Annotated in this window: 50 protein-coding genes (2 of these 50 cut by a window edge); 26 read left to right on the top strand and 24 right to left on the bottom strand. The window is 39.6% G+C overall.

Annotation, left to right across the window (positions count from 1 at the left end; translation table 11 throughout):
* Positions 1-333: the 3' portion of a DUF445 domain-containing protein gene (locus ABJE44_RS16745; RefSeq protein ID WP_348112719.1), read on the top strand. 369 nt of this gene lie to the left of the window's left edge; 333 of the gene's 702 nt are visible here — the last part of the coding sequence; its start codon lies beyond the left edge, outside the window; the stop codon is at positions 331-333.
* A 2-nt stretch (positions 334-335) separates the two neighbouring features.
* Here ABJE44_RS16745 and ABJE44_RS16740 read toward each other — a convergent pair whose 3' ends face one another.
* The 4 genes from ABJE44_RS16740 to ABJE44_RS16725 all read right to left on the bottom strand — a co-directional run bounded on the left by ABJE44_RS16740 (position 336) and on the right by ABJE44_RS16725 (position 4020).
* Complete coding sequence (locus ABJE44_RS16740) at positions 336-1019, bottom strand: RluA family pseudouridine synthase (protein WP_348112718.1); 684 nt, start codon at positions 1017-1019, stop codon at positions 336-338.
* A gap of 35 nt (positions 1020-1054) precedes the next feature.
* Positions 1055-2896, bottom strand: a complete 1842-nt coding sequence (locus ABJE44_RS16735) for an ABC transporter ATP-binding protein (protein WP_348112717.1) — start codon at positions 2894-2896, stop codon at positions 1055-1057.
* A 73-nt stretch (positions 2897-2969) separates the two neighbouring features.
* A complete protein-coding gene (locus ABJE44_RS16730) occupies positions 2970-3596 on the bottom strand; it encodes an RraA family protein (protein WP_348112716.1) in 627 nt (208 codons plus the stop codon).
* A gap of 4 nt (positions 3597-3600) precedes the next feature.
* Complete coding sequence (locus tag ABJE44_RS16725; RefSeq protein ID WP_348112715.1) at positions 3601-4020, bottom strand: MAPEG family protein; 420 nt, start codon at positions 4018-4020, stop codon at positions 3601-3603.
* Between the two features lie 229 nt (positions 4021-4249).
* Here ABJE44_RS16725 and ABJE44_RS16720 point away from each other — a divergent pair, with 229 nt between their 5' ends.
* Positions 4250-7267 (top strand): diguanylate cyclase, encoded by a 3018-nt coding sequence (locus ABJE44_RS16720; RefSeq protein WP_348112714.1) that lies wholly within the window; start codon positions 4250-4252, stop codon positions 7265-7267.
* 113 nt (positions 7268-7380) lie between these two features.
* Here the strand turns inward: ABJE44_RS16720 and dbpA are convergent, their stop codons facing one another.
* From dbpA to pyrC, 4 genes are all read right to left on the bottom strand, one after another.
* Positions 7381-8760 (bottom strand): ATP-dependent RNA helicase DbpA, encoded by a 1380-nt coding sequence (gene dbpA / locus ABJE44_RS16715; RefSeq protein WP_133471457.1) that lies wholly within the window; start codon positions 8758-8760, stop codon positions 7381-7383.
* Between the two features lie 29 nt (positions 8761-8789).
* On the bottom strand, positions 8790-9479 hold the full coding sequence (locus ABJE44_RS16710; RefSeq protein WP_348112713.1) for a crotonase/enoyl-CoA hydratase family protein: 690 nt from the start codon (positions 9477-9479) through the stop codon (positions 8790-8792).
* A gap of 140 nt (positions 9480-9619) precedes the next feature.
* Positions 9620-10420, bottom strand: a complete 801-nt coding sequence (locus ABJE44_RS16705; protein WP_348112712.1) for a transporter substrate-binding domain-containing protein — start codon at positions 10418-10420, stop codon at positions 9620-9622.
* Positions 10421-10558: 138 nt separating this feature from the next.
* Positions 10559-11590, bottom strand: a complete 1032-nt coding sequence (gene pyrC, locus ABJE44_RS16700; protein ID WP_348112711.1) for a dihydroorotase — start codon at positions 11588-11590, stop codon at positions 10559-10561.
* 209 nt (positions 11591-11799) lie between these two features.
* Here pyrC and ABJE44_RS16695 point away from each other — a divergent pair, with 209 nt between their 5' ends.
* On the top strand, positions 11800-13551 hold the full coding sequence (locus ABJE44_RS16695; RefSeq protein WP_348112710.1) for a lysophospholipid acyltransferase family protein: 1752 nt from the start codon (positions 11800-11802) through the stop codon (positions 13549-13551).
* A gap of 150 nt (positions 13552-13701) precedes the next feature.
* Here ABJE44_RS16695 and yegD read toward each other — a convergent pair whose 3' ends face one another.
* Positions 13702-15054, bottom strand: a complete 1353-nt coding sequence (yegD, locus tag ABJE44_RS16690; RefSeq protein ID WP_348112709.1) for a molecular chaperone — start codon at positions 15052-15054, stop codon at positions 13702-13704.
* A 396-nt stretch (positions 15055-15450) separates the two neighbouring features.
* Here yegD and ABJE44_RS16685 point away from each other — a divergent pair, with 396 nt between their 5' ends.
* The 6 genes from ABJE44_RS16685 to ABJE44_RS16660 all read left to right on the top strand — a co-directional run bounded on the left by ABJE44_RS16685 (position 15451) and on the right by ABJE44_RS16660 (position 22476).
* Positions 15451-15888 (top strand): hypothetical protein, encoded by a 438-nt coding sequence (locus tag ABJE44_RS16685; protein WP_348112708.1) that lies wholly within the window; start codon positions 15451-15453, stop codon positions 15886-15888.
* A gap of 10 nt (positions 15889-15898) precedes the next feature.
* The gene (locus tag ABJE44_RS16680; protein ID WP_348112707.1) at positions 15899-16096 is read left to right on the top strand and encodes a helix-turn-helix transcriptional regulator; all 198 of its coding nucleotides are present in this window, start codon (positions 15899-15901) and stop codon (positions 16094-16096) included.
* A gap of 178 nt (positions 16097-16274) precedes the next feature.
* A complete protein-coding gene (locus tag ABJE44_RS16675) occupies positions 16275-16898 on the top strand; it encodes a tyrosine-type recombinase/integrase (protein WP_348112706.1) in 624 nt (207 codons plus the stop codon).
* Between the two features lie 361 nt (positions 16899-17259).
* Positions 17260-18597, top strand: coding sequence for a DUF4041 domain-containing protein (locus ABJE44_RS16670; RefSeq protein ID WP_348112705.1), 1338 nt, complete (start codon positions 17260-17262; stop codon positions 18595-18597).
* Positions 18598-18608: 11 nt separating this feature from the next.
* Positions 18609-19832, top strand: coding sequence for a DUF4041 domain-containing protein (locus ABJE44_RS16665; RefSeq protein WP_348112703.1), 1224 nt, complete (start codon positions 18609-18611; stop codon positions 19830-19832).
* Between the two features lie 736 nt (positions 19833-20568).
* Positions 20569-22476: a prolyl oligopeptidase family serine peptidase gene (locus ABJE44_RS16660; protein WP_348112702.1), complete on the top strand. Its 1908-nt coding sequence runs from the start codon at positions 20569-20571 to the stop codon at positions 22474-22476.
* Between the two features lie 625 nt (positions 22477-23101).
* On the opposite strand, the gene ABJE44_RS16655 is transcribed toward ABJE44_RS16660, so the two are convergent.
* Positions 23102-23446 carry a zinc ribbon domain-containing protein YjdM gene (locus tag ABJE44_RS16655; protein ID WP_348112701.1) on the bottom strand — a complete coding sequence of 115 codons (345 nt, stop codon included), beginning with the start codon at positions 23444-23446 and terminating at the stop codon, positions 23102-23104.
* 124 nt (positions 23447-23570) lie between these two features.
* Positions 23571-24092 (bottom strand): hypothetical protein, encoded by a 522-nt coding sequence (locus ABJE44_RS16650; protein WP_348112700.1) that lies wholly within the window; start codon positions 24090-24092, stop codon positions 23571-23573.
* A gap of 408 nt (positions 24093-24500) precedes the next feature.
* On the opposite strand from ABJE44_RS16650, the gene ABJE44_RS16645 reads away from it, so the two are divergent.
* From ABJE44_RS16645 to ABJE44_RS16625, 5 genes are all read left to right on the top strand, one after another.
* On the top strand, positions 24501-25052 hold the full coding sequence (locus ABJE44_RS16645; RefSeq protein ID WP_348112699.1) for a MarR family transcriptional regulator: 552 nt from the start codon (positions 24501-24503) through the stop codon (positions 25050-25052).
* A gap of 71 nt (positions 25053-25123) precedes the next feature.
* A complete protein-coding gene (locus ABJE44_RS16640) occupies positions 25124-26500 on the top strand; it encodes a cytochrome ubiquinol oxidase subunit I (protein WP_348112698.1) in 1377 nt (458 codons plus the stop codon).
* A 2-nt stretch (positions 26501-26502) separates the two neighbouring features.
* Entirely contained in the window at positions 26503-27501 is a 999-nt protein-coding gene (gene cydB, locus ABJE44_RS16635; protein ID WP_348112697.1) for a cytochrome d ubiquinol oxidase subunit II, read from the top strand.
* Positions 27502-27514: 13 nt separating this feature from the next.
* Complete coding sequence (locus tag ABJE44_RS16630; RefSeq protein ID WP_348112696.1) at positions 27515-28258, top strand: phytanoyl-CoA dioxygenase family protein; 744 nt, start codon at positions 27515-27517, stop codon at positions 28256-28258.
* A 103-nt stretch (positions 28259-28361) separates the two neighbouring features.
* A complete protein-coding gene (locus tag ABJE44_RS16625) occupies positions 28362-30203 on the top strand; it encodes a choice-of-anchor I family protein (RefSeq protein WP_348112695.1) in 1842 nt (613 codons plus the stop codon).
* 126 nt (positions 30204-30329) lie between these two features.
* Here the strand turns inward: ABJE44_RS16625 and ABJE44_RS16620 are convergent, their stop codons facing one another.
* Positions 30330-30767 carry a DUF3010 family protein gene (locus ABJE44_RS16620; RefSeq protein ID WP_348112694.1) on the bottom strand — a complete coding sequence of 146 codons (438 nt, stop codon included), beginning with the start codon at positions 30765-30767 and terminating at the stop codon, positions 30330-30332.
* A 152-nt stretch (positions 30768-30919) separates the two neighbouring features.
* Here ABJE44_RS16620 and ABJE44_RS16615 point away from each other — a divergent pair, with 152 nt between their 5' ends.
* Positions 30920-31876: a hypothetical protein gene (locus ABJE44_RS16615; RefSeq protein WP_348112692.1), complete on the top strand. Its 957-nt coding sequence runs from the start codon at positions 30920-30922 to the stop codon at positions 31874-31876.
* Positions 31877-31880: 4 nt separating this feature from the next.
* On the opposite strand, the gene dgcN is transcribed toward ABJE44_RS16615, so the two are convergent.
* The 3 genes from dgcN to ABJE44_RS16600 all read right to left on the bottom strand — a co-directional run bounded on the left by dgcN (position 31881) and on the right by ABJE44_RS16600 (position 35406).
* The gene (gene dgcN, locus ABJE44_RS16610; RefSeq protein WP_348112691.1) at positions 31881-32882 is read right to left on the bottom strand and encodes an N-acetyltransferase DgcN; all 1002 of its coding nucleotides are present in this window, start codon (positions 32880-32882) and stop codon (positions 31881-31883) included.
* A gap of 123 nt (positions 32883-33005) precedes the next feature.
* Positions 33006-33890, bottom strand: coding sequence for a LysR family transcriptional regulator (locus ABJE44_RS16605; RefSeq protein WP_348112690.1), 885 nt, complete (start codon positions 33888-33890; stop codon positions 33006-33008).
* Between the two features lie 118 nt (positions 33891-34008).
* The gene (locus tag ABJE44_RS16600; RefSeq protein WP_348112689.1) at positions 34009-35406 is read right to left on the bottom strand and encodes a PhoH family protein; all 1398 of its coding nucleotides are present in this window, start codon (positions 35404-35406) and stop codon (positions 34009-34011) included.
* Between the two features lie 304 nt (positions 35407-35710).
* Here ABJE44_RS16600 and rapA point away from each other — a divergent pair, with 304 nt between their 5' ends.
* The 5 genes from rapA to ABJE44_RS16575 all read left to right on the top strand — a co-directional run bounded on the left by rapA (position 35711) and on the right by ABJE44_RS16575 (position 42105).
* Entirely contained in the window at positions 35711-38542 is a 2832-nt protein-coding gene (rapA, locus tag ABJE44_RS16595; protein ID WP_348112688.1) for an RNA polymerase-associated protein RapA, read from the top strand.
* Positions 38543-38552: 10 nt separating this feature from the next.
* Complete coding sequence (locus ABJE44_RS16590; protein WP_348112687.1) at positions 38553-39209, top strand: RluA family pseudouridine synthase; 657 nt, start codon at positions 38553-38555, stop codon at positions 39207-39209.
* A gap of 60 nt (positions 39210-39269) precedes the next feature.
* Positions 39270-40178, top strand: coding sequence for a DUF3530 family protein (locus ABJE44_RS16585; protein ID WP_348112726.1), 909 nt, complete (start codon positions 39270-39272; stop codon positions 40176-40178).
* 132 nt (positions 40179-40310) lie between these two features.
* On the top strand, positions 40311-40643 hold the full coding sequence (locus tag ABJE44_RS16580) for a hypothetical protein (RefSeq protein WP_348112686.1): 333 nt from the start codon (positions 40311-40313) through the stop codon (positions 40641-40643).
* Positions 40644-40740: 97 nt separating this feature from the next.
* A complete protein-coding gene (locus tag ABJE44_RS16575; RefSeq protein WP_348112685.1) occupies positions 40741-42105 on the top strand; it encodes an MFS transporter in 1365 nt (454 codons plus the stop codon).
* 57 nt (positions 42106-42162) lie between these two features.
* Here the strand turns inward: ABJE44_RS16575 and ABJE44_RS16570 are convergent, their stop codons facing one another.
* From ABJE44_RS16570 to rppH, 6 genes are read right to left on the bottom strand one after another with little or no spacing between them, the layout of a single operon-like run.
* Positions 42163-43116 carry a GGDEF domain-containing protein gene (locus ABJE44_RS16570; protein ID WP_348112684.1) on the bottom strand — a complete coding sequence of 318 codons (954 nt, stop codon included), beginning with the start codon at positions 43114-43116 and terminating at the stop codon, positions 42163-42165.
* A gap of 15 nt (positions 43117-43131) precedes the next feature.
* On the bottom strand, positions 43132-44145 hold the full coding sequence (locus ABJE44_RS16565; protein ID WP_348112683.1) for a response regulator: 1014 nt from the start codon (positions 44143-44145) through the stop codon (positions 43132-43134).
* A 38-nt stretch (positions 44146-44183) separates the two neighbouring features.
* Positions 44184-45017 (bottom strand): thymidylate synthase, encoded by an 834-nt coding sequence (locus tag ABJE44_RS16560; protein ID WP_348112682.1) that lies wholly within the window; start codon positions 45015-45017, stop codon positions 44184-44186.
* A 23-nt stretch (positions 45018-45040) separates the two neighbouring features.
* Positions 45041-45841 carry a sulfite exporter TauE/SafE family protein gene (locus tag ABJE44_RS16555; RefSeq protein WP_348112681.1) on the bottom strand — a complete coding sequence of 267 codons (801 nt, stop codon included), beginning with the start codon at positions 45839-45841 and terminating at the stop codon, positions 45041-45043.
* 34 nt (positions 45842-45875) lie between these two features.
* Complete coding sequence (gene ptsP, locus ABJE44_RS16550) at positions 45876-48164, bottom strand: phosphoenolpyruvate--protein phosphotransferase (RefSeq protein WP_348112680.1); 2289 nt, start codon at positions 48162-48164, stop codon at positions 45876-45878.
* A gap of 43 nt (positions 48165-48207) precedes the next feature.
* Complete coding sequence (rppH, locus tag ABJE44_RS16545) at positions 48208-48738, bottom strand: RNA pyrophosphohydrolase (RefSeq protein WP_348112679.1); 531 nt, start codon at positions 48736-48738, stop codon at positions 48208-48210.
* Positions 48739-48840: 102 nt separating this feature from the next.
* On the opposite strand from rppH, the gene mutH reads away from it, so the two are divergent.
* Positions 48841-49524, top strand: coding sequence for a DNA mismatch repair endonuclease MutH (gene mutH, locus ABJE44_RS16540; RefSeq protein WP_348112678.1), 684 nt, complete (start codon positions 48841-48843; stop codon positions 49522-49524).
* Positions 49525-49654: 130 nt separating this feature from the next.
* On the opposite strand, the gene ABJE44_RS16535 is transcribed toward mutH, so the two are convergent.
* From ABJE44_RS16535 to ABJE44_RS16525, 3 genes are all read right to left on the bottom strand, one after another.
* Complete coding sequence (locus ABJE44_RS16535; protein ID WP_348112677.1) at positions 49655-51085, bottom strand: aldehyde dehydrogenase family protein; 1431 nt, start codon at positions 51083-51085, stop codon at positions 49655-49657.
* Positions 51086-51096: 11 nt separating this feature from the next.
* Entirely contained in the window at positions 51097-52737 is a 1641-nt protein-coding gene (locus ABJE44_RS16530) for an acetolactate synthase large subunit (protein WP_133471419.1), read from the bottom strand.
* Positions 52738-52994: 257 nt separating this feature from the next.
* On the bottom strand, positions 52995-54173 hold the full coding sequence (locus tag ABJE44_RS16525; protein WP_348112676.1) for a CYTH domain-containing protein: 1179 nt from the start codon (positions 54171-54173) through the stop codon (positions 52995-52997).
* Positions 54174-54215: 42 nt separating this feature from the next.
* Between ABJE44_RS16525 and ABJE44_RS16520 the strand changes: the two genes are divergently transcribed.
* From ABJE44_RS16520 to ispD, 5 genes are all read left to right on the top strand, one after another.
* Entirely contained in the window at positions 54216-54818 is a 603-nt protein-coding gene (locus ABJE44_RS16520; RefSeq protein ID WP_348112674.1) for a TIGR04211 family SH3 domain-containing protein, read from the top strand.
* 101 nt (positions 54819-54919) lie between these two features.
* Positions 54920-55423 (top strand): TIGR03546 family protein, encoded by a 504-nt coding sequence (locus ABJE44_RS16515; RefSeq protein WP_348112673.1) that lies wholly within the window; start codon positions 54920-54922, stop codon positions 55421-55423.
* 3 nt (positions 55424-55426) lie between these two features.
* Positions 55427-57181: a TIGR03545 family protein gene (locus tag ABJE44_RS16510; RefSeq protein ID WP_348112672.1), complete on the top strand. Its 1755-nt coding sequence runs from the start codon at positions 55427-55429 to the stop codon at positions 57179-57181.
* A gap of 84 nt (positions 57182-57265) precedes the next feature.
* Positions 57266-57544: a cell division protein FtsB gene (ftsB, locus tag ABJE44_RS16505; RefSeq protein ID WP_348112670.1), complete on the top strand. Its 279-nt coding sequence runs from the start codon at positions 57266-57268 to the stop codon at positions 57542-57544.
* A 9-nt stretch (positions 57545-57553) separates the two neighbouring features.
* On the top strand, positions 57554-57671 hold the start of the coding sequence (gene ispD, locus ABJE44_RS16500; RefSeq protein WP_348112669.1) for a 2-C-methyl-D-erythritol 4-phosphate cytidylyltransferase. The gene runs 593 nt beyond the window's last position; the window shows 118 of its 711 coding nt (coding positions 1-118); the start codon lies at positions 57554-57556; its stop codon lies beyond the right edge, outside the window.

Below are 57671 nucleotides of genomic sequence, written 5' to 3'. Positions count from 1 at the left end.
TTTGGGCAAATGCTAGGAATGTTTGGTGGTACTGAAGCATTAGAGCCAATGCGCCAACCCTTTGTAGAAAAAATGTCAGAAGCAGTTGTGCAAATCACTCAATCAGATAATTTTAAAGACTTATTACAGGCGCATCTAACGCAATCTGACACACAACAAAATATACAACAGAACATTGCGACAGTTGTTACCCAAAGGCTAAATGAATTAACACCAGCAATTGTCAAAGACATAGTGCAGGGAATGATTAAACAACACCTAGGCTGGCTAGTAGTTTGGGGCGGCGTGTTTGGTGGTTTAATAGGGCTAATTGCAGCACTATTAAATATCTAATCTTAGTTACTCAGAAGGGGGCTTGGGCTGGTAAACGTAATTAGCTTATGAGAGTGTGGGTGTTTAATCGTGATATCCAAAGCATGAAGCAATAACCTTGAAGCTAAACCTTGAGTCTCGGCTGAGCCATACAAATCACACCCTAAAATTGGATGCCCAATAGCCTGGCTATGAAGTCTTAATTGATGTGTTCGCCCCGTCAAAGGGGTAAATTGCACTCTAGTTCTTGATGGCCCGGTTAACCTTTCAATTACCTGATATTTAGATTTAGCTTCCTTACCCTCTTGATTGCAAATTTTTAGCCTGGGAAACAAAGCCGCATCTTTTGCTATAGGTAAATCAATCACGCCTTCTTCATTGCGCAAATGCCCCGCTAAAATTGACTCATAACGCTTAGTAACGGTTCGAGCTTGAAATTGCTGAGTCAGATTAGCGTTAACTTGTTTGCTTTTAGCTAATAACATGACACCTGAGGTTCCAAAATCTAAACGGTGAGCTAAGGTGATCGCTGGATAATCTTTAACTAAGCGATAGTGAACAGAATCTTTATTTTTAGGGTTTTTACCAGACAAGCTCAACAAACCACTCGGTTTATTGATAACAAGCATGGACTCATCTTCATACAAAATGTCAATTTCGTCAGAGCAAGGAGGAGCCACAAAATTATCAAAGATACTTTTATCCAAACCAGCTTACTCTCAACCATCTACAGCTAACTTGTTTAGTCAATGCCAATAAAGCCACCGGTTTGGTGCTCCCATAACTTGGCATAAATTCCTTTTTTGGCAATTAATTCGTTATGTGAACCTTGCTCGACTATACGCCCTTCATCCAACACTAAAAGCCTATCCATTTGAGCAATAGTCGATAACCTATGGGCAATTGCCAACACAGTTTTATTTTCCATTACCTTATCTAAGCACTGTTGAATCGCCACCTCTACTTCAGAATCAAGCGCGGAGGTTGCTTCATCCAAAATAAGAATTGGGGCATCTTTTAACATGACTCTAGCTATAGCGATACGTTGACGCTGGCCACCAGATAATTTAACGCCACGCTCACCCACATGGGCGTCATAACCTACTCTGCCCTGTAGATCTGTCAGGTTTTGGATGAATGCGTGTGACTCAGCTTGTTCGGCGGCCTTGAGCATATCTTCTTCGCTCGCGTCTAAACGACCATACAATATATTATCTCTCACAGAACGATGTAGTAGCGAGGTATCTTGCGTCACCATACTGATGTTTGCTCGTAAAGTTTCTTGTTGTAGTTGACTAATATTCTGACCATCAATTTTAATACTGCCACTTTGAATATCGTAAAAGCGTAATAACAGGTTCACTAACGTTGATTTTCCAGCACCTGAACGCCCAACCAAGCCCACTTTTTCTCCTGCTTTAATCCTAATATCTAAATCTTTAAATACACTTATTGGCAAGTCATTGGCACCTTGGTAACCAAAGTTAACCTTATCAAAATGAATTTCGCCGCCTTTCATTTTAAGTGGCTTAGCACCGGGAATATCTTTCACCGCTACAGGTACAGACAAACTATTAATACCGTCTTGTACAGTACCGATATTTTCAAACAAAGACGAAACCTCCCACATAACCCACTGAGACATGCCATTAAGTCTTAGACATAAACTAACAGTTATCGCGATTTCACCTGGAGTAACCAGCTCTAACATCCACAAGTAAATCGCCAAAGCACTGATACTAAATACCAACAAGGCATTACTAAACCAAACACAAGCATACAACACAGTGACGAGTCGCATTTGTGGATAAACACTTTTCAAAAAACCTAACATGCCGTCTTTAGCATATTCGGCCTCGCGACTGGTATGAGCAAACAGCTTAACTGTGGTGATATTAGTATAACTATCTACAATCCTTCCGGTCATCAAAGAACGTGCATCTGCCTGCTTTTGAGAGACACGCTTTAGCCTTGGTATCAAGGTGCGTAAAATCACCACATATACGAAAAACCAAACAATTAATGGCGCGCTTAAACGCCAATCTGCAGTGAATACCAAAAACACTATACTGATGAAATACACACTGACATAAACCAAAATATCTAAGGTTTTCATAACAGTTTCACGGACAGCCAATGCGGTTTGCATGACTTTAGTTGCCACTCTTCCAGCGAATTCATTTTGAAAAAAGCCTAAGCTTTGACCAATTACATACCTGTGCGCCTGCCAGCGAATTTTCATGGGGAAGTTTCCCATCAACCCTTGATGCGATAATAAAGACTGAGTAATTACCAAAGTAGGCAACACTAGGAGTACCAACAGCCCCATCCAAATCAAATTACCCTTTTCTGTTTCGATAAAAGTGTCTCTGTCGCTTGCCGCCAGCCAATCTACTAACTGGCCTAAAAAACCAAATAGAGAGACTTCAAGGGCTGCAATAGCGGCTGATAAAAACGATACGCAAAAAATAACGGGCCACATGCCTTGAGTATAATAACGACAAAAAGCGAAAATGGTTTGGGGGGGTTGCTCTGGATGAGCTGCCGGAAACGGATTAGTTAACCGTTCAAAAAATGCAAACATGGAGATATTAAACCTTGGAGTGACAAAAACTTATAAATGGACTTAACCGAATAAGCGCTATTAATACATGATACTAATCAGAATACCCTAACTCTTTTAATTTCGACTCAACTTTTTTTGAATGCTGAGCTTGCCATTCTGCCAAGCTCATCTGGGCATCTTTATCGGTTCTTGCCTTAGCTAAACTATAGACTTTATCAAGTTGAGACTTTGGAATAACCGCAATTCCTTCTTCATCTGCAATAATATAATCCCCAGCATTAACCGTTACACCACCACAGTAGATAGGTTGATTGAATGGAAATATTTGTTCTTTTGCAGCTGGCTTAGGTATTGTATGACGTGCATATACCGGAAACTTCAAAGCTCGTACTTCTGCTACATCTCTAACAGCACCGTCTATAATAAAGCCAGTTATCCCCCTATTTTGCGCAACAGCACAAACATTACCACCCGAGCTCGCAACCGTAGGATCGGCCTCAACAACAATAATATCACCGGGCTGCGCACGATAAATAGCAGCATGTAAACTTAAGTGGTCACCTTTACCACATTTGACAGTAAACGCTGGCCCTGCAATGCGAGGAATTTGTGGCCACATGGCTCTAACAGCCGGAGATATAAATTGCTCTCTAGATAGCCCCTCAGAGTATTCACAGGGAGAGATTGCCAACAACTCATCAATACTTGGCTTAGACATAGAGTTAAGCTCCTAAAAATTTAATAAAGAACTTTGCCAACCAAACACAACATATTCCAATCTGAATCAAGAAAAACACAAAGCGGATCTGCACAGCTAACACGCTCGTTGAAATTAGATGAGTAACAGATTGACCTAACCTAGCAGCAAGTAAAACAAGAGCAAGCCCATCGGTAATAACAGCAGAGTTAGTAGCTAATGCCAGTAACATTAAGCCACCGACAAATGCAAAACTCTCTACACAATTTCCCATTGCACGGCTTAAACGTTCACCAAAAGGAGGTGAATCCGAGCCATCTGATTTGAATCCATTCGGAGCCTTTTGTTTTTTCATTACCAATGAGGTGCGGTAGACAGCAATAAAAATCACCAGAAATAAGGTCCAAGATAGGTAACCTAACAAGGATAAAATAGTATCATTCATGAGCAGCATTTCTCCCAAAAATCAAACAGTACTGTAACCTAGCGATTTCAATTAGCCAACACACTTAAAAAGTAACCGAACTAAAATGGCTGTTTAAAAGCGAGCTCTATAAAAAAATTAAAATTCTTCCCATAAACATACAAGGTTCACTCTTTAAATATATCGAAGTTCAATACTTGATTTAAAGTTATTTCAGTTTACATTATTATGACTGGGTCCTTGATGGAGTATGACTATTATTCTGAGAATCTTTACCGTAGGTACAAAACTCAATTACTGTTTTGCTATTCTGCTCATATTTATTTTAAATACTTTCGTAGTGGCTGCTCCCGTTGTCCCAACCCATTTCACACATTTATCAGTTCAAGATGGTTTATCTCAGGTAACAGTATCCGATATTATTGAGGATAATATTGGCTTTATGTGGTTCTCCACTCAAAGTGGTCTTAATCGATATGATGGTTACAATTTTGTAAATTATAAAAAAGACCAAAACCTCGACGGCTCAGGACCTATGGGCGACTACGTGTATAAGATGGCTCTTAATAAAACTACTGGAGATCTTTGGGCCGCAAGCTCTAGGGGATTGAGCCGCTATGATCAGAAATATGATCGTTTTGTTCATTACCCTTTAATTGACTCCGCAGGCATGCAACATCATTTTGTAGCAACAGTTGTATACGACAGAACGGGAAGATTATGGGCGGGCACCAACCTAGGACTATTTGAATACCACCCAAACTCAGATTCATTTATTCACGTTGAATTAAATCAAAGTGCTAAATTTCGAATACAAGACATTGAGCAAGATATAAATGGTGTAATTTGGCTTGCTACCAGCCAAGGGTTATATGCATTCAAGGAAGATAGACCCTTATATACTATACCTGAATTAGAGGGTATAGAAGTTTCAGATATCGAACTTATCAACAAAAATCAAATATGGTTCTCAACCAATGGTAAAGGCATTTACTCAAAGCAAGACACGACAGATTTACGCCACGTTATTAAACCATTGAAGGACCTATCTTCAGAACTTTCAAGCCCTTCAGTTTCTTCAATTAAGCAAATCCGCAATGGCGATATATGGATAAGCACATTAGGTGGTTTAACCATTACCCGCTCAGAGAACAATGCTGAAATCATAAATCTGAACTACAAAAAAGAAAAAAATAACTTACTTAGTGGCCATCAAATGAGTCGTACCTTTGAAAGCCAATCAGGATTGATTTGGCAAGGAACATGGCGATCAGGGTTTTCTAAGTTTGACCCTAGCAGTTTACAATTTAAAACCCTACTTGCTGGTAATGATAAATCAACCAGAGGAATGACAAAGGACAACCAAGGCAATATTTGGTTTGGAACCCCAGAAGGTTTATGGAAAAGAGAACTCTCTGGACAAATCACTGGCCCTTGGACATTTGAAAATAAACAAAATAACGTAGAATTTTTAGAGTCAAACATGATCTCATCTTTAGCCTATTCCGAATCCTCAGATACAATCTGGATTGGCACAAGGTCTGGGTTAGCTTACCTTGAGAAAAACCAGAAGTATTTAAAACATGCAGAAACGATACAGGGAGCGAGAATTTACACTTTAACCGCGGACAAAATAGGAGACCTTTGGTTAGGGGGCTTTAACAACGGTTTACTTTATGTAGATGGAAAAACTCACAAAATAAAAAAACAATGGCCAATGGGAAGTGTAACTAAAATTTTATTAGATGCTGATGGTTTTGTCTGGGTTGGCACAATGGAAGGATTGCTAAGAATAAATAAGCACACCGGAGAAGTCCTAGATTTGTATGCAGCCAACAGGTCCCCAGCCAATCGCAGTCCCCGTATAATTACCTGGATTTCGAAGTCAAAAAATGGACAACACTATTGGCTAGGAGCTCAAGGCTCTGGCATTCTAAAGTTAAGTTATGATGAAAAAACAGATGACTTTATATTTCAACAAGTCGCCCCGGGATCACACTTATCTACCCTAGCAATAGGCGGTATAGAAGAAGACAGCAAGGGAAACCTTTGGGCCAGCACCATTGAAGGAATAGCTAAACTAGGCCCAAGTTTAGAAAATCCAGAATACTTTAACGATAGTCATGGTGTAAAAATAGAAGGGTATTACATCAATCACAGTTTAACGAATATAGATTCAACAATAGTTTTTGGAAGCCCTGTAGGTCTCACCTATTTTAGTCCAGAAGACGCTTCTCAATCAAAGTGGAGCCCTGCTATTGTGTTCACTAAATTATCAATATTAGGCAATCGAAGTGCCAATACTCAAAATGAGCCTTCCACTCATCAGCTTCCTATTTATCAAGCGAAAGAAATAACCTTACAACCTGAAGACCTTGTCTTTAGTATTGAATTTAGTGCACTTGACCTATCCGCTCCTACGTTTAATCAATACCAATATAAATTAAATGGGTTCGATACAACTTGGAATACAACAAGCTCTTCAAATAGAGTTGCAACCTATACAAACCTAGATGCCGGTAGCTATACATTAATGGTTAAGGGAACCAACAAGGATGGAATCTGGAGTGACCAAGTCGGTGAAATAACAATTACAGTTATTCCGCCATGGTGGCTGACGACTTGGGCAAAAGTACTTTGGATAAGCATAATTGTAGCCTTGTTGATTGGCTTTTATCGAAGGAGAGTTTATGCATTACAGAAACGCTCATACTTATTGTCTATTCAGGTAGAAGAACGAACTGCTGAGTTAGAGGCTATGAATAAAAAGCTACTAAGGTTATCAACAATCGATGATTTAACTGGCTTAAGAAACCGTAGGGATTTTAGAAATAATGCCTTACAAGAGTTATCTCGGTGTAAACGAGGTGGAGATCCGTTTTGTATTTTGCTAATTGACATTGATTATTTTAAGCAGGTAAATGATGTTAACGGGCATATATGTGGTGACAAAGTGCTCATTGAAACAGCCCAAGTTATGCAAAGTCACATTAGACAGCAAGATTTTCTGGCTCGCTGGGGCGGAGAGGAATTCATCATGATGATAGTAGATACTGATATTGAACAAGGAGTACAAATCGCTGAGAAAATCCGACTCGCCGTGGCTAGAAATATAGTGGAATACGAAGAACAAGAAATCTGTGTTTCTATTACCATAGGAGTCAGTCAAATTACTGCAGATGAAGAGTTAGATGTCTGTATCAATCGCGCCGATAAAAACCTTTATCTAGGTAAAAATGACGGTAGAAATAGAGTTGTAGCTGACTAGCCACTCTCTACTTAGATAAATCACCAATAAAGTAATACAACGTGGTGATAAAAATCAATTAAAAACGGAGCCTGTAGGCTCCGTTTTTATTGATTCAAATTTTAATAGATTTTCTAGCTTAACTTTCTAGCCTTAAACTTACGGCCTTTCAGTTTACCTTCATTAAATTGCTTCAGAGCACGCTTTACACTACGAGTTTTCACCGCGACATATGTGTGCATTGCGGTAACATTGATTTTACCAATATCGTCAAAGACAATGTCAGCGTCTTTAGTTAAGGCACCTATAATATCACCTGGGCGAAGTTTGCTCTTTTTACCACCATCAATACAAATGGTTTCGTATTCGGGTTGGATCAACCGATTGGCATGAAAACGCAAAGCCTGAATACCCGTCCATTTAATTTTAGATTTTTGATAATCCTCGATGGCATTCGCTCGATGCACTTCTTTGGGCGAACATATAGTTAATGCTAAACCTTTCGCATCTGCCCTCCCCGTTCGGCCAATACGGTGAATGTGCACTTCAGGGTCTGGCGTAACTTGGTAACTGATTACCGCGTTCACTTCTTTTATATCTAACCCACGAGATGCCACATCGGTCGCAATTAATACAGATACACTTCGATTAGCAAAACGAGTGAGAACTTGGGTACGCTCTCGTTGTTCTAAATCACCATGCAGAGCAAGAGCCGATACCCCAAGCTCTCTGAGTTCGTCATACACTTCTTGGCAAGCAATTTTGGTATTGCAAAAAATGATCGCTGACTCTGGTTGATAATGACTCAACATGGCGGCAACCGCTTTTGTTCTATGAGCTTCTTCTACTTCAAAAAATAGCTGTTCAATTTTGCTAGTTTCATGAGTCGCCTCAACACTTACCTCAACAGGGTTACGCTGCACATCTTGACTGATTTGCGCAATAGTATCCGGGTAAGTAGCTGAAAATAATAATGTTTGCCTATCAAGGGGAACAGCATCAATGACCTTTGCCATTTCAACTTCAAATCCCATATCTAGCATACGGTCTGCTTCATCAAGCACCAGGGTGTTCACTTCGCTCAAATCCAAACGTTGGCGAAAAAGGTGATCCATAATTCGCCCAGGTGTGCCCACAATAATATGCGCTCCGTGCTCTAATGAGCCTATTTGAGGCCCCATAGGAGTACCACCACATAAAGTGAGCACTTTGATATTATGAATACCCCGTCCTAGCTTACGGATCTCTAGCGCTACCTGCTCAGCCAGTTCTCGTGTGGGGCACATCACCAAAGCTTGGACTCTAAACCGCTTCACTTTAAGGTTATGCAGTAAGCCCAAACCAAAAGCAGCGGTTTTACCGCTTCCAGTTTTAGCTTTAGCTACCACATCTTTACCTTCTATGATGGCTGGTAAGCTCATTGCCTGTATATCAGTCATCTCTTTGAAACCCATGGTTTCTAAGTTATCTAGTAAGGCATTATTTAAGCCTAATGAAGCAAATTCTTTATTCAAAATATTCTCTTTGGTTACACAGTTTTCAATTACAAACTGCTGTGGCGATCTTTTTCAATACTTTCATCTAGCACTTGCAGTAATTCTGCACGAGCTTTTAATTTAGTTTGGTGATGAGCCTTCATGTCTAATTTAGTCATGGCTTTTGCAATAAAATTAACCGTAGGTAAGAACTCCTCTTCAGATACCACTTTATCTAAAAATCCTGCAATCACAGCGTCTTGAGGTGATACCATTTCGGCTAAAATTACAGACCGATTAAAAAATACTGGCGCTAACCGGCCTCTAGCTAATTCTAGCCCAGCATGATGCATAGTCATACCAATAGCCACTTCATTTAGACCAATCTTAAACGGACCCTCTACTCCAATACGGTAGTCAGCCGCCAATAACAAGAATGCACCTTTAGCTACTGCATGGCCACTACACGCGACCAAAACAGGAAACGGAAAAGACAACATACGTCTTGTGAGGCTAGAGCCTTTAGCGACTAATGCCATAGCAGCTTCCATACTCTCACCCATGACTTTTAAATCATATCCGCCAGATAACATACCCGGCTGCCCCGTTAATACAACTACCGCTTTATCTTGCTCTGCTTGATCTAATGCCTGATTTAACTCATCAATAACTTGGTGTGATATGGCATTCACTTTGCCATTCTGAAGTGTGATTGTGGCTATATTGTTCTCTATGTAGCATGTAACTAGGTTACTCATAATACTCTCTCATAGGTAAATGGTTAATGTCTTAAAGGGCTAAGTTGATACCTACATATGGGAAGCAAATAGAGCTTAAAGAACAACTCATAAATATTCATATCAAACTATCATTTTAATTAACAGTAGTGGTCGCTTACTTATTGGGAGTCAAGCCAGGTTAACTTTCGAGTAGAGTGTCGTTTAACAATTTCATCGACCATACCCGACTGTTTCATGTTACTTATGTGCAAATTAAATTCGGGCAATTTTTGTAGCCAATCCTTACTTAACATAAGCGAGATATGTTCCTGTGCGACATAGTCTGGCGTACGATACAAAACATTCATATCGGCAATATTATTTTGTAACCATTCCTTTCTAAAATCATCAACCAAAGCTAGGTCACATCGGTCTTTCATCATAATTCTGATAACAGGTGCACCTAAAGAAACATTAAGTCTTTTTAATGTTTTTTGCTCCATAAAAGGTTCAATAACAGGGTGTATAAAGTTTTCCCTTGTACACACAGTTCTACCTTCAACCCAATTGCTTAAAGAGCCGTGAATGTCAAAAGGACGAGTTGAATATAAGTATTCAGCATAGACATAAAAGTCTTCACTAAATAACACCTGCTCTGGGATGGATACCCAGCTCTTAGCTAAAAAAGTGGCGTTGTAAGTACCGCTTAAGATATTGGCTTCTAGTTTATTTCTGGGTGTAGAAATAAATTCAACTTCTAACCCCATGCGCCTACCAAGCTCTTCAGACAAATCTATCAGAATGCCTAAATAACGTTCATCACTAGGATTAAAGTACACAAAAGGGGGCTCTTGCGCATGCAGAACCCCTACTTTAAAGACATTTTCGTTACTGCTAGCAAATACATCGACAGCACTCAACATTGCTAAAATGCTGTAAACTAATGCCCAACTATGGACTCGGGAAATATATCTACTCATATCCATTTCTGCTGAATCTGTACTGCAATATTATTGCTAAATTCAACTGTTATCTCCCTGATGTTTTGATGTAAGTTTGGCCTAAAATAACGCCTGACTTGTTAATAAATGAGTTTAATGGTTAGCACTAAGAAAAATCTAACTTATTTTCCAAGCTACAGATTGACCCGCAAAGAAAGGCACAATCGCTTCGCCATTGGGTAACGTCACAGTGTCAGGCACTGACCAAGCCTCTTTCACTAGTGTCACCTTTGTGGTGTTGCGAGGTACACCGTAGAAATCTGCACCATGAAAACTTGCAAACCCTTCAAGTTTATCTAGTGCACCTAACTCTTCAAATACCTGCGCGTATAACTCCAAGGCACTCCAAGCACTGTAACAACCCGCGCAACCACAGGCATTTTCTTTAGCATGCCTAGCGTGAGGAGCTGAGTCTGTACCTAAGAAAAACTTAGAAGACCCACTCGCCACTACCTTACGCAACGCTTGTTGATGTGTGCCTCTTTTCAACACCGGTAAACAATAATTATGGGGCTTTACACCGCCAACGAGTAAATCATTGCGGTTTAATAATAAATGCTGTGGCGTGATGGTAGCGGCTAGATTATCAGAGCCAGCTAAAACAAATTCTGCTGCATCTCCTGTAGTGATGTGCTCAAACACCACTTTTAACGCAGGAAAATCATCAACTATCTTGCTCATGTATTGATCAATGAATACTTTTTCACGGTCAAAAATATCTATATGGCTTTCTGTTACTTCACCATGAATAAGCAGTAATAAACCTTGCTGTTGCATTTCTTCAAATACTTGATACAAGGCCTCTATCCCTTTAACCGCTTGTGCTGAATTAGTGGTTGCCCCAGCAGGATACAATTTTGCTGCAACAACCCCAGCCTCTTTGGCATCAATAATATCTTGTTTAGACGTTTGGTTAGTCAAATACAAGGTCATCAAAGGCTCAAAAGTACTGCCTTGGGTACGAGCAGCTAAAATTCTTTGTTTATATTCCAAAGCCAATTTAGCATTAACAACTGGCGGCACTAAATTAGGCATCACAATCGCCCTTGCAAAACACCTAGCTGTAGCAGGCACAGTTTCGCCTAACATATCGTCATCTCTAAAATGTAGATGCCAATCGTCTGGGGTGGTAATTGTAAGTTTTTGCATGGGGTTACCTAAATATAAATAGCGCTTCAATTAATCCAGCCATTATGCCTTAATTTGCTACTCAAAACCGTCGGTAATAGAGTCTTTTTTATATAAAAAAAGAAAGATAAATATAAAGCCATCTGAAGTTAGAATAAATTGCTGATTTTTATAGTAAATTAAAGCAAAATATAGGAATTATAATCACTATCAATTATGGAGCTGGTGTTATGCCTGCAGCCATTAGCCTGCTTAATCTTATCCCTAAAGATAAATTAAACCCATTAAAAAAAGTTATCGTCAAAACCCTAGATAAAGCTTTAGGAATTTCCCAATTAAATGAGCTTTATATAAAAACTCGTCTTCAAGGGGTTGATAAAACCACTTTCGCAAAAGGTCTACTGGATACACTTAATATTCAGTTAGAAGGCGTTGCAGGTCTGCAAGCTAAAATTCCTAAAGAAGGACCTGTCGTGATTGCTAGCAATCACCCTTTTGGCGGAATAGAAGGAGTCATTTTAGCCTGGGCAATTGAACAAGTTCGACCCGATATTAAAGTGATGGCTAACCAAGGTCTTAAAATATTTCCTGAATTACAAGACTACTTTATCTTCACTAATCCTTTATCAGAAAATGACCCTAAAAATGCGCCGTCTATACGTCAGTGTTTAAAGCATGTGAAATCTGGTGGAGCATTATTATTGTTTCCAGCAGGTAGGGTGAGCTACTTCCATAAAGATACAAAACGAATTGCGGACCATACCTGGAACAGAATTGTTGCCAGTATTGCAAGCCGTGCCAAGGCACCATATGTCCCAGTCTTTGTAAGTGGTTTAAATAGTCCTCTTTTTTATCGTTTAGGTAGAATTTACTATCGTTTACGATTACTTATGTTGGCCCGAGAACTTACCAACAAGCAAAATGCAAAAATTAAGGTGTCGGCAGGCTTCCCAATAGAAGAAAAACACTATGCCAAAGATGCTGACTTAACATGTCGTACAGAGTTATTCAGAGCACAAAGTTATTTGATTTCACCTGAATATGAAACGTCTTGGCCTGCAGATCCCGTAACCCATATGCAACCTCTAGCAGATGAAGTTCCCTATCATGAAGTGCTAGCAGAAATTGCACAGCTACCGGCAGAACAGCACCTACTAGACCACAAAGACTTCTCTGTCTATTTTGGGTATCAAAAGCAATTGCCAAAAACGGTAGACGAAATCGCTCGCCTACGAGAAATGGTATTTCGAGAACATAATGAAGGCAGCGGGGAACCTAGGGATACCGACCACTTTGATGCAACCTATATTCAACTCTTTGTCATTAAAAAAGACACGGGGCAAATTATTGGTGCCTATCGAATGGGGCAAACAGACAAATTATTGGCAGACGGTAACTTAGATAACCTATATCTCAATCGTATGTTTGATTTTGGGCCTGAGTTTGTCAACCGTCAAAAGCCTTGTTTAGAGATGGGCCGCTCTTTCTTAATTCCTGAATATCAACGAAGCTTCCAAGGGTTATTTTTATTATGGAGAGGCATTGGCGCATACGTATGTAAATACCCTCAATACCGAACGCTATACGGAACCGTATCAATAAGTAAATTATACGACATGCGCAGCGTGGCAGTGATCGAACAAGCTATGGTTACCACCACAAACAATGTCGCTCGTAGGTACCCTTACTCCTACACATTTCAACCAGAATTTTGTGATTTTGCAAAAAAATATGGACTGAAAGAACATATCACCCCCTTGTTAAAAACAATTGAGCCAGATGGTAAAGATATTCCTGTTTTACTGAAACACTACAATAAATTAGGTGCGGTATTCCACAGTTTAGGTGTTGATAAAAGTTTTAATGACACCCCAGGCTTGTTACTCAGTGTTGATTTACCATCAGCACCAGAAAAGTTACTAAAGCTGTATTTAGCAGACGGTTGGGAAGATTATAAAAAGGCAGTCAAACCCAAAGAATAGCGATAACAAAAAAGGGCTTAACTAGGTAAATAGTTAAGCCCTTTACATTTTGTGGCGCTAAACACACTATATATTGCTACCTATCTTTTTAGACATTTCAGTCGGGTCTTTAATAGCGTTTTAATCTCTACCCACTTCTACAAAATATGCTCACTTAAAACACAAATCTGCCCACCTTGCTAAACCAGAAGTAACCGAGCCTTCGTAATCACCATTGGCAATAGGTACGTTACCCACTACTGATTTTATCGCCGCTCTTAAGTGTGGAGAGCGAGCAGAGCCACCTGTGATGAATATCTCATCTGGCTGTATTTGTGCTTGTGCGAGAGTCTCTTGCACTAACTTTTGGATTTTAAGTACCGGGCGATAGATAGATTTTTCCATTTGCAGTATAGAAACAGGAATATCAATACTCTCAGAAGGCAGCTGCAAATTAGCAATAAAATTATCGTTATTAGATAAAGCAATTTTTGTTCTTTCTGCCTCAGCCACAATACTATGGCCTAAGGTATTGTCGTACACGTCTATCAGCCTTGCCAGCTTATCTGGCTGCTTAGCCGAAGACTGCATACTCTTCAACTCTCGATAATTAGCCCGCGAATAAAAGGTTTTTTGGGCAATCACATCGTTAATAGCAATACATTCCCAAAATGGCATATTGGGCATAGGTAAGCCAGATTTAGCATCGGTGTCTTTGCCAAATTCAAACATAAAACTTTTGCTAGCAAGATGAATATCTAAGTCATTACCGCCAACAAAACTGCCTGCATGCCCCAGCAAAGATTCAGCACGTTGCTCTTTACCTACCCAACTAGGCCCCATGCGTATCAAAGAGCAATCTGAAGTACCACCACCAATATCCACCACCAGCACGTTTTTGTCAGAGGTTAAACTCGCTTCATACTCTAACCCTGCGGCCACCGGTTCAAACTGAAATTCGATATGTTTAAAGCCCGCTCTAGTGGCAGCTCGACGTAAAATATCTTCAGCCTGAATATTGGCTTGCTCGCCACCCTTATTATGAAAATTAATCGGCCGGCCAATCACAGTTTCAACTACCGGTTTACCTAATGACACTTCAACCTTTTGCTTAATATTGGCCATCATGGCGCACACAATATCTTCAAATATGGTGTAACGAATTTCATCTAAACCCAATAAGCCTAAAAAGGATTTAGGCGATTTCACATAGTAATAGTCGGTAGGGTCTTCTAGATACAAAGCAGTAGCTTGTTTACCAAAACGAATATCATCAGGAACCAGATCTATACCTTCTCTTTTGTTGGTATTAATCGAGTTTTGTAGCAAGGTTTTACCCACACTACTCATGGGTAAAATGTTTAAGTGTCGATATAGATACTCCGTAACCGACTCTCTATTAGGCGCGCACAAGGTAGATGAAAGTAACACCTCACCTTCGTTTAATGGGATGGACTCAACTTTATTATTAACTATATGTGCAACGGAACATGTGGCGGTACCGAAATCAAAACCAACGGCCATTTTTACCTCTTAAAAGATTATATCTACCTGACTATATGAGCTCTAAAATAAACGACTCTGTGAACAGCAAGGAAATGCTGAGCTTATATTTTACAGAGAACACAAAGAAAAGACACGATGGCTTAGCTGAAAGATAAGTATCTGTATCTTATGGTCATTAGAACTCAGTGAAGGCTGACGGACTCGGGTGAGCGATTGGCAGACACATTGGAAATTGTCTGATAGTCTAGGTTAAGGTCAGTTTTCGACCCATAGTGGACGAAATGACTTCTCAGGTTTAACGGCAGAAAAGAGCGATCAGCTGCAGTTCGTTTTTTATAGAAATGTAACCTTGAGGTATCTTCTTGGGATGTATGTGTTACATTGCCGGTGATTAAACTAATTAAGGAAGTAGCTATGAAGAACGATAATTTTTCGATTATTTCTCGGTTTCATGTCTCAAGCATGTCATGTTGCTTATTTTTGATACTAAGTATGAGCACTGCAATCTTTTACTCAACGCTTGTAAATCAAACACAAATCAATATACAAACTTGGATGCTGGTTACATTAAGTATTTGTACGTCGTGGCTATTTTTTAACGTGAAAGACTGGAAAGCTTATTACAAATTATATAAAAATCAAAATCACCTAATTAACGATGAACGCTTTCAAAATCACTCAAATAAGGCTGCAAAATTAGGTTTTATTACTTTAATGATAAGTAATTTGTCTATGTTAATTATTGATCTTTTTGTATTTTCATTAGGTGTTGGCTTCACCTCTCTATTTTCTTTAGTTTCTGGGCTATCTGCATTTTTAATAGCACACATAATACTAGAGTTAAGAGAATAAGGACTTAAACGTGGAGTTACTAAATAAGTTAAAGGTACATCGTGCAATTCATAATTTAACTCAAGCAGAGCTTGCATTAAAAGTTGGTGTAAGTAGAAAAACAATTAATACGGTAGAAAACGGTATATTTATTCCATCAACGGTTTTAGCTCTAAAAGTAGCTGAAGTCTTAAATGTAACAGTGGAAGAGATATTTTCGTTAAAGTAATCTTATATTCGTACTTAGCGGAGTCTTACTATTTACTTACAGCAATATAGAAATCGATAGGTTCAGAGACATTGATTTGTCAAAAGTTGAATGGCCGCTTTTGGCCGAAGCCACGCTTAATCTGCCAAGTTAATATTTAGGTACCGTACTTATATCTCCGTTAAATAGGAGAACCATCATGTATGCCTTAACCATTTATGTTCCCAAAGAACCTTGGAATAAGAATAAACTTATTGGACAGAAGCTACCGCTCAAACTTCAACAAATTTGGTCTATTCGAATACGGTTAGAGCTATCCAACAAAACAAGAGACCTAGCACTTTTTAACCTAGCAATAGACAGCAAGTTACGTGGATGTGATCTCGTCGCGTTGCGGGTCAGAGATGTTTGTCACGGCAATATTATCCAATCTCGAGCAATTGTGGTTCAGAAGAAAACACAGCAACCCGTTCAGTTTGAGATAACTGCACATACCAGAAAATCTATTTCAGAATTAATTGCGACACAAAACCTAAATCCAAACAATTACTTGTTCAAATCGAGAGCCAAGCCCTCAGACCATATTTCTACGAGGCAATATGGCAGAATTGTTGATAATTGGGTTGATTCAATTGGTTTGGACAAAACTCAATATGGCACGCATACGATGCGGCGAACAAAGCCATCACTCATTTATAAAAAGACTAAGAACTTAAGAGCTTGTCAGTTATTGCTTGGGCATCGAAAACTTGAAAGTACCGTTAGATATTTGGGTATAGAAGTTGATGATGCGCTTGAAGTATCTGAGAGTATTGATGCGTAGCTAGATTGCCAAAGGATACATAATTCTTTGGCAAGTTGTCTTATAAACAGGATGTCGGGGTAATCACTTGGACTTGGTTGTGCCAAAAGTCGATATTACAGAGAGTCCAAGTGACTGTCTCAAAATAGTAGAAAGCGGAGCATCAGGGTTTGCCCAATAAGGTGCAAGATTGAGAGATATTAGTGACTATATACTCTCACTTGCAGATAGCAGATTTACACGCTACTTTAAGTAAATTCATCTAACCAATTAAATTATGATAAAAAATTGCGGTACTAAAATAAATCGGAGGAAAAAGCATTAATTTGCGTTAGTATTTTACAGTCGTCATTTATAGACGATAATTTAAAAAGGAATATCTATGCAGGACGCTTCTTCAGTAATACCTATCATCGCATTATTTGTTGCTGCTCTGCTCCTGTTTTTAGGCATTTTTTTTACCAAAAAACATTACAAGCGAGCAACCTATATTGCCCACAGGCAATCAGATTTAGTCAATTTTTCAATTGATGAAATGTTAGGTGACATCAATACACAAAAAGACGCTATTGATAACAAAATAACTCAAGGTCATATTTTCTATAACCAATTGCAGGAATTTTTAGAAAAAGCGCAAAAAAAAGCTAGTCACATAGACGTTGGTCTTGTTCCTCCGACATTTAACTTTGATGATAGCGAAGCGCTTAAGTCAGCTATTTATCAGTGCAGAACAAAACAGTATGAATGCATCAAAAACCTACAGGCTACTAATGCCTATACCGATTGGGAATTTTTCGGTAGTAAAAAAGATGGGGCAAAGATGGTAGCTGATTACCAACTTCTTCTGCTTAAGGCTTTTAATGCTGAGTTTGAGATCATTAGAAAGAAAATGCGTGTAAAAACCTATGATACCGCAATAAGTAAATTAGAGCGTTTGGGAGAGCAACTTCAGAACTTAGGTGATACAGCAAACGTATCAATCTCAGGAAGCTATTTAAATTTAAAACTAAATGAGCTTGATGCGTGGCACGGTGAATTAGAAGCTAAAGAAGAACTTAAAAATCAAAGAAGATTACAACAGGCCAGACTTAGAGAGCAAAACAAAGTAGGTGGTGATGACTCTGCTGAATTGGAAGAGGAAATTGCGGCTCGTGAAAGTGAGCTAATTAAGGCCCAGCGTAAAGCTGAATTACTGGCTGGTGAAGAACGTGCAAAGCTTGAATTGCTTATAGAAAAAATAAAAATCGAAAAAGCAAAGTTAGAAGAAAAATTTAGTCGATCAATATCTCAAGCCCAAATTACAAGGGTTGGTTATATTTATGTCATTTCTAACCATGGTTGCTTCGGTGAAGGTATTGTTAAAATCGGCATGACACGCCGCCTTGAACCAATGGATCGCGTCAACGAACTTGGCGATGCAAGTGTGCCATTTAAGTTCGATGTACACACTATTGCTTTTGTTGATGACGCGCCTAAAGTTGAAAAGGAGTTACATAATAAATTCTCCAAATTACGCGTAAATACCGAAAATCATAGGAAAGAATTTTTTCGAGTTTCACCTGACGAAGTGAAGAGTGAATTGGATCAAATGGGAGTGATTTCTGACTGGTATTTTGATGTGGAAGCAAAAGAATTTAATGAAAGCCATCTGATTCGAAATGCTATTAATGAGCACAACAAGTCAACTTCAGAGTCTAAAACTTTACCTGAAAGTATCTAAGGAAGAACATTATGTTACTCATCATAAATAGTGCAGCAGTTGGGATTATGGCCGCATTTGCAATCTATTCGTTCTTGCGATTTAACGGTCAGAAATCAGTCTATGTTGAAATCAAAGATAAGTTTAGGTTTGTAGATAAGGAGCAAGATGCACTTAAACTAAGTGAGTCAAAGTACTCAGAATTGCAAAAGTCATATCTGAAAAGTAAAGGGCAATTATCATCGCTAGAGAGACAAATACAGCAATACTCAATCGGTATAGGCACGGTTGACAATAAAGTGTTTCAACGCACAACTGAATTTGAAAAGTTGGAGCCACTGACATCAAAACTGAGCGAAGTTAAAGAACAGGCAAAACTATTGGTTAAAGACAAAAAAGCATGTATTTGTGACCTTGGTAATAATCTTCAGATTAATGGTCGCAAAGCGGGTGCCACAAAACTTATTAATCGAGAAATAAAACTAAGAATACGTTGCTTTGATAACGAAGTTGAAGCAGCCATAGTCCTAGCTAATTGGAACAACATTAATCGCCTTGTAGAGCGAGTTGGGAATGCGTTTGATGATATAAATACTAGAGGTAAAATCATCAAAACACAGTTACAACCTGGTTACAGAGATTTGAAAATATCCGAATTAAAGTTGTCATATGAAATTAACCAGTTAAAGAACGATATAAAAGAAGCAGAACGAGAAGAACGGAAAGTACTAAGAGAAGCTGAACGAGAGGAAGGAAAAATCAAAGCAGCTGCCGAAAAAGCTCAAGAAGATAGGGAGCGTATGGAGAAGTTGGTACAGAAAGAACTACAAAAATACGAGTCAGCTACAGAGGAACAAAAAGCATTATTAGTAATGCATCAAGAAGAATTGGCGATATTGAAAGGGCGTGAGAATCGTGCAGTTTCGATGGCGCAGAAGACCCGTGCAGGCTATGTATACATCATTTCGAATAAGGTTGCATTTGGACCTGACATGATCAAGATTGGAATGACTAGAAGAGTTGACCCTAACGACAGAGTTCAAGAGTTGGGGGACGCATCAGTACCTGATACGTTTGATGTCCACGCATTCTTTTATAGCGAGGATGCCCCTGCATTGGAATCTGAGCTTCACAATATGTTCGCAGACAAGAGGGTGAACCTAATCAATAAAAGAAAAGAGTTTTTTTATCTGTCCTTTAATCATGTGATTGATGCCATAGATAATGGGAATTTTGAAGTGCAAAGGACTCTTTGATATTCAATACTTCGAACGATCGCTATCTCAGTATTTTCGCCATATAGCATGATCTGATATTTAGTCCGCTTTGGGCGTGGAGCTGAGCTTCTGAAGATCAAGGGCTCATCACTTATTCTGCTGTTCAGTTGGTTAATGAGATAGCCCGAGGTTCGTCATTCGCTTGGTGATTGCATCGCCGTCGTTGAAGAAATTATTGGTAGATAAATCCTGCCTATCTCTTTAAAAAGCACATTTATTGGCAGCAATTCAGTCTTTGTTAAATATAGAACCTTGGTACGTTAAATTAGACACATTGTTGTTACTGTTTAATGAAAAAACTATCGCTTCGCCTGAACCTGGTACCAGTTCTACTCTAACAGAATTTGGAATTATGTAGGGTGTGGCGATAGCGTGTAAATTCCCTGCTTCAAACAGTAATGCTTGTTGTTTTAATGAAACTTCAAAGCTGCCATATAAATAATCGGGGGCAGATGAACATTAAATCAATAAATCTTGAACTGATTTAGATGTAGTTGTCTGTACTAAGATTTTTCGTTCATATGTAAGGATATCGAGTGAGTTGCCTTCCCCGAGTTTGCCTGATTGTTTTTCCACAACAAAAGTCTAAGACATAGAAAATAACCTTGTTCTGACTCCGATTGACCTCGATAGTTGTAAATAATCGAGCGTAGTGAATAGAAATGTTTTCATCTATACTGGCGTTTCAAATAAGAGCCAATAAAGGTGCCTTGGAATGCGCATAGTAAGCTTATTAATTCACGGTTGTTTCGCTATTTCCTTCTACTTCCTAAGCATTTTTGTGATGACGGCTTCAACACAAGTTATTGCAGAATCTTTTGAGCCTACCTTTTCATGGGAAGAAGCTTGTGCTGTGTCGGTATGCAGGGGGACAGGGCATGATGGTGCATTTTCAGCTAAATTTCCGCCTAATGGCGAGCTACTTTTAGTTGAGGTGAAAAGCCTTGATAAAGACGGTCTGTATCTAGTAGATGCTAAAGGTGAGACAAGCTTGCTTACCAAAGGACGTGCTGTAAATTGGCACCCAACAGGAAAAGAGGTGATTTATCTTGATGAAGATGGACTTTGGTCAATCGATATAAATACCTTAAACAAAACTAAGCTTACCAATATGATAGAAGGCTCTCAGTCGCTTAAACTATCACCGAACGGGAAATGGCTCGCATTTGCAAAGCAACAAGCTGAGCATAAAGACATTTGGGTGATGCCATTAGATGGAAGTAAGCCAGCAAAGAAACTAACTAACAAGGCAATGTCAGCCGACGAGATTCGATTTAACTTTAGCTGGTCGCCCGATAGTAAGTTCATCAGCTATTTTTCGAATAAGACAGATTATTGGTTTGACGAACTTTGGATGGTTGAAGTAGCAAGTCAAAATCAAACGAAACTTACCGATACAGTGATGGGCCGTTCAGCTCCTTCTTGGTCTCCTGATAGCAGTAAAATAGCTATTTATGGCACTCAAAAGTCTGACTATTGGTATACACAGCTCGCCGATATTTTTGTAGTAGATTTACAAACTAAACATTATAAAAAGCTAGATATGCAAGTCAGAGCAAACGAGGAAGCTGGCTCACTTAAGTGGAGCGCCAACTCAATGCAGCTATATTTTATCAATCATCGCCGTGGGGAACATGAGCTATGGAGTGTAGACAGTGATGGCGGTGTGGCAACGCGAGTAACTCATAGTGGTGGGTTAATTCATGCTTGGGATATGTCAACTTCTAGTGATGCTTTTGCGATAATACGCTCTCTTCCTACTCGTGGCCGAGAGCTTGAACTAGTCTCAGGCAAAGATGGAACGCCGTCTCAAGTAACGCAATTTTCCACCAACTGGACTGGCCTCGTGGAGCCTAAACAGATTAGCTATAAAGCGAAAGATGGGACTTACATTCAAGCCTTTGCGTTTTATCCTCCAAGCTTCAATGCAAATAAATCATACCCTGCCATTGTACAGGTTCACGGAGGAGGCACTCACTCTTATTACAATGGCTTAAACCTAGTTGAACAAAGGCTGGCTCAACTCGGCTACGTAGTGCTTGCGGTAAACTATCGCGGAGGCTCTGGATTTGGTCGAGATTTTCAGGATCTTGCCACCAACGATTGGGCTAACACGCAAGCTTTAGATGCTGCGAGTGCAGCCGATTTTATTCGTGCTCAGCCATGGTCTAATAAAAAAGTCGGCATATATGGTTATAGCTATGGGGGCATCATTAGCATGGGGGCAATCACAAGATCTCCAAACGCTTTCGATGCAGCAGTGCCAATGAGCGGTATCTATGACTTTGCATCTGCTTATAACAATCAAAATAGATTGATTCGCTTGTTTATCAAACATGGTCACAGCGGGACACCAGATGAAACGCCAGAACACTATCGAATAAGTAACAGCTTAGACAAAATTAGTGCTGTTAACACTCCAGTTTTACTTATGCATGGCGAGTCAGACACAATTGCACCATTTAATCAGTTTGAGATGGCAAGAGATGCCCTAATTAAACATGATAAAGAATTTGAAGCTTATAGCTTTTCAAACCAACCTCATCGTTTCACCAACAAACAGAATAGAGTTGAAATGTATCAAAAACTGGAAGCTTGGATGGATAGATGGTTAAAAGAGTAAATATCAGAGCGTGGATGTTTTAATTTTAAATATTCGCATCGGGTACACTTAGCAGAGTGTATGAAAGATTCAGATAAGCCATACCATGAAAATAATCGGGGTCAGATGAACATTAAATCAATAAATCTTGAACTGATTTAGATGTAGCTGTCTTTACTAAGGTTTTTCGTTCAGAGGTAAGGATATCGAGCGAGTCGCCTTCCCCGAGTTTGCCTGATTGGTTTCCACAACAAAAGTCTAAGAAATAGAAAATAACCTTGCTCTGACCCCGATAGTTCGTGAAACAGCTTTAAACGCGATTCCGGCTCAAAAGACTACCGGAATGACACGTTTGTGATGGGTGGACTAATCCATGATGAAATAACGAGTTGGCGATGGAGTGATGTTATAATAGTGGTATGACAAACCTATGGGAGTAGCGCAATTGAAATCTCAGGTTCACCTACGAAACTAGTTACCCCCCTTCAGTCTCGGATCAGTGGCTTTGGCCCCAATTATTTCACAGATGTAAAACCCCATTTGTAAAAAACTCAGGAGGCTCAACGAGTTAATTCATTGAGTCTCATGAGTTATATCACTTCTTACTTTGGGAGTTTAGCAGTGGCACCCGGCTTGGCTAAGGGTTTTAAGCTGATTGCTTTTTCACAAACTTAGCAGTTACCATCATTTCACCAATACCATCTACTTTGCAGTCTAACTCATGGTCTTTTTTATCAAATATTCTTCTGACCAAAGCTTTAGTTCCAATCTTAATAACTTGTGAGCTACCTTTAATTTTTAAATCTTTAATCACTGTCACTTTATCGCCATCAGACAATAAGGCTCCATTGGCGTCTTTGATTAGTATTGCATCGTCATCTACTTCACCAGACTGAGGCCATTCATGACCACATTCAGGGCAAACGTACATATCACGGTCTTCGTAGGTATAAGTTGAATTGCATTCAGGGCAAGCGGGTATTTCGCTCATGGTGGAAAATCCTAAGTAATCATATAAGTAACAATATTATCCGCCGTTTAACCCTTAAATACTAGAGCATAGCTTTCAGGGGGCGGATAATTGCAGTTTTATTGACTGCAAAATTTTAGAAGTTTTAGGCCTGTTGACGCAAATAAGAAGCGGTGCTTGGTGCTATGCCAAAACTAGCAGAACTGGTATTTCCAAGTAGAGAATTGATCACACCTAATAGTGAGAAATGATGAATAGCATGGCTAGATACAAAAACAAGCTCTCTAGCTAATGTTGATTGAGTTTGAGTATTTTGAGTCTCGTTGACAGAGGTTTCACAAATAATATTAATAGGTAAATTCGCATCTAACTCACTCACTTCTGTTAACCACTGCTCTAATTCTGTCCATTTTGAGATCGCAGTAGTTACACATGACTCTACATTAGAGTGTCTGTTACGTTTGTTGTAATTAACAACCCCACTGGCAATACCATCTTTCAACGCCAAATAGTGGTCCAAAATATGGCGCATATGGGCCCCAGCACTACTAGAAAAGTGTGGTTTCAGGACTTGTTGATATCCTTCAGCAGAGATACTTAATAAAAAGCTTTTAGCCTGTTGAACGGTTTCCAGTTGACCTGTTAATGAGATTGTATTGTTGAGCATGCGCTACCTGTTTTACTTGTATATATGATTAATTAATTCCGACACGGGTATGACCATGACCAACCGTAAAAACTTTCATTACCAGATTACACTTTTTAGATTCAATTTAAAAAGGTCGTCTAACTAAGGTTTATAAAATTAATACAGTTATGTTACAAACATATTATTCGACAAATCATTGCTTTACATTAATTTAATGTAAGTTAAGTCACCATTTTTGCATAACTTAATTGCCCATTTCATCACAAATACTTCACTTTTTACAGCTCATGTACGTATTGTGCTCTATGAAAGAAGATTCTAAATGCACCTTCCACTTACTATAAATAACAAAGTAAACCTTGACCTGAGTCAATCAAAACCCTAAACTTTCAATAATTATTGAAACTTTAGAAATTAGAGAAAGCTATGAAAATGACGCCAATGATAGAAACCTTCGTGATGCACTTTGGGGAAATGGGCAGTCGTTGGGGGTTTAACAGAACCGTTGGCCAGATTTACGCTCTACTAGTTATCACTAAAGACCCGGTTAGTGCGAATCAAATTGCAGAAGCTCTTAGTATATCTAGAGGTAATGTCAGTATGGGCATTAAAGAATTACAGTCTTGGCAACTTATACAGCTGCATCACAAAGCAGGAGACCGCAAAGATTATTATCAAACTAATGGCAGCATATGGGACATGGCCAACAAAGTGTTTGAAGAACGACGCAAGCGTGAAATGGACCCAACCCTTTCATTATTGAGAGACATTTTGCTAGATACAGCCGCCAATGAGAACGAATTATATGCTCAAGAAAAACTGCAAGAAGTTCACGACTTGCTTGAAGGCGTAACTAAATGGTCTAGCGAATTGCAGCGTTTAAGTCCTGAAAAGTTAGACACCTTAATGAAGCTAGGATCCGGTGTCGGAAAAGTCTTAGATATTAAAGAAAAGCTCCTAAAACGAACCAATGAGTAACTTCAGTTTCATTGAAATTACTCAAATTTAAATTCTTAAAATCATTTTCAAGTTAAATACAGAGGTGCCCTATGGACGACGTCTTTTTGCTGTCTCGTCTTCAATTTGCAGCCAATATTAGTTTTCACATTTTGTTTCCGAGTATAAGTATCGCCCTTGGCTGGTTCTTATTTTATTTCAAACTGAGATTTAACATTAGCGGCCATCCTGTATGGATGCGTATCTACCGCTTTTGGGTCAAAGTATTTGCACTTACCTTTGCAATGGGTGTAGTAAGTGGCATAACCATGTCATTTCAATTTGGGACCAACTGGCCTGGCTATATGGAAACGGTTGGCAATATCGCCGGCCCTCTATTAGGCTATGAAGTGCTCACTGCCTTCTTTTTAGAGGCTACCTTTTTGGGGATTATGTTATTTGGCATACATAAGGTTCCAAACTGGCTGCATACACTGTCGATATTAATTGTAGCAGTAGGTACGACTATCTCTGCTTTTTGGATAATCGTACTGAACTCTTGGATGCAAACCCCAGCCGGGTTTGAAATGCGTGAAGGCGTAGCACACGCTGTCGATTGGGGAGCGATTATATTTAATCCTTCTTTTCCTTATCGCTTAAGTCACGTTTTGTTGGCATCAGGTCTTACAGCGTCATTTTTAATTGCAGGAATATCGGCATACCGAATCTTAAGAGGTGACCACAAAAAAGCCCCTAGACTGGCTTTAAAAACGGCAGTATTTGCAGCTGCAATCCTAATGCCTTTGCAAATATTAGTTGGTGATGCACATGGCCTTAATACCCTTGAACATCAACCCCAAAAAGTCGCTGCCATGGAAGGAATATGGGAGACAGAAAAAGGCGTACCATTATTGTTGTTTGCTATTCCCGATGAAAAAAATCGAACCAATCACTTCGAGTTACCTATCCCAAATGTGGCTAGCCTGATATTAACCCACGATCTTGAGGGAGAAATTAAAGGCTTAAATGAATTCGTCGGCGAGCACCCGCCCGTTGCTCCGGTATTTTATGGATTTAGAGTAATGGTAGGTATAGGTGTATTGATGTTGTTTGTGGCTTGGTACTGCAGCTTTGTGCTTATCCGCAAAAAAGAACTTAGTTCAATACCGCTTTATGCCCTATTAGCCATGACTTTCTCTGGCTGGATAGCCACACTAGCTGGCTGGTATGTAACAGAAATTGGACGTCAACCTTATTTGGTCTCTGGAGTACTCAAAACCGTAGATGCGGTCACCGATATCGCCCCAGAAAACGTGGTATTTAGCTTTATCCTGTACATGTCGGTTTATGTGATTTTATTAATTGCTTATTTGCATACCCTATTTTTAATGGCTAGAAAGTCCGTCGAAATTGAAGAAATGCAACCCGAAGAAGAAATACAGTCACCGTTTAATCATTCAGTTAATAAACTCGCAGAGCAAGGATCATAATTATGTTTGCTGATTATAATTTACCCATTATTTTTGCAGGTCTTATGGCTTTGTCTGTGATTGTGTATGCCATCTTAGATGGCTATGATTTAGGGGTGGGTATATTGCTCCCCCTAGAAAACGACCAACAAGCCGACCAGATGATCGCTTCAATTGGACCATTTTGGGATGCAAATGAGACATGGTTAGTACTAGCCGTGGGGTTACTGTTAATTGCCTTTCCTACCGCACACAGTGCCATACTCAAAACCTTGTATATTCCAACAGCCATAATGTTAATTGGGCTTATATTAAGGGGGGTGGCCTTTGATTTTAGAGCTAAAGTGGCGCAAGTGAATAAGCATCGCTGGAACCAAGTATTCAAGCTTGGCTCATTTATAGCAAGCTTAAGTCAAGGCTACATGCTAGGCAGTTTTGTAATGGGCTTTGAGTCGTCAGTTGCGGCTTATCTATTTTCTGCACTAAGTGCGCTCGGCGTAACCTGTGCCTATGCATTGATTGGTAGCACATGGCTCATTCTAAAAACCGTAGACGATTTACAGCTGCGGGCAATAAAGTGGGCGAAATTAACGGGAATAATTAGCTTTATCGGTATCTTAGCCGTTTGTGTTGTTAACCCCCTCATAAATTCTTTTGTATTTGACCGTTGGACCAGCGCACCATTGGTCTATTTTGTAGCCTTCATTCCATTTGTTTGCTTTACCCTGTTAACGATAGGTTACCTAGTACTGAACAGGTTGCCATTAGAAAATGACTCAGCTTGCTGGTTACCCTTTTTAATTACGGTAATTGTCTATATATTTTGTTTTTGTGGCTTAGCCTTCAGTTTTTATCCTTATGTAGTTCCTGGCGAATTAACCATATGGCAGGCTGCAAGTGCGCCAGAATCACTTAGGTTTATACTTTACGGTGCCCTAGTCGTCATACCTTGTATTTTAGCTTACACAGTTTTTTCATACCGCATATTTTGGGGTAAAGTAGAGGAATTAAGATACCATTAGCTAACAAGGCCACATGATAAATTCAGCTCATAAAAAGCACTTTGACGAGTTTGGCTTTGTTAAGTTAGCTAATGTTTTCGTCGAAGGTCAGCTTTCACCCATAAAAGAATTAGTGGATGTTTTTCATCGTGCTTGGTGTCAGGACAATTATGAGTTTTATTGTAACCAAGCAGTGAATAGCTCTGGCTTAACGTCGCAGCAATACCTAAATAATGCAATGAGACTGAGCCTATTTCAGCTAATTTGTGAGACATCGATACTCAATGTAATTGAGCAGCTTATTCCTAATCCACTATTTATGGGAACACAGCTCTTTTTTGACCCTGTCACCACTAACCAAGCTAATTATTGGCATAGAGATCCCCAATATCACTTATCACCTGAAGAGCAAAAGATCGCATTGACTGGCCCTGAAGTTCTGCACCTTAGAATTCCCCTTAAAGATGAGCCCGGTATAGAGTTGATACCTGGCTCTCACAAGCATTGGGATAATCAAGAAGAGCTTGAAGTGCGACTACAACAAAATGGCCATACAAATTCAGAAAGCTTATCTCGAGGTAAAACACTCCCCTTACAATATGGAGATGCATTAGTATTTTCAGCTAATATGATCCACCGAGGACTATATGGTAATAACCGCCTTAGCCTAGATATTTTATATTGCGAAAGAGCCACACACCTCATTGAATTTATAAATCCAGAACATCAACCGTCGCCTGCAATGCGCGCTAAATTAAATCAAAGTCTCTTTTTATAAGTATTCTTTAGTGTAACAAATCCGTCACAGCAGCTTCACCTAACTGTCACCCTGCTTTCATATCCTTATCGTCATAATTAACAAATGAGTAAGGAATCCAATCGTGTCAAAATCAACTTTTTTTAGCAAAACGGCAATCGCCTTAGCGATAACTTTATCAATCACAGGGTGCGCCTTAGAAGGCGACGACGGTGCAGATGGTGTAACTGGGGCCCAAGGGGAAACCGGAGCAGATGGCCTTGACGGAACAGATGGTGTAGATGCAAATGCCGGAATCGAATTAAGCCTAGTGGGCCGTATTCAGCTTAACGAAGACGACCCCGAAGGTGCAGCTGAAATAGTTCAATACCACGCAGCTACCAATACTATCTATGCAATCAATAGCGCAGCTGATGAGCCAACAGTAGAAGTCATTGATGCATCTTCAATTACAACTGAAGCGGTTTCAAACCCTCTTACTGCCAACAACATGACATCTCATTCACTTGTGCTGCCAACCACTCAAGATGATGTTGACCTAGACGGCCCAACCAGCGTAGCGGTTTATGGTGATTTAATGGCTATTGCTGTACCTGCAAGTGCTAAAGCTAATAATGGTTTTGTATTGTTTTATAACGGACTAGACACTAGTGCACCTGCATTCGTTAAAGCTGTTGAAGTAGGTAACCTGCCAGATATGGTTACCTTTACTGCTGATGGTTCTAAAGCCATAACTGCTAATGAAGGTGAACCTAGCGGTGATTATAACCTCGACCCAGAAGGCTCTATTTCTGTCATCACTATTACAGATAGCATGCCGGCAGATACTGCAATAGCTATTGATTTCACCGACTTCAATGGCCAGCAAGAAGCGCTTGAAGCACAGGGCATGCACTTTCCTAACCCTTCAGGTAGAACCATAAACGGTACATTAATCGACACTAGTGTTGCACAAGATTTAGAGCCTGAATATATCACTGCAACAAATGAATTTGCCTATGTAGCCTTACAAGAAAACAACGGTTTAGCCATAATAGACTTATCTGATTACAGTGTTGAAATTGTAGGTTTAGGGTTTAAAGATTGGAGCCAATATCAACTAGATGGTATGGAAGATGGTACCGTTAGTTTTGGCCAATATGAGGATGTTTATGGCATGTACATGCCAGATACTATTGCTTCTTTTGAATGGAAAGACGCTACGTTTATCGTTACAGCAAACGAAGGTGACGCACGAGAATACTTTTTTGATACTTTAAATGCTGACGGAGAGCAAGACGAAGACTTATGTGACGCAGCTGGCGGTGTAGATTTTGATGACGATGACGGTTGTTTATCTTACACAGATGAAACCCAAGCTAGGCGTTTAGATTACGCTTCAGGCTCAAACCTAGACACCATAGCAGGTGATGATCCTGAAGATGATGACTTTACTAGCTACCCATTGGGTCGTTTAACCGTTACCTCTGCTTTGGGCGATGACGACCAAGATGGCGAGTACGAATCCATATACGCTTACGGCGCACGTTCCTTTACTATTTGGGATAACAACGGTTTAGTTGTGTTTGACTCTGGAGATGATTTTGAACGTATTACAGCCTCTATTCATGGTGATGCATTTAATAATAATAATGATGAAAATGAAGGTGACTCACGGTCTGCTAACAAAGGTCCAGAACCAGAAGCATTGACGGTAGGTGTAATAGGTGACAAAACTTATGCCTTTATCGGTCTTGAGCGTATGGGTGGCATATTTGTTTACGATATAACGAACCCATACAATGCCGAATTTGTTGATTACGTCATCAATCGAGATATTACCGAAGGCGGCGACTTAATTGGTGACAGTGCCCCAGAAGGTATGGTGTTTGTAGACGCTGATACCAGCCCAACGGGTAATGCCTTAGTAATTGTTGGTAATGAAATAAGCGGAACAGTATCAGTTTGGCAAGTAGCTGAAAAATAACTGCACATAGCTGGTAGCTATTATGAAATAGCGAGATTTTAAGCAATAAAAAACGCCGTTATTAAAAAATAACGGCGTTTAAATTTTCAATTTTAGGCTGTTTTTAGCTTCAAGCTAACGGCTGTTTTATAAGTCGTACTTATCTTTCATCAAGTATGCAAAGGCTGTATTAAAGGCTACTTCTTGAAACATTTTCAAACCGGTTTCGGCAATAGGCACATGCACGGGGTTACGTTTCAAAGACTCTTTTATCGCTGTAGGACTAAGCACTTCGACTTCTACATCTTGCAATAACTCTAATGCAGCTTCCAATTTAAACCCTACTGCACCACCAGCAAACTTGCCTTTCATAGGACGTTGACGAATGACAATTTTATCGATTTTATAATCAGTTACTAATTGTGCAAAAGATTTTTGGAAGTAACGTATATCTTTACTTATGGCATCTTTAGGCAAGGTAAACTTCCGAGCACGGCAATCGGGAATTTGAAAGACCTCATCCACTAATGATAACAAACACACATTTGCATCATTTCCACTTAACTCAACACCACATACACGCATTATTTCTCTCCCAAACTTAGTTGAAGCAAGTATACCTCAAAGACGTAATTGACCACAGCTTTCACGATTAAATTAATAGTTGGCTAGCAAACATATTTTAGGAGAGCTGCTATGCTGATATTTATAGGACGATAACTCAAAGAAAAATATACATGTGTAAAGATACTTACAAACTAGGTAATAGCCTGTTTCTTCTTATGTTATTTCTCTCTATGCCCTTGCATGGTAAACAAACAGCATTTAGCAAAACCAAAGATGGGGCTGAAACTGTGTTCCATTATCGCTGGGATGATGAGTTAGAACAAACTTCTGAAATTAACTTCAGACTAGCCACCAAACAATTCAATGTAAAGAATCATAAACGCTTTGTTCCTGACTTAGCACAGCAATATGTCTACATAGAATTACACAAAGAAGCTCGTAAAATTGACCCACGAGAGGCTCGGGTTCAAATAAAAAAAACAGGTCAAGATATTCAGATAAATGTAAAAAGTCGCTCTGATAAACTGTTAAAAAAGTGGCGTCAGACTATGGCCAAAAGCGAAGAGTCAGCATTTGACCAATATCTCAATGATAATTACTACAGCCGCTTTCAATCATATTTAGGGCAAGAAGCTGTTAAACCAGACCATTTGCGATACATTAATGAAAATAAAGCCTCGCTACTTCCCATTGCACAGGCAATTTATGAAATGGTGCCTGAGAATAGCGATTCACGGGATTACATCAGCTTATTACTAAGCTGGGTTCAAAGTATTCCCTATGACGAACTTCAAGACCGCATGACTTCAAATGGAGCCGGTTACCTGCCCCCATTGTCAGTCATAGCGAATAATAAAGGAGATTGCGATAGCAAAAGTGTGCTCATGGGAAGTTTGGTACGCGCACTATTACCAGATATAAAAATGGTCATGGTTTATCTCCCTAACCATGCACTCTTAGGAATAAAGCTCCCCTTCAGGCCATCAGAAAAAACCTATGAAATTGAAGGGGTTGATTACACTTTGATGGAGCCAACTGGACCTGCCAATATGCCGCTTTCAGAAATATCCGCAAGTAGTGCTAGAGACTTAGCGTCGCGTATGTTCAGCCACGAAGTCGTACTTTAAACACTTAGGCCAATAAAGCCTGCACAATACTGTCGGCACCATCACGTAATGGATCAACACAGGGTAAATCAAACTTTTTGCTAAGCTCTGCGCATATTTGTTTACCTTCATCTTCACTTACGCTGGATGTGTTTACCGCAAGGCCTACCACCTTAACATCTGGATTAGTCAATCTAGCGGCTTGCAGGTTTAATGCTATGGTTGCCTCAATACTCGGGAATTGACTACTTGGAAGGCCTCTCATATGACTACGATTTAACGCATGGCATACCACTAACGCATCCGGTTGTGACCCATGTAGCAGCCCCAAACTTACACCCGCAAAAGCAGGGTGAGACAATGACCCTTGCCCTTCAATTACATCCCAATGGTCTGCACTATTCTCTGGCGAAAGTGACTCTGAAGCGCCAGAAATAAAGTCTGAAATCACGCAATCAACCGCTAAGCCTTGACCGGCAATCAAGATTCCGCATTGGCCGGTAGCACGAAAGTCAACATCAACCCCTAATTTTTGCATTGATTTTTCAATACTTAACGAGGTGTACATTTTCCCCACAGAACAGTCTGTCCCTACGGTAAGTAAACGTTTACCGGAACGCTTCACACCTGTGCCTGTGGCAAAGTTCTGTTGAGGATGGCGAATATCTAAAAGTGCTCTTTTAGTCAGCTGTGATTTTTCAACAAGCTCAGGAATATCACTTAGCTTTTGATGTAAGCCAGACACAATATCCATACCTGCGTCCATGGCTTCTAAAATATAAGGTACCCACTTTTTATCGAGCACTCCGCCACTATTAGCGAACCCCAAAATGAACGATTTAGCGCCTTTTTCAGCACCTTGTTGGATCGTCATTTGATCCATGCCAGTAGTTACAGTACAACCACTTACACTGAATTCACCTATACATAGCTCAGGCCTCCACGTCGCAACGCCGCGAGCCATCTTTATAGCAAGTTGATCGGTTGCATCACCAATGAATAGTAAATAAGGAGTAACAATTTTCATATTAAAGTCCATAAAAAAGAGAGGGCTTGAAGTTTTGCATGCAGTGTAATGGAGCGCTTTTATAATAAAAGTGACAAGGTTTTTGTAGCTCATAACTAAAGGCTATGGGTGGGTTTAAACGTTTTAAATATTTGAAATACCTTGTAATAAATAAGGTAAAAACTCATCGATCAATTTTGTCTTGTTTTGGCTTTCTAAATGTACAGCTTTAATGTCGAAGGTTAGTGGTGGGTCAAATGAAGCAATAGCAATGTTATCGCTTAAATTTCCTTGGGCAGTGGAGCGATCTACCACACACACACCAAGGCCTTGGGCAACCAGCCGCACAGCAATAAAATAAGTTTGCACATTAATTGAAGACTTAAACTCAATATCTTCTTCTAATATTCGAGCCAAAAACATCTCACCTAATGGACCACTATCTCTTATATCAATAAATTCCATATGACTCACATCGGCAAGGCTTAGTTTATCAGGACAATCTGGGAACGCTTGCTTTGGGTAAACAATCACTAACTCAGACTGAGCTAGTGGAGTAGTGACAATAGAAGGCATAGTGCTCGGCGAAAATAATATTCCTAGGTCGCATTTATACTCTACTAAAGATTGCATCACTGCATTGTTGTGGATAGTTTGAATGTTAAAACTTACATTTGGAAAATCTCGGTGATAATTTGCAATCACATCAGGAATAACATCAAACCCCAATGCTGGAGTAATGCCCAACGTGATATTACCAAATTGAGACTTTTTGATATTTTGAGATAAGTTTCTTATGGAATGTATTTGCTTATAAATTTTATCTACTTCGTTAAATAGTATCTCAGCTTCATCTGTTGGGATCAGCCTCCCTTTAACTCTTTCAAATAAATTGAAACCAAGCTGTAATTCGGCGTGAGTCAAAACTTTACTGACAGAAGGTTGCGATACACTTAACAATTTAGCAGCATTTGTAATAGAGCCCGTTGTATATATAGCATGAAACACTTCTATGTGACGCAAGCGCATGTAATTACCTTTAAGACCTTACAGAGTAAATGTGAATGTCATTAATTAAAAAGTGACAATTAGAAGGCCCGAGAACACAGCTGGCTATGTTAACGGACTTTATTTTTGGTAGGGTAAACTATAATTGTTCTTCAGCAAACTCAGCCAATCTACTTCTTACCACCCCATCTAAATTCAATGTGGCACTGCCTGAAAAGTTCTTAAACTTCTCAACCAAGTAGGTCAAACCAGAAGTAACCGCACTTAAATAATTGCTATCAATTTGCGCTAAGTTACCACTACAAATTAACTTAGTACCTTCACCACAACGGGTAATAATGGTTTTAAGTTGTGAAGCGGTGAGGTTTTGCGACTCATCTAAAATTACAATGGCATTTTGAATACTACGACCACGCATAAAATTAACCGACTTAAACTGTATATTGGCTTTTTCCATGATGTAACTCATAGAGCCTTTAGTGTTTTCATCATTTTTATGGAGCACTTCTAATGAATCAGTAATCGCCGCTAGCCAAGGCGCCATTTTTTCCTCTTCGGTACCCGGTAAGAAACCAATAGACTCAGCAATTTCAGGAGTACTTCGAGTGACAATAATCTTGTCGTACATGTTCTTCTCAACAACCATTTCTAAGGCTGCGGCTAACGCTAGCAATGTTTTACCACTTCCCGCCGGTCCTGTCAGGACCACTAAATCAATATGCGGATCAAGTAAGGCATGTAGCCCCATGGCTTGGCCAATATTTTTAGGGTGTATGCCCCAAGCCTTATGACTCATTAATCTGTCGAACCCTAAATCTAGTACTTCAAGGTAGTCGCCATTAATAGACTCAACAACACCTGTAAAACTCTTATTTTCGTCAATTAAAAATTCGTTAACGTATGCTTCTGGCAGTATTTGTTTCTCGATAGTATGAATTGTATCTCGGCCTTCGGTTCGGCTATCTACTGCCTTCACCACATCCCAAAAACTGCCAGGGAATTCGTGATAGCCCTTTGATAAATATTTGATGTCGGTAACAAGTTGATCGGTACGATAATCTTCAACATGAGCTAGGCCGGCACCTTTCGCTTTCAGCCTCATGTTAATGTCTTTAGTGACTAAAACAATATGCTTCGGATGTTGTGATTTTTGAAGATAAAGTGCGCTATTAATAATTCGATTATCATTTTCATTACTGGTAAAGACCTGTTGAGAAACTGGCATGCCATGATCAACAAAAATAGACAATTTACCTGTAGGAGCGGTTTCGCCAGCACCAAGCCCCTTCATAGAAACACCTTGCATCAGCTCCTCTGGGGTGGCTTCATGAAGTAAGTCTTCCATCGCTCTTATGGAAACTCGAGCGTCTCGGGCTACGTCTTTTTTGCTGTCTTTAATGTAATCGAGCTCTTCGAGGACTGTCATGGGAACAACAACGTCGTGTTCTTTAAAAGATAAAAAGGCGAGAGGTTCGTGGAGGAGAATATTGGTATCTAAAACATAAATTTTTTCATCTAATGCTGCTTTTTTTTGCATCCGGCGCTCCTAAATTTACAGATAAAGGCCTGCCAGCTAAACCGTATTTTTGATTGGCACTAGATGTAGTAAACAACTGAGTTTAATTATCTATGCCAAACACACACATTTAACTACAGGTTTACGATTGGGTTATCACCCTAACTAATTGTTACTTTAGTTGAAACCAACAATAAACCACTTTCTTCTGACAATCATCTACTTTTAAACAGTATAAAATTTTATTTTTGCTACAATGCGCGCCGTTTAGCTTTGGGGGTTGAAAAAGTCCTAGCGGCCAACAAATTTACGAGTGAGGATACAAATGGCAAAACAAGATAATTTGGCACTGGGACAAAGATGGCTCAGTGATACTGAGGCTGAGTTAGGCTTAGGGACCATTGTATTGATAGAGGCCCGTACTGTGACAGTGTTGTTTCCAGCAACGGGAGAAAGTCGTGTTTATGCTTCACAAACCGCGCCACTCACCCGTATAAAATTTGCGATTGATGACACAGTAAAGAGTCATGAAGGCTGGGAGTTAGTCGTTGAGCATGTTGAAGAAATCGACGGACAACTTATTTACATTGGCGAACGCACCGATAATCAAGAAGCCGCGATTCTAAAAGAAACCTTCATAGATCATCATTTTCAACTTAATCAACCAGAGCAACGCTTACTTAACGGTCAATTCGACGACCCTAAATGGTTTGATTTAAGAGAGCAATGTCTAACGCATCAATTCAGCCATAGTACTTCGCCTTTGTTAGGGTTTGTAGGTGCTAGAGTCGACCTTATCCCTCACCAGCTACATATTGCATCCGAAATTGGTCGCCGCCATGCTCCAAGAGTGCTACTGGCTGACGAAGTGGGGCTGGGGAAAACCATTGAAGCAGCCCTCATTATTCATCAACAATTACTGACAGAGCGAGCCCAAAGAGTATTAATTGTTGTACCTTCAAGTTTAGTGCATCAGTGGTTAGTAGAAATGTTACGCCGAGTCAATTTGGCGTTTTCAGTGTTTGATGCTGAGCGGTGTGAAGCCATGGCTGAAGATGCCAGCAACCCCTTTGAAGCAGAACAATTAATCATTTGTAGTTTAGATTTCCTGACCCACAACAGTCGTTACTACCAGCAAGCATTAGAAGCGCAGTGGGATTTAATGGTTGTAGATGAAGCCCATCATTTAACCTGGTCAGAAGGACAGCCTTCTCAAGAGTATCAAGTGATTGAAGACCTAGCTAAAGTTACCAAGGGGGTGCTACTACTCACAGCTACACCTGATCAGCTTGGCCATGAAAGTCATTTTGCACGTTTACGTTTACTTGATCCCGCTCGTTTTCACGATTATCACAGCTTTGTAAACGAAGAGAAACAATACAGTCAGTTAGCACAAGCGATTAACCCATTATTATCAGGTGATTCGCTGTCTGATGAAGATATCGACGCTATCGCTCAGTTTGCAGATAAGGACATGCTACAAGGCATCAATACGGCATCTACAACACAAAAAACCAAACTGTTGCACACCTTATTAGACCGCCATGGTACAGGGCGTTTACTATTTAGAAACAGCCGAGCTGGGGTGAAAGGCTTCCCGAAGCGTCAACTCTTTAGCCATGGCTTAAGGTTGCCAATAGAATATGCAACTTTACTTGCCAGTGAACCAGAAAACATCCAGCTACAGCTTACCCCTGAAAGGCACCCTGACTTAGTCAATACCTGGACCGGTATAGATCCAAGAGTAGACTGGTTTATATCTCAGCTAAAGTCATTAAAAGGTAAAAAGGTATTAACTATATGCGCTAATGCGAGTACGGCTTTGCAACTATCTGAAGCTTTACGGATAAAAGCAGGCACCCGCTCTACCGTATTCCACGAAGGTATGAGCATAGTTGATCGTGATAGAGCGGCAAACTATTTTGCGCAATCTGATGACGGTGCACAGGTGCTTATTTGTAGTGAAATTGGCAGTGAAGGTAGAAACTTTCAATTTGCTCATCATCTAATTTTATTCGATTTACCCTTAGTCCCAGATTTACTAGAACAAAGGATTGGGCGTTTAGACCGTATTGGTCAAAAATATGATGTGTGTATCCATGTTCCTTATTTTGATATGAGCGCACAGCAAGTGTTGCTTGATTGGTATCACCAAGGATTAGGGGCTTTTGAGCATACTTGTCCAACCGGCATGACAGTTTACGAAGAAACCCAAGAGCTATTGCATGAATGTATTCAGCATCCCGAGAATACAGACAGATGTTTTCAGCTAATAAATCAAACCGCCTTACTTCATAAAGAATTAAAGAAACGTCTAGAACAAGGCCGCGACAAACTGCTAGAACTTAACTCATCTGGACATGGGCGGGTCGAGCAATTTTTAGCTCAAATTAACGACGCTGAAGACTCACCTACCCTTGAGCTATTTATGACACGGTTATTTGATAGCTTAGGTATTTTGCAGGAAGAACATGACGAAAGCTGTTACTTGCTAAAACCTACCGAAAAAATGATTGGGCCTTTACCTGGGCTAGATGAAGAAGGCATGACAGTTACCTATGAAAGACCCACAGCAACTCTATTAGAGCATGTACACTTTTTAAGTTGGGACCACCCAATGATCCAACATGCAATGGATATCTTAACAACCGATGTCACCGGAAAAAGCGCTGTCGCCCTATGCCAAGATAAATCTAAACCAGCAGGAAGTTACTGGTTAGAATGTTTGTTTGTACTTTCAGCCAAAGCAGATAAAGGCTTACAGCTCGCACGATTTTTACCACCCACTCCGATAAAAGTATGTGTAGATGCGAATTTACAACTGGCAGATAAGCACTTCACTCGTTTAGATGGGGTATTACCTAAAATGGGTAACCAACTCATAAATGCACTAAAGTCTCAACTAGAAAAGTGTTTAGAGCATAGTCACCAGCATGCAGAAAAAAGTGCGCAGGCTATAAAGTCACAGCGGATCGCACAAATGAATGAACTGTTGAGTGACGAACTGGCAAGGCTTAAAGGATTACAACAGGTTAACCCTGCCATTCGTGATGATGAAATAGAGCATGTTGCCAAGCAAATCATTAACTTAGAAAAAGTTATGTCTAATGCTAAGTTACATTTAGAAGCTGTTCGCTTTGTTGTGAACAACCCCTAGTAGATTACTTATGGCCATAGTTAATTACTCTCCCCCAACCAAGCCCTATCTAGATATTGTCTATCAAGATGACGACATTGTGCTTTTAAATAAGCCAAGCGAAATTTTAAGTGTGCCTGGTAAAGCGAGAGAGCATTTTGATTCTCTACAAACTCGTGTTCAAACCGTATTCCCCACTGCAACTGTGGTACACAGGCTAGATATGGCAACATCAGGTTTAATGTTAATGGCGTTAAATAAAGCTGCCCATCGTCATATTTCGAAACAGTTTGAGCTTAGAGAAACGTCAAAGACCTATCAAGCAATAGTATACGGGCTAGTTGAAGGTGAGACTGGAGACGTTAACTTACCACTTATTTGCGATTGGCCTAACCGCCCTAAACAAATGGTAGACTACGAGAGGGGTAAAAAGGCACTTACCCATTGGCGAGTTATCGAGAGATACAGTCAAAGCACTCGTGTCGAGTTAAAGCCTGTGACAGGCCGCTCCCATCAATTAAGAGTTCATATGCTTAGCCTGAACCATCCTATTATTGGTGATAGGTTGTACGCCCACAAAGACGCTCTGAAGATGGCTCCAAGGCTTAACTTACATGCTGCAGCATTAAGCTTTCGGCACCCATTGACAGAGCAAGCTCTAGAGTTTAAAACCCCCATCCCATTCTAAGTTAAAGAACTTTGCACCACGTTCCGATAACCTAAATACACCTAACTCTGAGTCAACAATATTTTCAAATATATAACGACTATCTCACTGATAATTACATCATTTATTAGTGAGGCCGCCCCCGATACCCAACTATTAAAAAGGTTGGACTTGGAGCGTACCCTATTTTCAGAGCAATATGAAAAGTTCGTTTTGAATAACCAAGATATTCTGTATGTCATACAAGAAAATACCACGGCCATAACTTTGGGAGTAGCCGTGATGATTGCAGAGAGTGGGACTTCAGTAATAGGTCAAAATAGTCTTAGACCACTTGCTACACAGCTCAATAAATTGGGATGGGTAACCATTTTAATGCCAGCTCCCGACGTTGCGTTTTTACCTACTTTACAGGAGCCATTGACCCCTGATACATCACAATCTGCGACGCAAGCAGATGGAGAAGTTGCTGAATCAAGTTCAGCTAAGGATGAAGTAGCTGAGGTTCCTGCTCCAAAAAATCAGAGCAGGTCAGTTGAAAGTCAATTAAATACAGCTGCTTTCTTAAAACATGAAGAAGAATTGATTGCATTGTTACAGGAGTCAGCCACACGAGCTGCCAACTACCCAGGTTTTTTTCTTGTTATTGCCCAAGGAACATCTGCTGCTTGGATGACTAAAATTTATGCTGAAAAAAAATTGGAGACACCAGATGCTTTAGTAGCGATTAGCCCTTTTTGGCCAGACAGAAAAGTAAACGACACACTGCCGACCCTGATAGCTCAAACACCCATGCCCGTGCTCGATTTATATAGTGAGAGTGATAACGAGTGGTCGCTTCAAACAGTTAAACACAGAGAAGTTGCTGCTATTAAGGCTTTGAAGTTACAATATCGTCAAAGAAAAATGCTTGGATTTACCAATATAAATCAAAGTAGTCTTTATCTAAGTAAAGAAATATATGGTTGGACAAGTTATATGGGGTGGTAAAAAATGTCCGGAGGTATCTATACTGAAATGTGCAAATATTATGCAAAATTTATTATTTTTCCCTAAAACAAATTTTTTATCTATACTAGACCTTAGTCTATATAATACTTTACTTAAGGTCTCACTCTACTCGTGTCAACTGTCAGTTCATTTGTTCAAATCAAATCCAGACAACTGGCATTTTTTGTCAGAGGCTTTTTAAATTATAAAATCCCTTACACAGAATTAGATCTATATTTTTGGGATACCATGGAAGAATGGCATCAAATTAAGAAGGGTAAACAACAAGCTTACGAGAATACCGAGCATGTTTTCTGGCATGTTTTACATCAAGTTCATTACTGGCCTCAAGAAGTTTTATTACAAGACCCCTTTTTACGAGGAGAGCTCGAAACCTGTCTAGACTGTTTAGAGAATCAAGGAAAGTACCCACTGCCACTAGATTGCATTGGGATCCGCCCTTAACTTTTAGCTCTAAACTAATCTTTCAAATTAATAAATGATTGAAGATGTGATGCAGACATGATCCAATAGGGTTTTACAATACTCTATCGAATTAACATTGCACGCCACGTTTAAAGAAACTCTACGTTGTTACAAAGACCGAAGACTCCTCACTATATTTTTGTTTGGTATCGCCAGCGGCTTTCCTTGGGTGATGATCAGCTCAGTCATGAGTGCATGGCTAAAAGACGAGGGATTATCACGTTCTTCGATTGGCTTGTTTGGATCCATTTTTCTCGCTTACTCCATTAATTTTTTATGGTCTCCCCTGCTAGATAGAATACGCTTGCCTTGGCTCGGTCAACGGCGTGGCTGGATAGTAGCCATGCAGAGCCTGATAGTATTTGGATGCCTGTCGATAGCGAATATATCAGTTCAAGATAATTTATTTATGTTAGCTCTTTTTGGATTGTTAATCGCTGTTTTTTCTGCCACCCAAGATATTGCCATTGATGCCTACCGAGTCGACATTATTGGAGTTAATGAAAAAAACAAACTCGCCGCCGCCGCCGCAATGGCAACCGCAGGTTGGTGGACAGGTTACGGTGGATTAGGCTCCATTCCGTTTTTTATTGCCGACTTACCGAATTGGGACTGGCCACAAATATATTACATATTAGCGGCATTAATGGCCTTGTTAATGGTCACAGCTTTTGTTTCAAAAGAGCCTGTCACCAACCGTGAACAACAACAATTTTCAGCCCAACAGCAATATACAAAATTACTTCAGCAGCGAGGAATGCAACCAAATCTCTTAAGCAGATTGCTCAATTGGATGTTAGTAACAGTAATTGAACCGTTTAGAGAGTTTTTCAGCCGCAATGGCCTTAGATTAGCGCTATCTATTTTATTGTTTATATTTTTGTTTAAAATTGGCGAAGCTTTCCTAGGTAGAATGAGTATCGTTTTCTATAAAGAATTAGGGTTTAGCAATAGCGATATAGGTAGCTATTCAAAAATTCTTAATTGGTGGGTCACCATTATCTTTGCAGTCTTAGGCGGTATGGTTAACATTCGTTACGGTATTTACAGAGGTTTGATGATCGCTGGTATCGCTATGGCAGCTAGTAATATTATGTTTGCACTAATGGCTGAAGTTGGACCCAATAAGCTGTTATTTGTAGCAGCAATCTTTGTTGATGGATTTACAGCAGCATGGAGCTCAGTCGCATTAGTGGCCTTCATCTCATTATTATGTAACCGAGCCTTTTCAGCTACCCAATATGCGCTCATGGTGTCTTTAGGCGTATTGGGAAGAACGGTATTAGCTTCCGGAAGTGGTTATATTGTCGATTGGATGAACGGGAACTGGTCTTTATTCTTTATTTTGACTGCGGTTATGGTCACCCCAAGCTTATGTTTCTTACGATTTATTAGGGATGATGTAAATAGACTAGAAAAACAAACATTAAATGATGGATAAGCGCTAATCATCAGTATTAGAATTGAAGTTGTACTTCGTCAGCACAACTTCAAGCGGCTAGTCACTAAGTACAACTTTATTTCTACCTGACTCCTTGGCCTTATATAGTGCTTTATCTGCGGCATCTAACCATTGTGTGTGGCTTTTGTAAGAGGGCTTAAAACCTGCAACACCGATACTTACGGTATAACTCACTTCAATGCCATCATGAATAACAAATTTCTTTTCTGCAAAACGGCGAATTCGCTCAGCCACAAACTCTACATTTTCAATCGGGGTATCAGGTAAAATGATCGCAAACTCTTCCCCCCCATAACGACAAGCTAAGTCCGTTTCTCGAGTCGCTTTTCTAATTACATTAGCGAATGACTTAATAACACTATCGCCTGCTAGATGCCCATAGGTATCGTTAATTTTTTTAAAGTAATCGATATCCATCATAATTAATGCAGATGCGACATCTGTTCGTTTGTCACGCTTATATTCAAGGGCTAACTGCTCCCCCCAATATTGCCTATTGTAAAGCTCTGTTAACCCATCAAGACGGCTCATTCTTTCGAGTTGTTTATTTAAGGATTCAATACGTAAACGCCCTAACGCTTCGTCGGTAACGTCATAAATAACCAAGCAAATTTGTTCTACTTGCCCAGTTAAAGAAGCCAGTGGGAAGATAGTGATATTTTGAAACATACTTTCTGACTGCGCAGTAATAGGGCGATTACAGTCAAAACGAAATAAATAGGGTCTTTGCTCCCAAATAATAAAAACAGGGCTTTTAAGAGTAAATGCCGGCTCTGCTTTACGACAAAACCATTTTTCGTCAATCTCAGGGAAGAACTCAAATATATTTTTATCTTGGATCATACCGGGTACTATGCTGCTGTGGTTTTCCATAAATTGGTTCCACACTTGAACATTATAGTTTTTATCTAAAACTACAATCCCAACCTCGATTGACCCAAGAAGATCATGTTTCCAATGCATTTCAGCCAAGCTACTATCAACTGCCATTTTTTAGTACCCTTCTTAATTATTTGTTACAAGCTTATCGAACATAAGCCCAATAGACTTTTTAGGGAATAAAAGCAACAAGTCGAAATTTATATCTTGGCTTTTAATCGAATAGGCAATCTCAATCGCTAGCATATCTTCTTCGCGATGTGATGTGGTCTGTAACACTTCATCTAAATCACAATGCCTACCTAAAATAATAGGATGATTATGACTAAAAACAGAATGCAGTTGCGCAGACAGTGCTCTTAAACAAGCTCCAATCAAAATGTTAGATACATCCATTAAAGCTTCCAATTCATAGGAAGCATCACTGTCACCATCGGTGTACTTGAGTAACTTCACCATATTCCCAAAGTTAGAATCGTTAAAAATAACTAAAGCTTCACCGTTTATGCCCGCACTAATAAACCCCTGAGATACCGCAGAAACACTTTCGTTAGTTTGAATATCAGCAATAGCCATATGCAGTTCAGTATTGGTGATTAAGTTAACGTTAGGGATGGGTAGATCAATAAATTCACCTAACAATTTAGCTAAACTTTCTCCGGCTTGCCCCATGGCGACGTTTGCCATCTCACGGTAAGCATCTAATTTATCACTAATTGAATCACTGGCAGCTGGTACAACTTCTTTAGTTCTCTTAGCTGCAGAAGCTTCCCCTGCATATAAACCAAATTGGCTCAGTACCTGAACCAGCTTAGCGTTTTCAGTAGGTTTTCTAATAAAGTCCAATGCACCTAAGCTAAGCATTCGCGCTCTAGCTTCGGGTTGCACATCCCCAGACACGACAATTACCATTACAGGGAGCTCTTCTTCTTTAATAGCTTGCATAGTTTCATAACCATCCATGACAGGCATATTAAGATCTAAAAACATTACCTCTACTTTCCCTTCACGAATAATCTCCAACGCTCGGAGTCCGTTTTCAGCAAAGGTAATATCCACTTCCCAGCCATCAGGAATCGCTCTTTGCATCTGTTTACGTGCAAAGCTTGAATCGTCACAAATTAGAACAGGAGTAGCCATATCGACATATCACCTAATAGTTGTTTAAAGAGACAGAACTAAATAGCCACAGGCGCTTTAATATGAGCGTCAGCTTTATAGTTTTTTAATTCAAAGTCATTTATATCAAAAGAGAAAATATCTTTAACACTAGGATTAATAACCATTTTTGGCAAATCATGTGGTCTCCTTGAAAGCTGTAATTGAGCTTGCTCCAAATGATTTGAATACAAATGAGCGTCACCAAAAGTATGCACAAAGTCACCAAGCTGCAAATCACACACTTGAGCCAACATCATAGTCAATAACGCGTAACTAGCGATATTAAACGGTACACCAAGAAATATATCACCACTTCTTTGATATAGCTGACAAGACAGCTTACCTTCCAGTACATAAAACTGGAACATAGTATGGCACGGAGGCAGTGCTTGTCTGCCTTGCGCTGCGTTTTCTTTAGGAGAAAATTTAGTATCGGGCAGAACCGCAGGGTTCCAAGCACTAACGATCAAACGCCTAGAATCAGGATTGGTTTTAATCTGGTCGACCAATTCACTAATTTGATCAACAATTTGACCATCAACACCTTCCCAGCTCCGCCACTGCTTTCCATATACAGGACCTAACTCACCATCGTCTGTTGCCCACTCATCCCAAATTTTGACATTATTTTCTGTTAAATATCGCGTATTAGTCTCTCCTTTGAGAAACCACAATAATTCATGAATAATAGAGCGTAAATGGCATTTCTTAGTCGTAACTAATGGAAATCCTTGGCTTAAATCGAACCTCATTTGATAGCCAAATACACTGATAGTGCCCGTTCCCGTGCGGTCTTCCTTTTTCACACCATTTTCTAAAACATGGCGCATTAGATCTAAATATTGTTGCATTTTTTATTACTCTTACTTTGGAATTAACCAAATAACATAAACAAACTAACAAGCGTCAAGAACCCTGCAAATACTTTTTTAAGCACACTTGTATCTAATTTTTGACTGACTCTAGCGCCCACCCCCGCAGTTAAAACAGAAGTAATCACAATACCAATGGCAGCGGGCAAATAAACATAACCAAAAGAATAGTCCGGTAACTGGGTGTTATTCCAACCTGCTTGCACAAAACTTAGTGAGCCAAATATAGCAATAACCACCCCACAAACGGAGGCACAACCAATTGCTTTTTTAATTGAAATATTAAACCATACAAGTGACGGAACCATAATAGACCCTCCGCCAATCCCCATCAAAGATGACAAAAAACCAGCAAATAAGCCAACTCCTGTTAACCGTGATTTGCTTGCCTCTTGCTCTGATGATTTACGTTTACCAAACAGCATGTAACAAGCAATGCCGAATACCAAAAATGCAAAAATAGATTTCAACATCTGCCCTGGAATATTGCTTGCCAACTGAGCACCTAAAACGGCCCCTAAAGCAATACCTAAACCACTCCAGCCAGTAATAAACCAATCTACGTTACCCAACTTATAATGGGTACGTGATGCTGAAAATCCCGTTAAAATAATCGTAAACAAAGAAGTAGCGATTGCCATTGGCATAGCTTGAGTCAACTCTAGACTCAGCTCAGTAATTAATAGGTGAAGTAAAACAGGAACAATAATTAAACCGCCACCAATGCCTAAAAGCCCCGCTAAAAAACCAACAACAGCGCCAATAAGCAAACAAAATAAAAAAATAACGACAAAAGGTTCCATTAAGGATAACTACTCCAATTAAAATATAAAAACATTAGTTTCCTGCTCTTACTAGGCCCCCTAGCCCTGTAGTTTCTAGAAACAAATTAACTTCTGAACGAACGTCTCCCGGATTATTCAATGTAACTACTTTTGCTAGCAGTTGCTCTGCTTCATTTTGGTAGATATTACGTATGATCCACTTCACTTTTAATAAATTATGAGTATTCATACTTAGCTTTCGATACCCCATAGCAACTAACAAAACCACACCTCCTGGCTCACCCGCTAATTCACCACACACTGTAACAGGTACCTGTAAAAAGCCAGAAGTTTTGGCAATAGAATGCAGAGCTGATAAAACTGCCGGATGATAACTATCATACAAACCAGCGACACGGGCATTATTTCGGTCTACTGCCAATAAATACTGGGTTAAATCATTACTACCTACAGAAAAGAAATCTACAATTTTAGCCAGCTGTGGTAGCTGATACAAAACAGCTGGCACTTCTAACATCACACCGATTTTCGGCATAGTTAGCCTTACACCTTTCTCTTCAGCTTCTTCTTCTACTTCATTAAATGCCTGGCGTATTAGTCGCTTAGCTTCACTTACCTCACTAACCGATGTAATCATGGGGAGCATAATATTCAAATTATCAAGATCGAAGCTTGCCCTTAACATCGCACGAATTTGTACCAAGAAAATTTCAGGGTGATCTAGAGTTAATCGAATACCTCGCCACCCTAAAAATGGATTTTCTTCGACAATAGGAAAATAAGCTAAAGGTTTATCGCCCCCTACATCTAGGGTACGCATAGTAAATTGTTTGTTAGGCTCAGACTCTAGTAGTCCTTTATATAACTCTACCTGCTCTTGTTCGGTTGGAAAGCGCTGCCGCATCATAAATGGAATTTCTGTTCGAAATAGCCCTACGCCATCAGAGTAAGGGTTTGTACTTACTTCTGTTTCTAAAGATAAACCTGAGTTTACTAGCAAACTCATAGTGCAATTGTCTTTGGTTACCGCAGGTAAGGTATCTTCTGAATGAATGCGCTCAGAGAGTAGTTTTTCTTCAAGTATTAGTTGGTCAAATTCATGACGAATGGTGCCATTGGGAGAAACAATTACATCACCTGTATAGCCATCGAGTAGAATTTCTTTATCTCGGAGCATAGCAATAGGGACATTATCTAACCCCATAACAGCTGGCACACCCATTGCTCTAGCCATAATAGCGGCATGGGAATTGTTTGAACCGCGTATAGAGATAATCCCCACTAACTTTTCACTAGGAAATTCTGCCAACATCACAGCCGTAACTTCTTCGGCAATTAGAATAGTTTGTTCGTGAGGCTCCCGAGAAATAGGTTCATTGGCACTAATACCAATTATATTGGCCAAGACTCGGTTTCCCATGTCTTCTATATCAACAGCTCTTTCGCGCATATACGCGTCATTCATAGATTGAAATTGGCGAATAAAACTTTCTATAACCATTTTTAAAGACGTGGGAGCATCCCAGCCTTTTTTGATTTCTTTTTCTACATCCCTGCCTAAACTATTAGCATCTAATAAGTGGTGATACAGCTGAAAAATAGCCTGTACGTCATCCGGTACTTCACCTTGTACACGATCTGATAATACCGCCATATCCTCTTGGGTTTTTTTAACGGCTTGTCTGTAATGCTGAATTTCTTGTTGAGTGTGACTACTTCTCTTGGGTAGGTGATTACGAATATTAACCAGCAAGTTTTGAATATACCCAACACCCACAGCCAACCCAGAAGACCCAGGTATACCTTGGACCGCTTTTTGCCAATCTTTAGGGATGTTTTCCTGTAATAAATTAATTGAGCCTCTTGCTTTAGCATTGGCTATTTCTACCGCCAACTGCATGGCAAGCGTCACCAAAAAGGCTTCTTCATCTTCACTAAAGCGTCGTTTTAGCTTTTGCTGTAAGGTCAATACTCCCAATACTTTTCTTTGGTGAATAATGGGAGCACCTAGAAAAGCATGATAGTCATCTTCTTTTACTTCTGGGTAGTGTTTAAAGCGAGGATGGTGATGTGCATCACTAATATTAATAGGCTCTTCACGTTGCGCTGTTAGCCCAACTAGCCCTTCTGAAAAGCCTATTTTAACCTGCCCAACAGCAGACTTAGCCAACCCCTCCGTAGCGAATAACAAAAAGTGTTGTTGTTCATAATCCGCTAAATAGATACTACAAGAGTCTACTTTTAAAGCCTCTCTTAACCTATCAGCTAGACAATTTAACGCATCATCTAGCACTGGAATTTGATTCACTTCTTGAACAATACGCTTGAGGGCAGTCAGCATAAGGCTTATTTATCTCTCAGGTTTGTATCATCAGGTGACACTGTTATGCCTTACGACGGCGTTTTGATTTCTGTGAATTACCTTGGTTCTGTGTAGAATTATCAGGCATTGCAGTCAACGAAAACTCTTTCATCACACGGCGATATACATCGCGCTTAAAAGACACAACATTACGTACTGGGTACCAATAACTGACCCAACGCCAGTCATCAAACTCAGGGTGACCTGAATGTAATAAGTCTACATCATGCTCTTTACAAACCAATTGCAACAAAAACCACTTCTGTTTCTGCCCAATACATACAGGGCTACTACCCTGTCTAACTAGGCGTTTAGGTAATTTGTAACGTAACCAGTTTTTAGTCACTCCCAAAATTTTTACATGTTCTGGTTTGAGACCTACTTCTTCATGTAGTTCGCGATACATAGTTTGTTCGGCAGTTTCACCTTCATCGATTCCGCCTTGCGGAAACTGCCAGGAATGTTGCCCATAGCGCCTTGCCCAAAAAACTTGTCCTATCTCATTGCAAATCACTATGCCAACATTGGCGCGGAATCCTTCGGCATCAATCACTTAGACTCCCGAGAACTCAATTCTTTTAATGTCATGCATTCTTCCATAAACTACTGCGTATTCAAAGGAATAAAAAAGCATAGAACCTTTATAGAAAACTAAATGAAACAATTTAAACTTTTAAAGTCAGAACCAAATAGCCTAGATGAATTGCTAATTAGAGCTGAAACCCTAGCGGGATTGAATTTGGGAGAGGTAGCTGAGATTGCCAATATTAAAGTCCCAAGCAACTTCAAACGTGAGAAAGGCTGGACTGGACAACTTATAGAAACCTGTTTAGGTGCAAGTGCAGGCTCTAAAACTCGACAAGACTTTGCAAAAATCGGCGTGGAATTAAAAACAATTCCAATTGATCAATATGGACACCCGCTAGAAACAACTTATGTTTGTTATGCTCATCTAACTCAAATTGCAGGAATTGAATGGTCTAGCAGCAATGTAAAAAACAAACTTAACCGTGTTTTATGGGTTCCGATTGATGGTAGGCGTGACATTCCTCCCAGTGAGCGGCTTATTGCGACTCCTTTTTTATGGTCAGCTACCCCTGAGCAAGAAAATCAATTACGTCTAGATTGGGAAGAGTTAATGGACATGATTGCTTTAGGACAAATTGAATCTATAACCGCCAGGCATGGACAATACCTACAAATACGACCTAAAGCCGCCAATGGAACCGCGCTAACCAATGCTATTGGTGCTAGTGGACAAAATATTCAAACTCGCCCAAGAGGGTTTTATCTTAGAAAAGAATTTACTCAACAAATATTGAATGAGCGATTTGCCTAAAACAAAGCAAAGTGTAATAGAGGAAGTTATTAATTAAGCTCTAAAACTTTTTAAAATCTTAAAGTTGTTCTTTTATAAAACAAAAACGCCTCTCAAATTGAGAGGCGTTTTTCGGTCACAACCCTGTAAGTTAGCTAGGAGTACGAAGTACCATTAAGCGTATTTCAGTCATATCTTCCATGGCAAAGGTAATACCTTCACGACCTAATCCAGACTCTTTCACCCCGCCGTAAGGCATATTGTCGACTCGCCAGCTAGGTACATCTCCAATTACCACGCCACCAACATCTAGTTCATCCCAAGCTTTGTGGGCTTTATAGATATCACGGGTGAAGATACCTGCTTGCAAACCAAATTGGCTATTATTTACTTCTTTCAATGCTTCATCAAAGTCACTAAAAGAACTTAGAACCGATACTGGGCCAAACGCTTCTTCTGTATTGATAGCAGCATCATTAGGCACATTCTCAAGCAAAGTTGCTTGCAACATATTGCCGTCACGTTGACCGCCACAAAGCAATGTTGCCCCCGCAGATACTGCTTCTTGTACCCAAGTATCCAAACGTGAAGCTTCAGATTCAGAAATCATTGGACCAATAAATGTATCTTCTTTAAGCGGGTCACCATGTACTAAATTAGCAACACGGTCTGTGTAGCGTTGTTTGAAGTCAGCATAGATAGACTCATGAACAATAACACGCTGTACACTGATACAACTTTGACCTGATTGGTAATAAGCACCAAAAACAATGCGCTCAATGGCATCATCTAAGTCAGTATCGTGGTCAACTAAACACGCTGCGTTACCACCGAGCTCTAAAATAACCGGCTTTTTACCTGCTTTAGCTTTAAGATCCCAACCTACTTGAGGTGAGCCCGTAAAGCTAAGTAACTTAAATCGGTCATCTGTAGTAAACAAGTCAGCACCGTCACGGCTGCAAGGTAAAATAGAAAAAGACCCTTTCGGTAAATCGGTCTCACCTAAAATTTCACCGATTATCAATGCACCTAAAGGAGTACGGCTAGCAGGTTTGAGTACAAATGCACAACCTGTCGCTAATGCTGGCGCAATTTTGTGAGCTGCTAGGTTTAATGGGAAGTTAAAAGGTGAAATAAACGAACAAGGACCAATCGGCACTCGTTTGTACATACCTGTATACCCTTTCGCACGAGGTGTAATTTCTAGATTAATCACTTCTCCATGCATGCGGACTGACTCTTCAGCAGCAATACGGAAGGTATCAATTAAACGAGTCACTTCACCACGAGCATCTTTAATCGGCTTACCTGCTTCGATACACAATGCATGTGCTAATTCATCAAAACGTTCTTCAAAACGTTTTACACAGTAGTTAAGAATATCCTGACGCTGGTAAGGCGCCATTTTATTCAATTCTGGTTGACTAGCTTCTGCAGCGGCAATCGCTTCATCAATAACCTTAGCGTCTGCCAAAGCAGCGTGGGTAGCCACTTCATTGGTGTACTTATTTGTAATCTCCAAATCTTTATTAGCAAATACGGCTTCACTTGCTAAAAAATAGGGATAAGCTTTCGCTAACATTCTATAACTCCTTAAACTGCTTCACTGCGTATACGCAATGTTTGATTCAATGTTTTGTCATTTAAAGTGTAGTCCACTGGAACATCGATTAAATGTACGCCTGGTTCAGCTAAACATTTTTGTACTTGAGGTAATAACCCTTCAGCTGAATCAACTCTCCAACCATGGCCGCCGTAACTCTCAACATATTTAACAAAGTCAGGGTTACCATAATCTAACCCGAAGTTTTCAAACTCCATGTTAGCTTGTTTCCACTTAATCATACCGTAAGCATCATCACGTAAAATAATGACGACTATATGTAAGTTAAGGCGCACTGCTGTTTCTAATTCTTGGCTATTCATCATGAATCCACCATCACCACAAACTGTAATCACAGGCTTGTCAGGGTGAACCATTTTAGCGGCCATTGCTGAAGGTAGACCTGCCCCCATAGTCGCAAGGGCATTATCTAGCAATAATGTGTTTGGAAGTGCTGCCGGGTAGTTACGAGCAAACCAAATTTTATAGACACCATTATCTAGCGTAACGATACCGTCATCTGGCATTGCTTCACGAATATCTTTAACGAAACGCTCTGGCAATATTGGGAAACGGTCATCATTTTCACTTTCTGACTTATGATCTAGATAAGCTTGGTGTACTTTTTTGAAGAAGCTGAAGTCCCAATTGTCTTGAGAGTTAACTTGTTCTTTTACCTGCCAAATTGTGTTTGCAATATCACCCACCACTTCTAGCTGAGGGAAATATACTGGATCAACTGCCGCTGGCTCGAAGTTTACATGAATAACTTGACGTCCACCGTGCTTCATAAAGAAAGGCGGCTTTTCGACAACATCATGACCCACGTTGATAATCAAATCAGCACTGTCGATTACGCGGTGAACAAAATCACCAGAAGATAAAGCAGTATTACCCATGAACAAGTCATCACGCTCGTCCAAAACACCTTTACCTAATTGAGTAGTAACATAAGGAATACCTGTTTTATCAACTAACTCTTTTAACATCTTAGATGTTAATTTACGGTTAGCTGCCGCACCAATTAACAATAAAGGAGACTTAGCAGCTTCAATCATTTCTACTGCTTTATTAATTGCTTTGTATTCTGCAATGGGACGACGACTAATGCTAGGGGTTAGCAACTGCATACTAGTATCTTCAGCTGCGATATCTTCCGGTAACTCAATATGGGTAGCACCTGGGCGCTCATCATGAGCTAATCTGAATGCTTCACGCACAGCGGATGGAATACGGTCTCCACTCACTAATTGTGTGGTGTATTTTGTAATTGGGCGCATCATATCTACAGCGTCAATGACCTGAAAACGCCCTTGCTTACTAGTTTTTACAGGTTTTTGCCCTGTAATCATTAGCATTGGCATAGCGCCCAATTGAGCATATGCAGCTGGAGTGACTAAATTGGTCGCACCTGGGCCTAATGTAGAAAGACAAACACCAACTTTACCAGTAAGGCGACCATAGGTAGCAGCCATAAAGCCAGCGCCTTGCTCGTGACGGGTTAAAATTAGTTTAATATCCGACTCACGCATTGATTCTAACAAGTCTAGATTTTCTTCTCCGGGGATACCAAAGATGTACTCAACGCCTTCAGCTTCGAGGGCCTTGATAAATAAGTCTGACGCTTTCATGTGCGCTCCTTTATGTAGTGTAGGGTTAATATACTTAAGCGTTACGAATACTCATATTGGCAATAAGCATTTAATTTATTATTGGAATCTATCCTTTTATTGTTATGGGTATATATTCCACTTTGTTATAAGGTTAGGTAAAGCATAAAAAATCGATTAACTAAATCATTTTTATATTGCTTATAATTAGAACACGCAAAATAGCCTAAAACAGGAGCAATTAAATATTAGTCTTAGTTAAAGTAGCAATTTAGCCGTTAACTATGGATTACCCAAGGCTTCTCTAACATTACTTGAACTAGGTCAAGTTGAAAATCGATCGTTTGTGAATTAGTTAAAAAAACTGATAATTGCTCTAAATTTTCCGAATTGTTTACCTTATCAGTTTCGATATCGTGAATTGTTGATGACCAATGAAACTTTAAATTAACAGCTTTATCACACAATTCAGACAACTCATTACAAGTGGTCAGATTGCAAAGCTTTTGCAGACTAAAAGTCAGTAAATTGAGTGCCTTTGATAGTTCAGACACTCCATCAGAATGAATGCTTTGATGGTTGAAGCTGAAAAATGTCGAATATAACTGAAAGTGTGACAATGCCTTACTGATCAACTCAACACATTGTTCAGCACTTAATAAAGAATCGTTGGAAATTTTTGGCAATGCCGTGATTGGTATCGTTGTATCATCTGCCAACTTATAGCCTCTGGCCGCTTTACTGTGTACACCAACCCCTAGCGGCATTGAGGAAGAGATTTGTTTAGCCAAATTAAATAAATCTTTTACTCCACCTTTTTTTAATTCCAACTCTATTTCACAGATAGGTAAAGTCAACTCACCTGAGCGCACCTCTCCATAATCCCATACCAATTCAATACTAGAAGTATCATTGTCAAGTTGATAAATGTGACGAGTAAAATTAGTTGAAAACATAATTTCAAGGTTGTCCTGTACCCCATCTAAGTCGAAGTTATTAGGCCAAGCTGAAGATTCAAATAAGCTCAGGTTAGGTAACTCTGTATTCTTCTGATCATAGCTATCTAAGGATACATTATATTCTGGTCGCTTATGTAAGCCCCCCATAGATTGTCCTGACGTTTTCAATGTCTGTTCACAATATTGATTATTACTACGAATACGCAATCCAATATCATGCTTTCTCAATAAACGATCATGCGTATCAAAATAATAGTTAGTTAATGCCACTACTTCCTTTTTGACGTTGCCTTTTAGGCTAGGCAACAATTTTTTGTCTATAACTTCACCGGCATCATTATTAGTCAATAATTTAAGCTCAATTTCAAATTCCACTATGTATTCTTCTCTAATAAAGTAAACAGATTCACAATAACCTGATGACCAAACTGAATCAATTGTCAGAACTAGCTTAAAAGCTATTTCAATTGAATCAACACTTGCCTTTCGCTGTCTCAACCCATACCATTTAAGGCTGATTTTAAAGGCTAGTTTTCAAATATGAAGAATCGATTAATACAGTGTTTTTTATGGGTTATATGTTGTTCAGTAGGGTTTCAACTCGGTGCTCAAGAACCGAATGATAGTGAGGGTGATATTCGCTATATCTCCGATGAGCTATACACCTATTTACACTCAGGGCCAGGTCGAAACTTTCGGATTTTAGGGTCTGTTGTAGCGGGAACTCGCGTCACAGTTCTTCAAGAAGATGGCGACTTTACGGAAGTCATCGATGACAAACAACGTACTGGTTGGGTTGAGTCTGATTTTATTAGTACAACTCAGAGCGTCAGAGAATTAGTACCAAGTTTACAGCAGCAAGTGTTACAGGCTAATCAAACAATTGAACAACAACAAGGTGATATTGACCTTCTACAGCAAGAGCTTGCTTCAATTAAATCACAGAACAACAGATTAGAAAACACAATCGCCTCAGCTGATAAAGAAAATGCAGAACTGACCCAAACTATAAATGAGCATGATCAAACCGCACAAATCGAATGGTTTACCCGTGGTGGTATAGTGGCCGTAATTAGTTTGATTTTAGGGATTATCATCACCTATTTACCTAAAAAACGTCGTAGAAATGACAACTGGATGTAATCGTATACAGGAACATTTTTAAATAAATTGAGTCCAAGTTTAAGTTTTTAATTTTAACATTTGTCTGACATAGCTAACGACGTAATTTCCGGGAAGTAACAATGGGCCTATTAGCAAAATTATTTAAAGCACTTAATTCAGATGCATCACCATGGCAGCTTGCTTTTGGCTTTGCATTGGGAATGGTAATGGGATTAACCCCTTTTGTAGGGTTACATTCACTATTACTAATTTTCGCAGTACTGTTTTTTCGAGTCAATATTAGTAGCTTTTTAATCGCTTGGACCGTATTTTCTGTTATTGCAATTCCCGCCAGCTATGGTTTTTCAGCGTTGGGGGAATCAATATTATTAAGCGCTACCTTGGAGTCATTGTGGAATGCCTTGTACGGAACATTCATTGGCCAATTGACGCAATTTTATCACACGACAACCTTGGGAAGCCTTATAGCTAGCGCTATTTTATTTCCCATTATTTTATTATTAAGTAAAAAATTAGTTGAACAATATCGAGAGCGTTTCATGAAGTGGGTTAATCAGTGGCGTATCGTACAAATATTGAAAGGTTCTAAATTCTTCCAAATTTACCAAGCCATTAAGGATTAAGCTATGAAATCAATTATTCGCTGGCCTGGATTAGTCGCTTTCTTTGTTGTAGTTGGATTATTCGCAGCTATTAGTATTTTGTTTTTAGACTTCTGGATTAAACTGGCGGCCGAAAAGACTTTAGGCTTAGCTAACCGTGCTGAAGTTAATATCGAGTCTGTTGAGCATACTTTTTCTCCTTTTAGTATTACATTAAACCGGGTACAGCTGACAGACCCTAGTGCACCTGATACAAATCAGCTTGAAACACAAACAGTGTCGGCCGCAATAGATTTACCCCCTTTATTATTACGTAAACTCATTATCGACGATTTAAAAATCACAGGTGTTGAGTTTGGAACTCTTAGAGATTCCACTGGCGATGTTTACGAGAAGGCAAAAGACGAAGCGGTTGACAGTGAAAACCTATTTGTTGAAACCCAAGGCATCCCTAGTGTTGATGAAATTTTAGCTAAATCTCCCCTTAAAACCACACAAGCGATTGAAGATGTAGAGGTCGCCTACAGAAAACACAGTGACAAGTTACAAACACAATACGAGGCTTTACCTAGTAAAGAGAAATTAGAAAACTATCAAAAGCGGATTAAAGAGTTAACAGAGGCTGATTATAAAGATGCCACCAAACTTCTAGCTGCTAAAGAAGAATTTGACCAGCTAAAAGATGAAATCAAAGCCGATAAAAAACAATTAGAAGAATTCAAAAGCTCTATTGATGTAGCCAAAGCAGATTTAGGGCCAAAAGTTTCTGCCCTTAAAGAAGCGCCTACCCAAGATTATGATCAACTTAAGTCTTTATTAGCAGGTGATGCAGATGCGATTGAGGATGTCACCACCCTTGTATTCGGAGAACAAATTGGACAGTGGAGCCAATACACATTAGCCGCCTTTGAAATAATAGGCCCAATGCTTAAAAGTAGTAGCGAAGCTGAAAAAGAGGCCGAAGCATACCAGGGTAAATGGATAAATTTTGATAACAACGCAGGTCTACCAGATCTGTTAATACGCAAATCTGAAATATCTATAAAATGGCAAGAAGAAAACATTAATAGTTATTGGACAGACATAACCTATCAACACGACATTATAGGTAGAGCTACAACCTTTGCTGTTGACTCTAGTGCCAGCAAACTGTGGAATTCACTAAAAGTTGATGGAGACCTTTGGCTTAGTGATGCTAACGGAGCAAAAGCGCAACAATCTTGGGCATTAGATGGCTTAACATTATCTGACTTAGGCTTAATAGACCAAGAAAAAATTAGTGGTGAACTCAAATCAGGTTTGGTTTCAAGTACAGGGAGCATGTCTCTAGTAGGCGAGGTGTTATCAGGAAAAGGCTTAGTAGACTTACAACAATTACTCATAAACGCCACTGGCAGTAACAAAATAACAAACATTGTGGCTGACACACTCAACCAATTAAAAGATCTTACCTTAACCACAGATATTGCCGGTACATTGGGAGACTTAGACTTATCTATTGGTTCAGATTTAAACCAACAAATTGGCGGTGCCCTGCTATCAAATATTGGTGCTGAACAGCAAGAACAATTAGATGAGCTTAAACAAAAATTAAACTCGCAAACATCTGAAGTATTAGACGAAGGAAATGGACAATATCAAAAACTGCTAGACTGGGAAAAGTTAGCTGATGGGGATTTAAGCTCAATTGATTCTTTACTAGAAGCTAAACTTGATAGCCTTGTTGACCAGAAAAAAGATGAAGCTAAAGATAAAATTTTAAATAAACTTTTTAATTAACCTCTAGAACTGCCAGGACGACTAGCCGAATAGCCAAAACCTCGGCATAATAAGTCTCCTTTTAGTGTTTTGGTGAGCAGAAAAATGAAGTGGGTAACCATAATTTTACTTATATTGCTTTCTACTCTCCAATATCGCTTATGGTTTGGCAAAAACAGCGTTACAGATTTTGTGAGACTAAAGCAAGAAGTCGACACTCAAGTCACCGTAAATAATAATCTACGGCAACGAAACAACCTTCTTAAAGCCGATATTCATGACTTAAAAATTGGTTTAGAAGCCGCAGAAGAAAGAGCAAGGAATGAACTCGGCTTAATCAAAGAAGGTGAGACCTTTTATCGTATTTTACCTACAGAGAATTAATACCGCTTAATGCCATTACCCACTCGTTACTCAGTCATTGTACCTGCCGCAGGTATTGGTAAACGTATGCAATCAGATTGCCCAAAGCAATATTTACATATTCTTGGGAAATCAATTATTGAACACA

The organism is Paraglaciecola sp. (assembly GCF_039942875.1).
In the GTDB taxonomy this organism is placed as follows: Bacteria; Pseudomonadota; Gammaproteobacteria; order Enterobacterales; family Alteromonadaceae; genus Paraglaciecola.
Note: the sequence above shows the minus strand (reverse complement) of the source record. Positions and strands in the feature narration are given on the sequence as shown.

Coding starts and splice junctions, on each gene's coding strand:
- yegD (WP_348112709.1), bottom strand. CDS start 15,054: ATGGCCGTTGGTTTTGATTTCGGTACCGCCACATGTTCCGTTGCACAT.
- ptsP (WP_348112680.1), bottom strand. CDS start 48,164: ATGCTGACTGCCCTCAAGCGTATTGTTCAAGAAGTGAATCAAATTCCA.
- ABJE44_RS16515 (WP_348112673.1), top strand. CDS start 54,920: ATGGGCCTATTAGCAAAATTATTTAAAGCACTTAATTCAGATGCATCA.
- ABJE44_RS16605 (WP_348112690.1), bottom strand. CDS start 33,890: ATGCGCTTGCGTCACATAGAAGTGTTTCATGCTATATATACAACGGGC.
- dgcN (WP_348112691.1), bottom strand. CDS start 32,882: ATGAAAATTGTTACTCCTTATTTACTATTCATTGGTGATGCAACCGAT.
- ABJE44_RS16670 (WP_348112705.1), top strand. CDS start 17,260: ATGCAGGACGCTTCTTCAGTAATACCTATCATCGCATTATTTGTTGCT.
- ABJE44_RS16620 (WP_348112694.1), bottom strand. CDS start 30,767: ATGCGTGTATGTGGTGTTGAGTTAAGTGGAAATGATGCAAATGTGTGT.
- ABJE44_RS16590 (WP_348112687.1), top strand. CDS start 38,553: ATGGCCATAGTTAATTACTCTCCCCCAACCAAGCCCTATCTAGATATT.
- ABJE44_RS16720 (WP_348112714.1), top strand. CDS start 4,250: ATGACTATTATTCTGAGAATCTTTACCGTAGGTACAAAACTCAATTAC.
- ABJE44_RS16600 (WP_348112689.1), bottom strand. CDS start 35,406: ATGCAAAAAAAAGCAGCATTAGATGAAAAAATTTATGTTTTAGATACC.
- ABJE44_RS16560 (WP_348112682.1), bottom strand. CDS start 45,017: ATGCAACAATATTTAGATCTAATGCGCCATGTTTTAGAAAATGGTGTG.
- ABJE44_RS16630 (WP_348112696.1), top strand. CDS start 27,515: ATGATAAATTCAGCTCATAAAAAGCACTTTGACGAGTTTGGCTTTGTT.
- mutH (WP_348112678.1), top strand. CDS start 48,841: ATGAAACAATTTAAACTTTTAAAGTCAGAACCAAATAGCCTAGATGAA.
- rapA (WP_348112688.1), top strand. CDS start 35,711: ATGGCAAAACAAGATAATTTGGCACTGGGACAAAGATGGCTCAGTGAT.
- ABJE44_RS16660 (WP_348112702.1), top strand. CDS start 20,569: ATGCGCATAGTAAGCTTATTAATTCACGGTTGTTTCGCTATTTCCTTC.
- ABJE44_RS16645 (WP_348112699.1), top strand. CDS start 24,501: ATGAAAATGACGCCAATGATAGAAACCTTCGTGATGCACTTTGGGGAA.
- ABJE44_RS16535 (WP_348112677.1), bottom strand. CDS start 51,085: ATGTTAGCGAAAGCTTATCCCTATTTTTTAGCAAGTGAAGCCGTATTT.
- ABJE44_RS16570 (WP_348112684.1), bottom strand. CDS start 43,116: ATGGCAGTTGATAGTAGCTTGGCTGAAATGCATTGGAAACATGATCTT.
- pyrC (WP_348112711.1), bottom strand. CDS start 11,590: ATGCAAAAACTTACAATTACCACCCCAGACGATTGGCATCTACATTTT.
- ABJE44_RS16695 (WP_348112710.1), top strand. CDS start 11,800: ATGCCTGCAGCCATTAGCCTGCTTAATCTTATCCCTAAAGATAAATTA.
- ABJE44_RS16685 (WP_348112708.1), top strand. CDS start 15,451: ATGAAGAACGATAATTTTTCGATTATTTCTCGGTTTCATGTCTCAAGC.
- ABJE44_RS16655 (WP_348112701.1), bottom strand. CDS start 23,446: ATGAGCGAAATACCCGCTTGCCCTGAATGCAATTCAACTTATACCTAC.
- ftsB (WP_348112670.1), top strand. CDS start 57,266: ATGAAGTGGGTAACCATAATTTTACTTATATTGCTTTCTACTCTCCAA.
- ABJE44_RS16650 (WP_348112700.1), bottom strand. CDS start 24,092: ATGCTCAACAATACAATCTCATTAACAGGTCAACTGGAAACCGTTCAA.
- ABJE44_RS16510 (WP_348112672.1), top strand. CDS start 55,427: ATGAAATCAATTATTCGCTGGCCTGGATTAGTCGCTTTCTTTGTTGTA.
- ABJE44_RS16665 (WP_348112703.1), top strand. CDS start 18,609: ATGTTACTCATCATAAATAGTGCAGCAGTTGGGATTATGGCCGCATTT.
- ABJE44_RS16640 (WP_348112698.1), top strand. CDS start 25,124: ATGGACGACGTCTTTTTGCTGTCTCGTCTTCAATTTGCAGCCAATATT.
- ABJE44_RS16710 (WP_348112713.1), bottom strand. CDS start 9,479: ATGAGTAACCTAGTTACATGCTACATAGAGAACAATATAGCCACAATC.
- ABJE44_RS16615 (WP_348112692.1), top strand. CDS start 30,920: ATGTGTAAAGATACTTACAAACTAGGTAATAGCCTGTTTCTTCTTATG.
- ABJE44_RS16735 (WP_348112717.1), bottom strand. CDS start 2,896: ATGTTTGCATTTTTTGAACGGTTAACTAATCCGTTTCCGGCAGCTCAT.
- ABJE44_RS16725 (WP_348112715.1), bottom strand. CDS start 4,020: ATGAATGATACTATTTTATCCTTGTTAGGTTACCTATCTTGGACCTTA.
- ABJE44_RS16530 (WP_133471419.1), bottom strand. CDS start 52,737: ATGAAAGCGTCAGACTTATTTATCAAGGCCCTCGAAGCTGAAGGCGTT.
- ABJE44_RS16675 (WP_348112706.1), top strand. CDS start 16,275: ATGTATGCCTTAACCATTTATGTTCCCAAAGAACCTTGGAATAAGAAT.
- ABJE44_RS16565 (WP_348112683.1), bottom strand. CDS start 44,145: ATGGCTACTCCTGTTCTAATTTGTGACGATTCAAGCTTTGCACGTAAA.
- cydB (WP_348112697.1), top strand. CDS start 26,503: ATGTTTGCTGATTATAATTTACCCATTATTTTTGCAGGTCTTATGGCT.
- ABJE44_RS16520 (WP_348112674.1), top strand. CDS start 54,216: ATGAAGAATCGATTAATACAGTGTTTTTTATGGGTTATATGTTGTTCA.
- ABJE44_RS16555 (WP_348112681.1), bottom strand. CDS start 45,841: ATGGAACCTTTTGTCGTTATTTTTTTATTTTGTTTGCTTATTGGCGCT.
- ABJE44_RS16730 (WP_348112716.1), bottom strand. CDS start 3,596: ATGTCTAAGCCAAGTATTGATGAGTTGTTGGCAATCTCTCCCTGTGAA.
- ABJE44_RS16705 (WP_348112712.1), bottom strand. CDS start 10,420: ATGAGTAGATATATTTCCCGAGTCCATAGTTGGGCATTAGTTTACAGC.